The organism is Leptodesmis sp., from assembly GCF_052746595.1.
In genome coordinates, this window is the sequence record NZ_JBRAGO010000022.1 from 1 (window position 1) to 49,535 (window position 49,535).

Sequence of the window (49,535 nt, forward strand, 5' to 3'; positions counted from 1 at the left end):
GCGATCTTGGGAAGCCCGCACCGTATGCGTAGCATTGGTGTCGGGAGGATGTCACTAATCAAATCCCGCCAGCCGTTAGTTTTGCTGTCACTCACGGTTACAGGCGGGCGCACTAAGGTAGACTCGGAAACCAGTCGAAAGGTTTTATCCTTTTGCCCTTCCAGTACTAGCATCGTACAGCCCCCGGTGCCACACCAATAGGAGGTACTGAGAACAACGATCGCATCCCGCGTGCCATCCCCATTCAGGTCAATCGTGTCTGCAAAGAAGCGATCGCTGTCCTCTGGGGGGGCGCCTTGCTGTTTGATGTAGCTGGCGATCGCCTGCTGTACGGCAGGTTGCAATTCAACGGCTGAGGGAGTTGTCGATGCGGGTGACGTGACTGGCGAGGGAGAACTAGTGGCAGAGGGGGGAGTTGGCGTGCATCCAGCAAACAAGAGCGCCAAAGAACAACCAGAGAGCAGAAAATAACGATACAACATACGTTTCACTACAGAAATTTCAATTGGCTGAGCGTCCTCTTCCGACTTGAGAGAGGACGCTCAGCCAATATACTCTCCCAAAGATTCTAAGTATTGGGAATGGCCTGGACATCTGTTGCCCCTTCCACTCCACGGGCAACTTGCTTGGCTTGTTCTAATACACCTTCCGCATCTGGGTTATATTTCAACACCACGACGCTACCAGTTTGGGCAACCCACAGACCCACATGGCCGGAAATGTTGGCATCATCCAGAGCTTTGGCAACTCGCTTGGCTAAGCCGCTTTCATCGAAGGCTCCATCCAATCCTACTTTTTCAAGCGGAATCGAGTGCTTTGCAGCCAGATCCTGAATCGACTCTTGAGGGGCTGAAGCGACTTTGGCTTCTTCATGCTTGCCGAATAACTTACTGAGAAACCCCATAGCAATATCTCCCTGCAGTAAGCGAAAAGTACTAAAGTCTCAACACAGGCAATTTTTCTTGACGCTAGCGATCGCGCCATCCACTGCAGTTTGCAATTAAACCTTGTCCAAGTTTAGAACCGTAGTTTCTCTTATAGGAAAACGACCGTTCTCTAGCTGGACTTGGTTTAATTCCAGGGGAGGCATCTCCACTTACACCAAGCCAGTCAATCTAACAGGTGTTTGCTGACTCACTGTAAGGGTCAGAAGCATTACTGTTTCTTGGTTTCAGCCTCTTTCTGCATGTCCTTACCTGTTTCCTTCATGCCTTGGCCAGCCTTCTGGATGGCTTCGCCAGTTCCCTGAACAGCTTTACCAGTTCCTTCCTCGATCGCCGCACCAGCTTCTTTCACCAATTTGTCAGTTGCCTCAACCGCTTTCTTGGTTCCTTCGCCTACCTCTGCGGCTGTCCCTTTAACGGCATCGGCTGCCGCTCCAGTTGTTTTGTTGACCTTTTCCGCATCTTTTTTGATATCCTGCTGTGCGGCTTTACCAGTTTCCTCCAACGCATCACCAGTTTGCTGGATCGCTTCACCGCCCTCTTTCTTCATCGTTTCAGCCGTATTACTACAGGCTGCAAGGGATAAACCGAGTAATAGCGCGGGCACAATGACAATTTTCTGAATACTCATTTAGCCAACCTCGTAGTTAATGCAAATCGATTGCATGGCCGTAACCAATGGATTGCTGTTAATCTGCTTTAGCCACCAAACTCCAGATGAAAATGAATAGGATGGCTCCTAAAACTGCCACAATAATTCCGGGGATGCTCAAGGTCGCCCCAGCAATGGCAAAATTTCCGGTTTGAATCGAATGTAGGAGGGTGCCACCGACAAACGCACCAACAATTCCCAACAGGGTCGTCATGAAAATGCCGCCACCTTGACGACCGGGAAGAATTGCTTTGGCGATCGCCCCTGCAATGAACCCTAAAACAATCCAGGCAATGATATTGACTTTGTCATGCCCCCAACGCCTGGAGCACTAATTTCCCATGGTTCGCCATTGAGGTATGACACGGTATTTGGATTTAACAACGCCTGTGAAATTGATATGGTTCTACCTGAAAACCTTATATTAGGAGCACTACAAGTTAAACGAGAGCTCGTCTAAGATTGCCTGCAAATTATGGATCGCATCGATCCGAACGATCGCTTTTGGGCCACCAACCATGTGCAAAGCCCCGAAACCTTTGCTTCAGTGCAGCATTACCTGAGAGAACTCTATTGTTTAGTCCAGCAGCGATCGCCCTTCCTCAATCAGCCAAAAATCAGTAAGTTGCTGCTGGAAGATTACCTGCCGCTACTGATCGAAGCATCCATCCATTGGACACAAACCAGTGATCTCTCAGCGCTCCTTGACCCGATCGCAGTTGGTGCGAGAAGCCGAAGCATACATGCTGGCCCATCTGGGACAGCCAATCACCCTCACCGATCTCTGTAAAATCCTCAATACCAGCAAAAGCCCGCTCAACTATGGGTTTCAAGAGGTCTTTGGTATCAGTCCGATGGCCTACCTCAAACAGTTGCGCCTGCGCAGCATCCACAAAGCGCTCAAAGCCGCCGACCCGACCACGACCCAAATCGTGGACATAGCTCACCAATTTGGCTTCTGGCACATGGGGCGATTTAGTCAGGCGTATCAGCAATGTTTGGTCACCTCCCCTCGACGACATTGAAGCGAGGGGTATAAGTTACTTTCGGCGAGCGCAAAGTTACTTTGATGGCAGCAGACAGGCATCAGTGGGATTGCCGATCGCACCGCCAGCCAGAGCGCTGGGCGTTAATCGTGGCGGGAGAATGGCTCGGTTAGGGCGCAGAAGGGAAAGTGGGTAGTGCCCACTACAGAAAGCTGAGTTGGCAGCATAAAATAGAATCACGTTGCCGATGTGCTGCCCATCTTTCAGCTTATGCAATCACCTGCCACGACCAATCCCTTAGAGACTTTCCTGAGCCAACCGAATATTGAAATCTCTCCTGCTTGGGAATTTATCAATGGTCGCGCCCAGCAAAAACCGATGCCTACTCTGTTTCATTCTCGCCTGCAACGCAACCTGGTTAACGCGATCAATGCTTTCACAACTGACTATGAAGCCATTCAAGAACTGCGTTGCATTGTGCCGCCCCTTTCTCCTGTCCCAGACATTGCCGTTGTTGCCAGAAATCGCCTACCGGAAGTAGATGGCCCCCTCCAAGGTGCGCCCGACTGGATGATTGAAATTCGTTCACCCGATCAAAGCACACTGGATTTGCAAAGCAAGATTTTGCATTGCTTGAGCAATGGTACTCAGCTTGCCTGGTTAATTGATCTCCAACGGCAGCAAATCTGGGTTTGGCAGGGTGCAGATTTACCCATTATTTTTGCTGGGGCAGATATTCTACCAACGTTAGACAACATTGGCGCTTTGACCGTAGATACTGTGATGGCGATGACTCAACAACGGTAGGAGAACTCCAACTGGCACCGACTCAACACACTGCGATCCTGCGAAGCAGAATCGTTGCCAACACCCCAGGACAAGTTTATCCACCCTGAATTTGCCCTGGACTTCGCCGACCTTGGGAATTCGGTTTGAACTGTTTGCAGATGGTTTAGCGCTCTTTTATCCAAATGGGGAGTCGTTTGAAGACCCAGGCGTACGCCTCACTCCTGCCAGAACGAAACTGCTACAATCGACAAAGAGGAGCAAAGACAGGACAGCGAGGCAATAATTCCCTGTCACAGAGCTGATCATTCCAAACACCAAGGTACCGAAAATGGCTGACACGCGGCTCACTAGAGCATGGAACCCAAACATCTCACCAGACTGCTCAGTAGGAATGAGGATGGCAAACCAACTACGACAGAAGGACTGGGTAGGCCCAAACACCAGTCCCATCAGCACTGTAACCAGGAAGCGGCGTTTGGGGATGGGTACTCAAGGCCATGACTAGAATCAAGATACTCCAGAAACCGAACAGGAATTGCAGCAATCGTTGGTGAGAGATGCGATCGCTCGCACTGCCAAACCCAAGCGTTGAAATCACCGAAGTGACATTAAAGAGTAAGGAGATCTGGAGAATTTGACTGATGCTGAGACCAAACACCTTACTGAAATAAATCTCGATAAAGGTATTCAGGGTGACAATGACATCAGAAATCAAATAGTAGCCAGCCAGAAACCGAAAGGTGTTCGCTTGTTGTCGCCAATGTTGCAGGGTGTTGAATACCTGGAGGTAGGCTTGTCGGATCAGGGTGCGTGTCTTTTGCCATGAAATGGGCTGGGATGGGTGCTGCGGCAACCAGAGTAAAGCGGGTAGGGCAACTGCCAAATAAAAACCCGCTACCACCAGAAATGTCAGCCGAAACAGCGCCAAATTGTCAGACTGAGTCCAGGGCGAGTCAAGGGCATTGTGACTAGAAAGCAAGCAATACCGCCTAAATAGCCTAGGCCCCAGCCCCAACCCGAAAGCCGTCCAACCTGGTGTGGAGCCACAAGTTCGGGCAGATAGGTATCATAAAGGCCAGCCGCCAGCATATAGCCTACCTGGGCCAACACAAAGAAAACCTCGCCCAGGAAGATGCGTCCGGGTTGCACCTAATAAAGACCTGCCGTTGCGATACAGCAGAGTAGGGTGGCTGCAACAAACAGGCGATGACGGAGTGCTCCCAAATCTGCGATCGCTCCCAGCAGGGGAGATAACAGATCAGCCGCCACCAACGACAGGGCCACTGGCAGACCCCAAAGGGCATCACAATCTGCTGCTCCGCCACACACCACTTGCCAGAAGTAGATTGCATAGGCCACACCGGGAATCATCAAAATGTAGCCAGAACTGGCCACATCATAGAGAACCTAACTAACAATGGACTGCCTGAACCAGGGGGAAGTAAGGTGAACCATTAGTCCTTAGACGAATGTTGCTGAATGAGTTGAATTGTAATTTCCGCGATCGCAGCTTCCATGTCCATTGCTGATTGTTCTCAACCTGGCAAATTTTGTGCCGGATGCGGCTCTCAGCAGGCTCTACATTAAGACTTTATAATGGAAAATCGGATCTTAACTGAGACACACCCATGCCTGCTTCCCGTCGTTATCACATCACTACCTTTGGTTGCCAGATGAACAAAGCCGATTCCGAGCGAATGGCTGGCATTCTGGAAGATATGGGCTTTACCTGGGAAGAAGAACCCAATGCGGCAGATTTAATTATCTACAACACCTGCACGATTCGGGACAACGCCGAGCAGAAAGTGTACTCCTATCTGGGGCGGCAGGCCAAACGGAAACAGGAGGATCCCCATTTAACGCTGGTGGTAGCGGGCTGTGTGGCCCAGCAGGAAGGGGAACAACTGTTGCGGCGAGTGCCAGAACTGGATTTGGTAATGGGGCCACAACATGCCAACCGTCTGGGAGAGTTATTGGAACAGGTTTTCAGTGGCAGTCAGGTGGTCGCCACGGAACCCGTTCATATTATGGAAGACATCACCAAACCCAGACGTGACAGTACGGTAACGGCCTGGGTGAATGTAATTTATGGTTGCAATGAGCGCTGCACCTATTGTGTGGTGCCGAATGTCCGTGGGGTGGAGCAATCCCGCCCGCCAGAAGCGATTCGGGAAGAAATGGTGGAACTGGGCCGTCAGGGCTATAAGGAAGTAACGCTACTGGGACAAAACATTGATGCCTATGGGCGAGATTTGCCAGGAGTCACCCCAGAAGGGCGGCATCAACATACCCTCACCGATTTGCTGTACACCGTTCATGATGTTCCTGGAATTGAGCGTATCCGATTTGCCACCAGCCATCCTCGTTACTTCACAGAACGGCTGATTCGGGCCTGTGCGGAATTGCCCAAAGTCTGTGAGCACTTTCACATTCCTTTCCAATCCGGGGATAACGAGGTGCTGAAGGCGATGGGACGGGGCTATACCCAGGAGAAGTATCGCCGCATTATTGAGATTATTCGTTCCTATATGCCAGATGCCGCTATCAGTGCCGATGCGATCGTCGGGTTTCCGGGCGAAACCGAGAGCCAGTTTGAAAATACGCTCAAATTGGTAGACGAGATTGGCTTTGATCAACTCAACACCGCTGCCTATTCCCCTCGTCCGGGTACGCCTGCCGCCCTGTGGGAGTCGCAACTGAGTGAGGAGGTGAAAAGCGATCGCCTGCAGCGCCTGAATCATCTGGTAGCCACGAAGGCAGCAGAGCGATCGCAGCGCTATCTGGGTCGGGTAGAAGAAGTGCTGGTGGAAGCCCAAAATGAGAAAAATCCAGATCAAGTGATGGGGCGTACCCGCAGCAATCGACTGACCTTCTTCCCTGGTGATATTCAGACCCTCCAGGGAAAACTGGTTCCAGTGTTGATTACTGAAGCGCGTGCCTTTAGCCTGTCAGGGCATCTGTTGGGGGAAAGTACAAGACTGGATGCCAGCTCTGCCGCAGCAGTTCTACCGTAAAGCTGGGAATCGAAAATTCCAGCAGGCGATTGCGGCGATTGTGGGAGACTGCGATCGCGCTGATGTCTGGTTCTAGGCAGGCTTTCAAGACTTCCATCACGGCTCCACCTAACCTGACTTGCGTATCAACTTTGATGTTGAGCGGTGCCAACTCTGCTTTAACCGTTGCCAGAGTAGCTTCCGCCGCTGCGATATAAGGTTCGCGGGAGAGATGCCATCGATCGATAGACTCCAGCACCTGACATAAAGTACACGCCTCTACAACTGGAGGGGTGAACCCAGGCACCAATGCTTTAATTGCCCGAATCACTCGCTTGGCCGCCTCACTGCCATCGTAGGGTACCATCAGATGCCGAAAGATATGACGGCATCGGAGGTCTAACTCTTCAGTGGTATAGGTTGAGATGAGTTGAGCACGAACTACCAGAATCGGTATTTTAGTGTGCTCGTAAATCGCTTTCGTCGTACTGCCAAATAATTTTTCTGCTACCAGATTCTGAGTTGCCAACCCCAGCACAATCAACTCGGCCTGATGAGCTTGAGCTACTCTCAGAATCAAATCACAGGGTCGGCCTGATTTTACCACCACTTCAACAGTTGTGCCTTCTGGAATGTCTCTGCTAGTAACACCCATTTGCTTCCGCGCCTGATCCACTTTCTCGTTATCCACTCTGGGGATAGCACCTTCTTCATCCAGTGGAACACAGTGAAGAAATGTAAGGTGACGAACACCCGTTGCAGCCAGGGTGGGGACAAAATTCACCAATCGCTGCAGGCCATCAGAAAAGTCTGTACAGATGAGTAAACGCTGAAACATACAAGCAGAGCAGTTTATGCAATCTGCCCTTACAGTAGCATTGGTCATTGGTCATCGGTCATTGAGAATTAAACCTTGTCCAAGTCCAGAACCGTAGTTTCTCTTATAGGAAAACGACTGTTCTCTAGCTGGACTTGGTTTAGTCATCTGTAGAAGACAAGGGACGAAAGACAGTCCATCTAAACCTTTCGTTGTTAAGCTGTATGACAGAAGTTGGCAAGGCTTTACGGTCATTTCTCTCCCATGAATCCTGAAGAAAATGCCAGTCTGACTCAATCCAACCCCCTGTGGTCTTCCTTGCAGTTATCTAATTCGCAGGTGTGGATTCAGGCAGCAGGGCGATCGCTGTCTCAGATCGGTGCTGGCCTAATCTACTTCTACATTCCTCTGGTATTCGTTAATCAGGTTGGGCTATCGGCGGCTTCCGTAGGATTTAGTCTGGGTTTAAGTTCACTCACGGGTGTTTTGGGACATCTTCTAGGCGGTGTTCTGGCCGATTCTCCCCGTTTCGGGCGCAAAACCACTCTATCTGTGTCAGCGACCTTGAGTGTGGCCGTCTCGTTGTTGCTGGCGGTGACGCAAACCTTACCGATGCTAACGATCGCCTGCTTGTTGTTAGGAATTAGTATCGGCTTTTATTGGACAGCTGCTGATGCAGCAGTGATGGATATCACGACCTTAGAAGAGCGGCATCAGGCCTTTGCAGTGATGAGTGTGGCCGAAAACCTGGGCAATGGAATTGGTATTCTGGGTGGTGGACTGCTGCTGGTCCTGGTGCATCAAAACCATCTCGCCTTATTTCTAGCCTGCTCTGGCTTCTTTCTGGCTTTTCTAGGGCTGACTCAGTTTGCTATTCCTGAAACCCGATCGCCCAACTCAACCCATGAGAACACAACCACCGGAATTTTGACGGCACTGCGAGATCGGTTGCTGATTACGTTTGTACTGGCGAATGTGTTGTTTACGACTTATATCGCGATCGTCGCCAGTACTATTCCCCTCTATTTCACGAATTTTGTGACTGGAATGGGAGGTGGCCCCGGAGCGTCTGTTACCAGTACAGCGAATCTCTTTACCTGGTGTTATATCGGGATTGGTGCAATTCTGCAATTGCCAATTGCTCAATTGTTTACCCACTATCAGCGTGTGCGAGTGTTGATGATTGCTATGCTGATCTGGGCCGTAGGGTTTGCGCTGGTGTGGGTAACGGGCACCGTGACAACGGCCCAATTAATCTGGGGAGTGGGGGCGCTTTGTATGTTGTCAATCGCCTCAGTCACTTATAAACCATTTGCGTCTGCAATTGTCTCAGAACTGGCTTCGGAATCGTTGCGAGGTTCCTATATTGCGATCAGTTCCCAGTGTTGGGCGATTGGCTACTTTATTGGCCCGATCATTGGCGGCTGGGCGATGGATCAATCGGCCCTGATTGCCGATCGCTTCTGGTTGGGAGCAGCCGCGACAACGGCGATCGGCCTGCTGGTGCTGCAAGTCTTTCAAAGGGGAGTTCAGTCAGGAGTTCAGTCATAGGAAGTTTCAGAGGGGGGATGGTGAAAAGGTGAGCTTGATTTCAGAAAAGGTCAGTACTTAATTTTAAACCGTTGTTCTAACCAGCCAATGCCATAGTCTGCAAGCAGGGCAATCGCGGCGGCAGGAACGGCTCCGGCCAGAATGAGTTGGTTATTGACCACAGCGATGCCCCGAAAGATGAACACCCCCAAACCTCCGGCTCCAATAGCAGCGGCGATCGTGGCAATGCCAACGGCAATCACCGTGGCAACTCGTACCCCAGCTAGAATCACACTCATGGCCAGCGGTAATTCAACCTGTGTCAGTAATTGCCAATCGGTCATGCCCATCCCGTGTCCGGCTTCTCGTACCGCTGGGTCAATGCTCATAATGCCGGTATATGTATTGCGAATGATCGGGAGAAAAGAGTAGAGCGTCAGAGCAATGATCGCGGGCAACACGCCAATTCCCACCAGCGGAATCAGTAAGCCAAACAGCGCCAGACTGGGAATGGTCTGTAAAATATTCGCAACAGCCAGAATGGGTTGCCGCAACGATTTGTTCCGGGTAATCAAAATACCGAGTGGTAGGCTGATCAGGATGGCTGTCGCGATCGCAATTCCCACCAGCAGCAAATGCTCCCCCGTCCGCTGCACAATCTCTGACCCATATTTCACCAAAAAAAAGTTTTCCATCCCCAACCCCTAATCCCCAATCCCCAATTCCCGATCCCTGATCTCCGATCCCTGACCCCTAACCCCCAACGTCCGCAGAAACGTCTGTGCCTCCGGATGGGACGATCGGGCAAACTCCTGTGGCGTATCTAGTTCCACTAAGCGACCATCCTGCATCAACCCAATGCGGGAAGCCAGCACAAACGCCTCCTGCATATCATGGGTGACAAACACGACTGTTTTTCCCAGTTCCTGTTGCAACCGCTGAAACTCCTGCTGCAACTCCATGCGGGTAATTGGATCCAGTGCCCCAAACGGTTCATCCATCAGCAGAATCGGTGGATCCGCTGCCAGTGCCCGTGCGACACCCACCCGTTGCCGCTGACCTCCCGATAGTTGGTGCGGGTAGCGAGTGGCAAACTGAGCCGGATCCAGTCCGACTAAATGGAGCAGTTCATGAACACGGGATTTGATCTGCAGTGGCTTTTCACCCTGTAAGGTCGGCACCAATCCCACATTTCGCTCGATCGTGAAGTGGGGAAACAGTCCTGTTTCTTGAATCACGTAGCCAATTTGTCGTCGCAGTTGAATTGGCTCCCAGTCGGTGGTCGCTTTGCCCTGCACCCGCACTACTCCAGCCGTGGGGGTAATCAGGCGGTTGATCAGTTTCATGGTTGTGGTTTTGCCCGAACCACTGCGACCCAGCAACACCAAAAATTCGCCTGCTTGAATGGTGAAATTCAAGTCTGCCAGCAGCGATCGTCCTCCGACCACAAACTCAACCTGTTGAAATTCCACCAGCGGGCCATCCGATCCCATGCACTCCAGATCCTTGTGCGATCGTTATCCCTTACCCTATCACTATCCTTTGGTTGTGCAAGAACAGGAAAGCAAGATGTGGCGATTAAACCGTTCGTTGGGGAAAACTTTGTAAGTCAGGATCTCACTGGTCGGGAGGAACGTTGATTTTTTGATGAAGATATTTAGAAAATCTCAACTATCTCTAAAGTTTTATTGATGATTCTCATAGGTAGGTAGATAATACTACTTAGCTTGGGCGATAGATGCTCTAGGGCTTGTTCTGCAGAGTCAGGTCTATATCAGACCTTGCCATAAACCTGTAGCAGGCTCAGGGGTTGTCTTGAGAATCTGTGACAGCGATCGCCCCACGTCTGTTTCCCTGGATGTCGAATTTTAGATTTGAGTGGCTTAACTTTAGGTTTTTAACATGAACACGATTAGTATTACCGAGATTTGTTGTCCCAACTGTGGTAGACCAGCAGAGCGACATACCCTGCTGCTAGAGAAATTGATTCGGACGCAATGCCCAACCTACGACTATTTAATGATCCTGTGTGCTCAAACCGCAAAGGTTGTAGAAGCTTACGCACCAGGAATTTACGCCTCACACGGTTAAGTTTGGGATGGGAGGGCGATCGCGGAAGCCCGTAACTGTCCGCAGGCAGCATCGGCTTCCAACCCACGGGAATAGCGAACACTGACGGCAATGTGATGTTTTTTCAGCGTAGCAACAAAGGCTTGAATGCGCTGTTCATTGGGACGCTGGTAATCCACTTCCTGAATTGGATTGTAAGGAATTAAATTCACATGGGTCTGGAAACCGCGCAGGTGTTTGGCTAACTCTTGAGCATGTTCCGGTTCGTCGTTCAACCCTGCCAGCAGAATGTATTCAAAGGTCACTCGCCGACCTGTGATCTGCACATACTCCCGGCATTCGTCCAAAAGGGCGGCGATCGGGTAGGAGTGAGCACTGGGAATCAGCCGTTCCCGCAGCGCTTGATTGGAGGCATGGAGGCTAACCGCCAGCGTGACCTGGAGATGATGCTCCGCAAGTCGGCGAATCCGGCCAGGAATCCCAACGGTAGAAACGGTGATCAGGCGTTGGCCAATCCCAACATCCTGATTCAGACAGCGAATCGCCGCCACCACTGCATCCGTGTTCAGCAGCGGTTCCCCCATCCCCATAAACACAATGTTGCTGACCCGGTGCTGAAAGTGTGCCTGTACTGTCAACACCTGATCGACAATTTCATGGACTGCCAGGTTACGAATAAATCCACCTTTCCCGGTCGCACAAAAATCACACGCCATCGGACAACCTACCTGGGAAGAGACACAAACGGTAAGGCGATCGAGAGAGGGAAGTTTTGAGTTTTGAGTTTTGAGTTTTGAGTTGGATGGTTCGTGGCTCGTCGTTCGTGTTGCTGGAGTCTTGGCGAGTTTTAAGTTTTGTGGGTTAAGTTGACCTCCAAATTGAGAACTGAAAACTGAGAACTGAGAACTCTTCTTATACGTCGGCATTCCCACCGTTTCAATAATATGGCCATCGGCCAGACGCAGCAGGAATTTGACGGTACCATCGAAGGTCACAGAGCGGTAATGAATGGTAGAGCGTCCTAGAAGAACATTCTCTAATTCAGAGCGCCATTGTTTAGGAAAGACGGAAACATCGATCAGCGATCGCACTCCTTTCTGGTAAATCCACTCATGCAGTTGCTTACCCCGGTAGGCTGGCTGCCCCTGTTGTTGTACCCAGGTGGTCAGTTCAGCCAGGGATTGACCCAATAAGGGCTGGGAGGTGAGAATGGGCGATTTTGCATCGGTCGCGATCGTCATAAAACTGCGGCTCTTAAACGGGCGATCGGCAGGTAGGTCAGCTTTTGCGGGCCAGGGACGTAAGCGCGTTTGCGGAAGACATCGTACTGGTTACGTTCAATCACATCTAGAATGCCTCGATACAGCATCAGGGCCGCCCACACTGGGAAGCGGGCATCAGGACTGAGGGCACTAATCCCCGACTCGGCGGAGGCATAGAACTTTTTGGCCCGCTGAATTTGAAATTTCATTAGGCTGCGCCAGCGTTCATCCACCACCCCATTAAACAGATCTGCTTCCGTGTAATTGAATAGGGCTAGGTCTTCCAATGGCAGGTAAATCCGCCCTCGACGAGCATCTTCTCCCACGTCACGCAGAATATTGGTGAGTTGGTTGGCAATTCCCAGGGCGATCGCTTCTTCTGTTGGATCTCGTTGCTCATTCCGGTAGACATCCCAGGGAGCTGTCCGGACAGTGGTATCCACACCCATCACGGGAGTCGTCATTAAGCCCACCGTACCTGCTACCCGGTAACAATACAGGTTCAACTCTTCAAAAGTTTCGTAGCGGGAGCGATACAAATCCATGCGTTGTCCCGCAATCATGTCACGAAACGGTTGGATATTGACGGGGAATCGTTCCAGCGTATCCACCAAAGCCACGTCAGCATCTTCGATCGGCGTACCTGCAAAGATGGACTCCAGCTGGGCTTCCCACTGATCTAGCGTCTCATCGGTGGTAAAACTGGCACGGGGACCGTCCACTAATTCATCCGTCCGCCGACACCAGACATAGATGGCCCAGATAGCTCGTCGCTTTTCCTCTGGCATCAACAAAGTGCCCAGGTAAAAGGTTTTGGAATACTTTGCAGTGATTTGACGGCAAAGCTCATAGGAATCCTCAATGGATGCCAGGGGTGTGACACGAGAATGGTCAGGCAGTTTTAGCATGTCCCCAGGAATGCTCGACAAACAGTGCAGGCAAGAGTGGACTCAGAGATACCAGGTTCTGCATCAGCAGGATTACAAGTTTTCAATATCGCATGAGCCATAGATCCTTAAACCGTCCAATTTCATCGTTGGTCAGATGATTCATTGGTCGCATTAATAGACCATCATCTATCATTCTTGCCCAGTTAAACCTTAGCAAGAGGCTTCTCAGTCGAACTGTCGGTAGATAAGGAGTCTACTGCCAGCGAACTGCTTGCAATAGCCTGCGCTGCCAGCTTACCAGAAAGTACGGCCCCTTCCATACTGCCGAGGTAGCGTTGCATGGTGTAACTTCCAGCTAGATAAAAGTTTGAGATCGGTGTTTTCTGGGTGGGACGGAATGCCTGCCGACCAGGGCTAGCGGTATAGACCGATCGCGGTGTTTTCACCACTTTGTACTTCAACAACCTGGCTGGATTATCTCCTGTTAAATGTTGTGGGAACAGCTTTTGCAGTTCGGCCATCGTTGCGGCAATGATCTCCTGTTCAGATTTGTCGATCCAATCCTTCGCAGGAGCCAGTACCAGTTCTAGCATCGATCGCTCCGGGTTCTCATACTCACGGCAGGTATTACTCATGTCTGCATAGACACTCAGCAACTCGGAGCGGGAGAACAAAAGCTGGTCTACGTCTGTCAACTTGCGATCGAACCACAGGTGCAGATTGATCACAGGCACTCCTTCCAGGCCATCCAGCTTCTGGAAAAATTCTATCTGCTTCCAGGTCGCAGGCATTAGCACCTTCATCACATCCACTGACATGGCCGATACATAGATATCTGCCGTCAGAATCTCATCCGGCTGTCCATTTAACCCGCGAATCACAAAATGCTGGACAGTGCCATCCGGATTCAAGACAATTTCTTTGAGAGGAGCATTCATCCGAATTTCCCCACCCCCCTGGGTAATGTGATCGGCGATCGGCTGACACATCCGCTCGGTTGGAGAACCATCCAGAAAGGCAATTTTGGAACCGTAGCGCTCCTGCAGAAAACGATTGAGGGCGGTGAGGGGAATGGTGGCCGATACCTCATCCGGGTTAATGAAGGTGAGGGCTTTCGAGGCGGCAATAAAAATATCTGTATTTACGCCTTCATCCACTCCTTGCATGCGGAGCCATTCCAGCAGGGTGTATTGATCCATGTCCTCGACGTACTTCTGGCCCCGAACAACGGCTGGCAATAAACCCACAGCAAACCGGATTTTCTGCTTCCAGGTCAGCAGGTCGTTATTTCGCAGAATAGAAACAATCACATTCAGGGGGGCGGGAATGTCCGGCACGTTGAAGTAGGAGAGCACACCCGGTTTTTCCGGTTGGTTGAAAATCAGTTGATGCTTTTTCCACTGCAGGCGATCTTCAATACCCAATTCCTTGAACAGCTGCAGCATATTGGGATAAGCACCAAAGAATACGTGCAGTCCGGTTTCATACCAGTCACCGTCTTCATCTTTCCAGGCAGCTACCAGACCACCCAGCACATCCCGACTTTCTAGAACAATCGGTGTGTGACCCGCATCGACCAGATACTTGGCACAGGCTAACCCAGCTAAACCGCCACCCGCGATCGCAACACGCATAAATTCTTTATCTTTTCTTCAAAATTATCGTTTCTCATTATACGTTGCATTCTGTAACATTTTCAGTTTCTGGCCTGGTTTTCCCTGGTTTTGCATCAAAATACATAAAAAACCCCGGTTACGCACCGAGGTTAGCATCAGGGTGTACTCAACCACCGAGTCGGATCCACACAACCAAAATCACTCTTGCTGAGAAATTGGCACGAAGAGCACGGCATTAAGCAAGAGATAGACGTATTCTCATCGGAGAGCAGGAGTAGGTGTTAGGAGGCGGGCTCAGTTCCGAGTTGGTGTTACTTTCAACGCTTATTAGCCTACCGAAAAATACGTAAAGTTACGGTAATTGAAAAGCAGACTTTAATAAAGTTCTTGCAAATAAATCAGCTTGTCTACGGATGTAAACAGTTCTTCCAGCTTCTTTTGTAGGATGGAAATCATTCTTAAATAAAGATCCTGCGATTTTGCATCCCCACTGTTACAGGAGTGTCCATGAAGGCATCCGATCGATCCACCCGCCTCAACCATTACTACGAGCAAATTAGCGCGATTATTTTGAATCGGCAAAATCCCATTACCGGGCTACTCCCCGCCAGTACGGCTGTGAATGCTCATGGAGACTACACCGATGCCTGGGTACGGGATAATGTGTACAGCATTCTGGCGGTTTGGGGGTTGGCGCTGGCTTACCGGAAAGTGGACGATGACAGTGGCCGCACTGTGGAACTGGAATACAGCGTCGTCAAACTGATGCGGGGGCTGCTGTTTGCCATGATGCGGCAGGCGGCCAAGGTGGAATCGTTCAAAGAAACCCAATCCCCCTTAGATGCACTGCACGCCAAATATGACACGGCCACAGGGGATGTTGTGGTTGGCGATGATGCCTGGGGGCATTTACAACTGGACGCAACCTCGATTTTTCTCTTGATGCTGGCCCAGATGACTGCGTCTGGTCTGCACATTATTTTTAATACGGATGAAGTGAATTTCATTCAAAATCTCGTCTACTACATTGGACGGGCCTATCGCACCCCCGACTACGGCATCTGGGAGCGGGGCAACAAAATTAACCACGGTAATCCAGAGTTAAATGCCAGTTCCGTAGGTATGGCAAAAGCGGCCCTGGAAGCTATGAATGGCCTGAACCTCTATGGCGTGCAGGGAGGCCAAACCTCTGTCATCCATGTGATGCCTGATGAAATTGCCCGTACCCGCATTACCCTGGAATCTCTACTGCCTAGAGAATCCAGTTCCAAGGAAGTGGATGCGGCGCTGCTGAGTGTGATTAGCTTTCCAGCCTTTGCCGTAGATGACGAGCAGTTATGCGATCGCACCCGCCAGAAAATTATTGACAAACTGCAGGGGCGCTACGGCTGTAAACGGTTTCTCCGGGATGGTCATCAGACCGTGATTGAAGATACCACCCGCTTGCACTATGAACCCTGGGAATTAAAGCAATTTGAAAATATTGAATGCGAGTGGCCACTGTTCTTTACTTATCTGTTATTAGATGGTGTGTTTCGAGGCGATCGCCAGCAAGTTGAGGACTACCAGACCCGCTTAGAGGGATTGTTAGTCGAGCGGGATGGCCTGAAACTATTGCCAGAGCTTTACTATGTGCCGAAAGCGGCGATCGATGCTGAAAAAAAAGCGCCCCAGAGCCAGACCCGCCTCCCGAACGAAAACATTCCCCTGGTCTGGGCACAGAGTTTGTACCTGTTGGGCCAGATGCTGAGTGAAGGATTGTTGTCCGTGGGCGATGTGGATCCTCTGGGACGGCATCTGCATGTGCGGCAGCAAAGAACGCCGATCGTTCAGATTGCCCTCCTGGCTGAAGATGAAGCCTTGCAATCTAAATTGGCAATGTACGGGATCGACACCCAAACCCCCACCCAACTCGAGCCGATTCAAGTCCGGCAGGCGAAAGATCTGGCTGCTGCCTATACCCAGATTGGCCGCAATGACAAACTGAAACTCACAGGTCGCCCCTTCCGCCGCTTACGTAGCCTGACTACTTCCCGCATCTTCCGCATTTGCGGTAATACCATCGTCTTTCTACCATCTTTTCTGGATCAACAACTCTATCTCACCCTGGATCCCCATTTCCTGGTGAGTCAGATACGATCGGAACTAGCTCACATCCAGCGCCACTGGAATCAGTTGGGTCGTCCTACTATGACCCTGCTACTGACCCATTCCATGCTCAAGACGGAGGATGACGGTAGCGGCGATACCTTCCCCATCCTCACCCTGCTGAAGGAACTCCAGGAGGGCAACTGTAATGGCGTACAGGTAAAATTGGGACGGCTTAACCAATTAATGCTTACCGCCTGTGTCGAGCGGATCGGCTTCCTGCATGACTTTGAATTTGCCCAATCTCCCGTCCAGGATGCCCGTCCCACGGAAGTCTTCCTAGCCTTTGATCCCGACAAAAACTTTCCCCTCAGTATTACCCAGGAGTTCAAGCTGGAGGTGGAAACGGAGATCAGCCCGTTGCTCAAGAGCCTGCGGCAGTCCGTAAACCTGTATGAGCAATTTGAATTGTTGAGTACTCTGGCCCGCTTGAAAGGGCTGGATTTTGATACCGGATTAGGCCAGCTTGATCGCCGTGTCACTGTGGAACAACTGCTGGGCGAAATCTATGTCAAAGCAGACAGCTTGAAGCTATGGGGCATCTTGCGTGGAGTTGCGGGGGTGTGTGACAAGATGACGATTAACCTGGTAGATGCGGTGACGGACATTTTAGTTCGACAAAAGCAAATTGCTGTAGGCCGTTCCTACAACGAAGCCTCTCTGATTACCCAACCGTTGTCGCCCCAGGAAATGATGGAGAAACTGCGAGAGTTTTGTCGGGAGGATATCCGCGATCGTGTCCTGACTCAGGAAATTCTGGTCTACCTCAGTTTGCTGATTAAATCCGAACCTTCCCTGTTTGATGGCCTGCTGACGCTGCGGGTTGGCTACCTAATTCTGTTGCTGACCACTAAACTGGCTCAGGAGCGGCAGATTACCCAGGATGAAGCCTATGAGCAACTGATGCAACTCAGCCCTCACGAGATGCAAACCCGCCTGTATCAGGTACTGAAAGGATATGAGGACGTGAATCAGACTTTGTTCCAGCAGGAATCGTTGAAGGTATCTCAACGGGAACAAGACATCGATTGGGCCGTAGACCTAAATGCCGTTGAAGCCAAATCAACTGACCAGAACTGGTTGCACAAGCGCCAACTAGATGGAGCCTTGAACCGGGTGCCGCAGGGCTTTTATCCGAAGGTTTGGACAGTCCTGAAACACTGTAAAGGGCTAGTAATTGGTGACAAGTTAGAACGCCGTAACCGTTTAGAAAGTGAACCTCTGCTGGCCGAAATGACCCCTGGCGAGAAAAACTTTGCCCTCCGCGTTGAACATCTGCTGAATAAAATCCAGGCTCCCGAATATCGCCAGGTGAACATTGAAGCCTTGATGGAACTGGCCGCTTTTTCCGAACGTAACCCGGATTTGTACATCGAAGAATACATTGTCCTGGATGTTCTGATTGGGCACGCAGTACGGTTGGCCTGGTTATCTCAGCATCCGGGGCAGGACGATCGCTACGACGAATTCAAAGCATCGGCATGGCGCAGCTTTTATGCCAGTTCGCCCTACGACTGCGCCACCCATATTGTCAATGCCCTCCGCTTCCTGATTCACCTGGCCCAAACCACAAAACAAAAAACTCCAATTTTTGGAGTCGAACCCTTGCAGGAGGAAGAAGAATCTAACTAAGCATTTTGAAAATCTTTTCCTCGCCATTTGGATAGGTGACAAAAGCTCATTCAGACCTGAAGACTTTATCGGTTCAGGCGCATTCCCTTTTGGTTGCTCCCCGATCACTACCTCTTTTCGTAGGCAACTTCTCCCATGACATAAGTGGCCTGAATGGTACGATCGTCCCCCAAAATAATCAGACTGAACACTTCATCCGCGAGAGCCGTGACGGATGCCACTGTAGGAATGGGATTACGGAAGCTCAACAGTGGGGTAGCCCTCGTATCTAACACCACAAAATCGGCTTCCTTGCCAGGTGCAAAATTGCCCAACTTGTCTTCCAGGTACAAAGCTCTGGCTCCCCCCAGTGTGGCTAAATATAGAGCTTTGAAGGGAGACAGGCACTGTTGTTGCAAATGCACAACCTTATAAGCTTCGTGAGCTGTGGTCAGCAAGGAAAAACTGGTGCCGCCGCCTACATCCGTTCCCAGGCCAACCTCGACTGGATGATCAGGGGATTTAGCCTTGCCCAGCTTAAACAGGCCGCTGCCGAGAAACAGGTTTGAGGTGGGACAAAAGGAAATAGCCGCCTTAGCTTGTGAGAGTCGCTGAAATTCTTCATCTGTAAGCTGTACCCCGTGGGCAAACACCGATCGCGGACCCACTAATCCGGCCTGATCGTATACATCCAGATAGTTTTTTGCCTGGGGAAAGAGTTGAGCCACCAGCGTTACCTCATCTGGATTTTCGGAGAGATGGGTGTGGAGATAGACATCAGGAAACTCTGCCAGCAGTTTACCAGCTAACCGCAACTGCTCATCGGTAGACGTGACGGCAAAGCGGGGAGTCACCGCATAGAGCAGTCGTCCCTTTTTGTGCCATTTCTGGATCAAAGCTTTGCTATCCTGATAGGAAGATGCTGCTGTATCAAGCAGAAAATCTGGAGCATTACGATCCATCATGACCTTGCCCGCAACCATCCGCAGGTTGCGATCGTAGGCTTCCTCAAAAAAGGCTTCTGCAGATTGGGGAAATACGGCGGTAAATACGAGAGCAGTGGTAGTGCCATTCTTGAGTAGTTCATCTAAAAAGAATTTAGCCACCTGACGCGCATACTCTTTATCCTTAAATTTACCTTCAGTGGGAAACGTATATTTATACAACCATTCCAACAGTTGCTCCCCATAAGCGGCAATCACCTCAACCTGGGGAAAATGAATGTGGGTATCAATAAATCCTGGCGTGATCAATTTGCCAGAATAGTCAATGACTGGCACCTGAGTGTATTTCTCACGCAGACTGTCGTAAGGCCCCAGTTCTTTAAAAATGCCATTTTCAATGATTAGCAAACCATCGGGAATATAGCGAACACAGTCAAGTTCTGGAACAAAAAATGGGTTATCAGTGAGGTCGAGGAAGGCTGCACGAAATGCCTTGAGGCTGGATGCAGTGGGGGTAGAGTCAATTGACATTAAGCCATCCTGGTTTCGATGTTGAATTTTTAACTTAGCTATGATTACTTTGAACAAATTTCCAGAGGGGATGGCTGGGGCCTTGCTGGCGAATGCGAAGAACAGCCTGTTCTAAACGTTTGCGTTCTCGCTTGGGCAAGCCAAATAACCAATTGCGGATTTGCCAGACAAGAATCCCCAGCGTCACACCCAGGCATAGAAATAGTCCGAAGGCTGGGTAAGGATTGAATACCAGCCCATAGCGAACTGCCGACCAAGTGAAGTATTCGCGGAGCAGGGAAATGGGATACCGCAATCCCCAGAGGCTGATGGAACCGACCGTGAGCCAGAGAATGCCAGCAAAAATCCAGCGAGCATAGACTGTTACCCGATGTAGACGATCGACCTGTTCCCGAAATAGGGGATCCAGCAAATCCTCGGAGGTTGCAGCAGGTTGCTTTCCGAATAGCTCCATCGCAGAATTACTAGACCTCCTCGGAACTAACCCCATCGTTGGTAGGAGCAACCGGAACAGGGCCGTATACCTGACCCGTGTGCTCTCGCCATAGAGCCAGCAGTGTACTGGCAATAAAGATGCTAGAGTAAGCCCCTATCGTGAAGCCAATAATCAATGCCAGGGCAAAGAGCTTCAGGGTTTCCCCACCGAAAAAGAAGATTGAGAATAGGGTGAGTAGCGTTGTCAACGTGGTGTTGATAGAACGGGCCAGCGTGGAATTGACAGCAGCATCCACAATGTCATCGATATGACGCTCTGGATTGAGGGCAATGGTTTCGCGAACGCGATCGTAAATCACCACCGTATCATTTACCGAGAAACCCACGATCGTCAGCAGGGCAACGATAAACAGGGAATCGACCTCCACATTGAATAACAGTCCCAGGATCGCGAAGATACCGACAGCGATCAAAATGTCATGGAATAGGGCGACGATCGCAAAAATGGCATAGTCCAACTGGAACCGCAAACTCAGATAAATCGTGATGCCAACGAACGACACAATCAGCGCCAGTAAGCCAGCCGAGAATAACTGTTGACCAATGACTGGGCCAACCGTATCAATTTGAGTCTTGCTGGGGTCAAAGGTTCCTAGTTTCTCGCTCAAAGCAGACTGGATCTGATTACGTTGTTCTCCGTTCAGCGGGGCAGTACGGATCGTGACCCCAACCTGTTTACCGGCGCGATCGGTAATCGCCTGAATATTACTGCTTCCCAACCCTTCTGCATCCATAACGCTACGGACAGCGGCAATGTCGATCGGCTTCTGGCAGTTATCAGCCTTACTGCAATCCAGTTCAAATTGCAAGCGGGTGCCGCCCACAAAGTCCAGTCCGGGCCGCAAGGGTGCGCCAATCTGCTTCCAGGAGATGAACATGGCAACAATACCCGCCAAAATCAGGGCAGAGGAAATTGCCCACCATACATTTCGTTGTCGAATGACCTGAAGTTTCATGGGTTTGACTATGCCTCCGCTTTCACAGGTTCCAGATTGGGACAGAAGTACTGCGGTTTTCGCAAACCTGGGAAGCTCAAGGTATAGAGTAGCAGGGTACGGCTACAGGTGATGGCGGTGAACATACTCACCAGTACCCCCAGGGCCAGTGTCAGTGCGAATCCTTTAACTAATCCTGCCCCAAGCCAGAATAACGCCGCACAGGCAATCAGCGTGGTCACATTACTGTCCAGAATGCTGGAGAAGGCGCGGTAGAACCCAGATTCTACAGAACGGTACAGGCTTTTTCCAGATCGCAGTTCTTCCCGTGTACGCTCAAAAATCAGGACATTGGCATCGACCGCTATTCCAATACTGAGAATGAATCCAGCAATCCCAGGAAGTGTCAGGGTCACTCCCAGCAAGTCAAAAGCTGCCAGAGTCAGGATAGCGTAGATCACCAGGGCAATGTCTGCAATCAAGCCAGGAAGCCGATAATAGGCCACCATGAAAATCAGTACCAGCACCAAACCACCAATCGCCGCATAAATACTGCGTTGAATACTGTCTTTTCCTAAGGTGGCACCGACGGTACGGTTTTCCACGACTTCTACGGGAAGCGGCAGGGCACCCCCTTTCAGTTGGATGGCCAGGTCGCGAGCCGTTTCCAGGTCGAAGTTACCTTCAATGACTGCATTACCGCCTGTAATCCCAGTTTGGGCATATTTGACATCCACCGAGTAAGCAAAGTTTTCGCTGATGGGTGCCCCATCCAGAAAAATTCCCAGGGTGCGTCCGGTTCCAGCAATACTTTTTGTGAGCTCAGCAAATAACTCGCCACCGCGCTGATCAAACTGTAAGCCGACATCCCATTTGTTCTGGACATTTGTAGCGCTGGGATAGGCATCTTTTAGCATCTTGCCAGATAGCTCAGTCTTTTCAAACAGGGCCGCGATCGAATCATTCACTGCTTTCAGTTCCGCCTGATTTTTGGCGATCGCGGCCTCGTCGTTTGATTTCCTCAGTTCCCGTTGCAGCGTCAGTTTTTCTCTCAACTGTTGCCGCTCGATCGCCAATTGTGCCTCAGTGCCTGTTTTTTGTTTGCGGAAATCGAGTTGAGCTGTTCCTCCTAGAACCCGCTCTGCCTGAATCGGATCATTAACTCCGGGCAGTTGCACGATGATTTGATCCTTCCCCGATGTGAGTACCAGGGGTTCCGAAACTCCCAGCCCATTCACCCGACCTTCAATCACCCGCCGTACCGCATCCAGGTCAGAGGGGGTAATTTCTTTGATTTCCTCAGTCGGTTTCACTTGAATAGTCAACTGTGACCCACCCCTCAGGTCTAACCCTAACTGAGTGGGCACGTTCAGAATGACGACGATCGCACCAATAACCAGAGCCGCGATCAGAAGTAGTAAATAACGCTGTCTTCCCATGCTGTCTTCCCTGCAACAAACGCTATGATAACGCTTTCAAGTTTTGAGTTTTCATTTTTGGGTTGCGAATTGTAAATTCAGACACAGGCGAACCTTTGCGAAATTGACCTACTGGCTACAGAAAGCTGTTGCTATTTCAATAATCTATGGTAAGCCTATCGAAATAACGTATTTTTATCGGTTATGCCTCTGTTACTTCTCAGTTCCACTTTTCGAGCTGAGTCTGCCCAATAATTCTCCATCGTGACATCTGAGAAATTCACAACAAAATATTGAAAACAGTTGCTGATTACAACAATTCATGTGATCCCCGTGCTGAACCTTAAGTTGATCTAAAATTTGCGGCTCAATCGATCGCAGGTGCGGTACGTTTGACACCTGCGACTGTTGCTCACAAGCAGGGTAAAGATGAGCTTGACAAATTTCAAGATTGAGTCAAGTCATGAAAGTTCATGAACATCAACATTGCAGGATGGATTAGGCGGTAGCTATAACGTATCTCATTTAAAGTCATATTTATTCACATTGAAAAGTTAATGCGTTACGCGGCGCTAACCCGTCCTGTGTAAGAGTTTGGAATGATTAAATCTAAAATCTTTAATGTACAGCACAGATCAAACATTAGTTCTAGTAAACAAGAGAAGCTACTTTGATTAAAACTGTGATGCTGAATTAGGTTCTCCAGGATTGGGGAATGATAGAGAGTGAAAAGAGTACTGGAGTCAAGCCAGTAGGAAATCTTGGATTTAACTTGACAGGTTTTAGGTTGCTTCGATTGTAAGTTTTTGATTCTCACATCCTATGACATCTAGCTCTAACACCGGGCGATCGCGCCAATCTGCAAAGTTCTCCGTTGACTCTCATCCTGTTGCTCCGCAGAGTGATCTCCGTGGGTTAGCGGTTGCCAGTCCGACTGCAAGTGTCACTCTTGCTGAAACTCCCATTACCGCTGCTCAGGGTGTGTATGTCGTAGTGCATGGGCACTTTTATCAGCCTCCCCGTGAAAATCCCTATCTAGACGCAATCGAGCGACAACCCAGTGCCTTTCCCTACCATGACTGGAATGAACGCATTCATCACGAATGTTATCGCCCTAATGCCTTCGCCCGTATCGTCAACGATCGCGAAGAAGTGATGGGAATCGTCAATAATTACGAATATCTCAGTTTCAACTTTGGCCCCACCCTCTTGAACTGGCTGGAACGCTATGACATCGAAACCTATCAGCGAATTCTGGAAGCCGATCGCCAGAGTTGTGCCCGCTTGAATGGACATGGAAATGCGATCGCCCAGGTGTATAACCACATCATCATGCCCCTGGCTAACGATCGGGACAAACGCACGCAAATCCGCTGGGGCAAAGTAGACTTTCGTTCTCGGTTTGGCCGCGATCCCGAAGGTATGTGGTTAGCCGAAACCGCCGTGGACTATCCTACCCTGGAAGCCCTGGTTGCCGAAGGGATCAAATTCATCATCCTCGCTCCCTCTCAGGCCCAACGCTGCCGTCCTTTCCCCACGGCTGAACAGCCCGACCCTGACTGGCACGAAGTCGGTGGCAGCCAAATCGACCCCACCCGCCCCTACCGCTGCTACCTGAAAAGTTCTGAGTTCTCAGTTTTAAGTTCTAAGTTGGATAACCACTTAAAACTTAAAACTCAAAACTTAGAACTTGACTGTCCCTATATTGATATTTTCTTCTACGACGGCCCCATCTCGCGCGATATGGGTTTTGATACGGTGCTCAGCCACTCCCAGCAATTTGCCAGTCGGTTAGGACAGGCAGTACGTGGAGAGCAGCGGCAGGCTCAGATCATTGCTGTTGCCACGGATGGGGAAACATTTGGGCATCACAAAGGCGGCACAGAGAAGTGTCTGGCTTACAGCTTTGTGCATGAATTTCCCGATCGCCAGTGGACTGTCACCAATTTTGCCCATTATCTCTCCCTCGATCCTCCCACTTGGGAAGTGGAGTTAAAACCGGTGACGGCCTGGAGTTGCAGCCATGGAGTCGATCGCTGGCAAGACGATTGTGGATGCGGTGGTGAAGGGGGCTGGCATCAGAAATGGCGGCGACCGTTACGGAATGCGCTGGACTGGCTCCGGGATCAACTGGCCCAGGTGTATGTAGAGGTGGGAAGCAAACTGTTTCAGGATCCCTGGCTGGCACGGGATGAATATATTGATGTGATTCGCGATCGCACTTCCGCTACCGTGAATGCGTTTCTGGCTCGCCATCAAACCCATGCTTTAAATTCGATCGAGCGGATTGATGCCCTGCGCTTACTGGAAATGCAACGTCACACTTTGTTGATGTATACCAGTTGTGGCTGGTTTTTTGAGGAACTATCCCGACCGGAAGGCACGCAAATTCTTCGCTATGCGGCAAGAGCGATCGAATTGGCCGGAGATGTCACTGGAATTCATCTGGAAGAGGCATTTGTCAAACGGTTGGCCCTGGCTCCCAGCAATGTAGACCTCTTCAACCATGGAGCAGAGGTGTATCGCCAACTGGTGACTACCGCTCAGGTAAGTCTGGAACAGGTGGCTGCCCATTATGCGATCAGTTCTCTATTCACCGCTCCGGCCAAAGAACAGCGAGTATATTGCTATACTGCCTATCAAACCGATTATCAGCTGCAGCGCATGGGAGCTATGAACCTGGCGATCGGGCGCTTACAACTCACCTCCGAAATCACCCACGAAACAGCGGATCTAGTCTTTGCCGTGCTGCATCTGGGTGGCTGGGATTTCCACTGCTGTATTCAACCCTTTGGTGGACGACGAGAGTATAGCCAGATCAAAGAAGCTCTGATAAGTACCTTAAGTCAGGCCAGTGCGGCTCAGATGATTCTCACCATGACTCGTTTATTTGGAGATCAGTCGTTCAGCCTGCAAAGTCTGTTTGCCGAAGAACGACACCGGATTATGCGAATGCTGACTCAGGGAACACTGACCCGTCTGGATCAACTCTATTCCCAGGTGTACCGGGATAATTACGGCATCCTCATGGCCTTTCATCGGGATGGATTGTCTGTGCCCCAGGAATTGCAGGTCGCGACAGAAGTAGCCCTCAGTCAACGGGTATTGCTGGCCCTGCGATTGCTGGAGCAGGAGTGGAGCGATCCCACCGTGGATAATCGTCCTCTGGGATTGGGCCATCTCGCGGAGTTGGAGGCGATCGCCCGCGAAGCTGACCAGTTACGCTGTCGGGTGCATGAACCCGAAGCGAAACAAACCCTGGAACGATTGATTCTGCAATCCCTGCGAAACCTCCTGGTACATTTCAATCCCGCCACGCTGGAGGAAGATATGGCCTACCTGGAACGGTTGATTCGCCTGGGCCATCAACTGCATCTGGGGCTGTCTTTGGCCGCTGCTCAGGAATTGTATTTCGACTGCCTGCACGACTGGATTATTCCTGAATGTCTGCACTGGTTGGATACCGCAGCTCAGGGAGCCGCCTTCACCCCTGACTGGGCCGATGTCAAAATTCGTCTCCCCCATCTGCGCTCACTCCTGCGCCTGGGACAAACCCTGGCGATCGATGTAGCCGGATGGTTAGCCAAGTTGCCTTAAGAAATTGGGACAATGATTTTAAACTGAATAATCAACATAAGTTTTCCCAAGCTTATTCCGGCAGTCTCAACAGGCAGATCTCCAGTGGACTTCGTTCAAGACTTTGGAGCAACTATAGCACTACGCATACGCGTTAGGACACTCTTTGAAAGCAGCATCCACACACTCACGAAAGCTATCGAATTCATCCCATCATTGCCGCATCCCATTCTTTAGCCCAAACCACCAATGCTCGATCTCGTTCAAATCAGGCGAGTACGGTGGCAAATACCAAATTTCGTATCCCGCTTCCGCCACCCTCTCCTCAATTGTTTGAGAATGGTGAAAACTGGCGTTGTCAATGCTGATCACATGCCCGGGTTCTAGTTGCGGAATTCAACACTCTTCTAACCCCATCTCAAACAAGTCTCGGTTGCAAGACCCAGCAAAGGTCATTGGAGCAACAAGCCGCTTCTCCCGCAATGCCGTTATCCAACTGCCTCGTTCCGTCCGTTTCCCTGATTTAAGCGCATAGAACCGTTGCCCAATCTCACAGTAGCCATAAGGATAGGCTGCTCGATTAGCAATGCCAGCTTCATCAACGTCAACCAACTGATGTGGCAACTTACTCTTTAGCTGTTGTTGCAACTCTTCTCGTTTGAGGGGATCCCGTTCCCGGTACCCATAAGTTTTTTTCGACTACAGCCAATCTTCTTGAGAGCATTACTAATGTTCTGCTGCGTCACATTGTCTCCCCCAGAACTGCGCCATTTGGCTTTGGGTTTTATGCCCCTGCTGAGCAGCAAACTGGCGAAAGCGAGGCCAATCAGTAATTTTATGGCGATTGCCCTTCTGCAAGCCTGTGATCGCTCGGCAATCTCCTGTTTGTTCTTCTCGCTTGAGCCACAGGTCTAGAGGATTGCGGCTGATCTGCAACATCCGGCACACTTCTATTTTGCATTCGCCGTTTTTCACCGCGTCGATCGCTTTTCGGCGCAGATCATGGCTGTAGGGAGCGGGCATAGGCACTCCTAACCTTTCTTCTACCTCCGTGATAGTGTCCTAACCTTATTGAGTAAGGCTATACCATCTGGGTGGATGGTGGGTTTGATGGTGAACCGTTTCTGCAGGGCAGCAAAGGATTCATTCTGTTGCCCAAGCGCTGGGTGGTGGAACGCACTTTTGGTTGGCTGATGCACTGTCGTCGTTTGGTCAGAGACTATGAGGTGTTGCCTGAAACCTCGGAGACCTTTATCTACCTCGCCATGATCCGGACTACGGTGAGGCGACTAGCCTCAATTCTTACCTCGCTAAACCTTTAAACGCCCTCTCAGTCGCCAATACCATTTAACCAATACCATTTAAATTGATTGAGTTCAGCCAGGAGGTGAAGTTGACGTTTGCCTCAAAAGTTGGTGAGTGAACAAAGGGTTGGATATTGATACAAGTCACAAAAAAGCCCCCCTGTTTCAAGCCACCGAAACAGGAGGGATAGGTACCGTGGGAAATATCGTGACTAAACTTTTGAAGACTTTGACTGAGAGATTGCTGGGTTAAAAACCCGGAGACTCAACTCAGTGAGATGGCTTTAAGCCTCGGGAAGCAGGCTACTGGAGTAAGAGTCCAGGTTGTCAAAGCCGGGGACACGGGTATTGAAGTCTATCTCGCTGCCTGTAATGGACTCGGCCAGCTTTTCAAAAGACTCTGAGCGCCAGTTGCGCTCGTGGATGGGCTTGGATTGTTCACCCCGGAAGTAGGCCATAGTGCCAATAACGGATGCGGCAACCCAACCGATAACGAATAGTGCAATCAGGATGGTCATTACGCTTTATCATAAACTTTTGTTTCACTATGTAAATAAATGTAACAGATGCTTGCAAAAATAGTCAACTTATTCAGTGAGGGTGGATAACCGTACCTGGCCAGGCAAGTGTTAGCCAAAATCTAGAGAATGGGTTAGCTCTTGTATTATGAAGATAGTTTAAGAAGAGTGGCTCAATAAAACTGTGCTGATTCAATCAACCCCCACTGCAGATCTAGAAAAACTGACCTGGAACTGGAAAGGTCACGCAATTCGATATACGGTACAGGGAGTGGGGCGTCCCCTGCTTCTGGTGCATGGGTTTGGAGCTGCGATCGGCCATTGGCGAAAAAATATTCCTGTCCTGGCGGCAGCCGGTTATCAGGTTTATGCGATCGACTTGTTAGGCTTTGGAGCTTCTGACAAGCCTGCCTTGAGTTACACCGTAGAACTATGGCAGGAACAGCTTAAAGATTTTTGGACAGAGCATATTCAAGAACCCACCGTGTTGGTTGGCAACTCGATCGGAGGGTTGTTGTGTTTGATGGTATTGGCAAATCATCCAGAAGTGGCCGCTGGAGGGGTACTACTCAACTGTGCAGGTGGCTTGAATCACCGACCGGATGAACTCAACTTACCACTGCGTCTGGTGATGGGCACCTTTACCAAAGTCGTCAGTTCTAAGCTGGTGGGGCCATTCCTGTTTAACCGAATCCGGCAAAAGTCCCGCTTACGCCGCACTTTGCAACAGGTCTACTGCGATCGCACCGCTATTACCGATGAGTTAATTGAACTGATCTACACACCTTCCTGCGATCCGGGTGCCCAGCGAGTATTTGTCTCTGTGTTGACGGCTCCTCCTGGGCCAACTCCAGCCGAGTTACTGCCCAAAGTCCAGGTGCCACTGTTGGTGATCTGGGGAGAAGCTGACCCCTGGACACCGATCGCCGGAGCCACCATTTACAAGCAGCACGCAGAGTCGGCACCACTGACCTTTATTCCAATTCCCAATACGGGGCACTGTCCTCACGATGAAAATCCCAATGCTGTAAATCCTGCCATCCTGGATTGGTTGGCTGGGTTGCAGTAAAAAATACAATCTCGGTAGACATGGTAGAGGAAGAATTTAAATTTTTTCAGCAGTAGTATCCTCTTTCTCCGGTTGAAGATCTCGATCCTGAGCAGCCAACTTCAGTACTGGATGGAGATATGGTGTTGCTCCATTTTCAAGAACACTGTTTACAAGATTTCTCGCAGAACTCTACCTGGAAAGCGGCTTACAAACTACCTACGAGTGCTGATCTCCTGGTAATTGAATTTCGTCACTGGTTCGATCGCTACTGTCAGGGCCGCATTCCCTGCCCCGGATCTCCTGCCCAGGCAACCGTTCCTCTCAGCCGAGCAGCCTTGCTCGATCGCTACCAGCAACACACCCTCATTTGTCACAGTTGCCGTCGGGCACTCGCTATCATTCACCGGTTGCAATGGGGATTGCTGGGATACTTTGCAGTTGCTGTAGCGATCGCGGCTCTGCTCCCCGACCCCTTGCGGCTCCGAGTTTGCCTCCCCCTAGCCACTTCAGCCTTACTGGGTCTTGGCCTCTATACCTGGCTAAAACTCTGGCTAGAACCCCGGTTTTACTTTATAGACTATGTTCATCCCAAGAAATGATGACCGTTAATAATTCTCATTCCTAAGTAGCAATTTTGCTTGAGAAATGCATGGTTTAATCAGGGGGCAGGTTCATCCTATCTGATCCAACCCTATGGCTCAACCCTGGTATCAACTCAGTGCCTCGGAAGTTTTGCAGCAACTTGGAACCTCTCCGACCACGGGCCTCAGCGCTGATGAGGCCGCCCGACGCTATGCCCAGTATGGCCCAAACGAATTAGCTGCCCACCCACCCAAAAGTCCGTGGTTGATGCTGTGGGAGCAGTTCACCGCCACCACCGTCGTTGTCCTGATTGTTGCCGCTGTCATCTCGGCCTTTTTGGGAGACTTCAAAGATGCTGCTGCGATTATGGCGATCGTCATTTTCAACGCCGCTTTGGGCTTTACTCAGGAATACCGGGCCGGAAAAGAATTTGCTGCCCTCAAGAAAATGGCCGTCCCCAGAGCCAGAGTGTATCGGGATGGGGAATGGTTACAATTGCTGGCCCAGGAACTGGTTCCTGGGGATATTGTGCAATTGGAAGATGGGGATCAGGTGCCTGCCGATGCGCGTTTGTTGGAGTGCGTTAACCTGCGAACGCAGGAAGCCGCTTTTACTGGAGAGTCGGAATCTGTTGAAAAAACGCTGGCCCCGATCACAGGCGAGGCTTTAGCGCTGGGCGATCGCACCAACATGGTTTTCATGGGGACGATCATCACCTATGGGCGGGGGCGGGCAATCGTCACCGAAACCGGGATGAACACCGAATTGGGCCAGATCGCTGACTCTCTACAATCCGTAGAACAGGAACAAACCCCTCTACAACGCCGCCTGGATCAATTGGGTCGCCGCTTAGCTCTGGTTGCCCTGGCGCTAGTTGCCGTGATCTTTCTGTTTGGCATGGCTCGCGGTGAAAATCTGGACGACCTGTTCCTTACGGCTGTCAGTCTTGCCGTTGCCATCATTCCCGAAGGCTTGCCTGCCGTTGTCACCATTGCCCTGGCCCTGGGTTCCCGGCGGATGTTAAAACGTCATGCCCTGATTCGAAAATTGCCTGCAGTGGAAACGCTCGGCTCTGTCACCACCATCTGTTCTGATAAAACAGGCACCCTGACCGAAAACCGCATGACTGTTACCATCCTATCTCTGGCTGGAGAACGGGTGGAGTTGCGAGAATCCTATGCCCAAATTACCTCTCGATTAGATGGCAAAAAGTCCATTTTCCGACCGGGAGAAGGCGTACCCTTACCTCCCCCGATGGCTCTTACCCTGGTCGGTAGCGCTCTGTGCAATAACGCGCTGATCCCGAATGAACCTACTCCCGATGATCCAAACCGGGCTGATTCGGATGTCCCCAGAGCGATCGGTGATCCCACCGAAATTGCGCTTGTCGTTGCCGCTGATCGCCTGGGGTTGGCAAAAGAAGAACTGGAAGACCTGTTTCCTCGCGTCGCTGAAGCCCCCTTTGACAGCGATCGCAAACGCATGACCACCCTGCATCAGCTTGGAGTTAAAGACGGGAAGTGGATTGTAGATAACGACTCCTCCCGCCTATTGCCAATCACCTATACCTTGCCCATTACCCCCTATGTGTCCTTTACCAAAGGCTCTGTAGACGGCTTGTTACAAATCTCCAGTCATGTCTGGGTAGACGATCGCATTGAACCGCTGGATGCCACCTGGGAAGAAAAAATAAAAGAGCAGAACGATCATCTTGCCGCCTCTGGAACTCGCGTCTTAGGCGTCGCTTTTCAGTACCTGGAATATTTACCTCCCAGTGGCGCAGAGGAATCTAGTGAACAAAACCTGATTTTTGTGGGCCTTGTCGGCATGTTAGACCCTGTCCGCCCCGAAGCTCGCTCTGCCATTCAGATTTGTAACCAGGCTGGAATTCGTACCATCATGATCACAGGCGACCATCCCCTGATGGCCAAGTGCATTGCTGAAGACCTGAAGATTGCCACTGATGGTCAGTATCTCACAGGCCAGGATCTGAACGAGCTATCGCTGGCCGAATTAGAGGAGAAAGTGGCAACGGTGTCGGTTTATGCGCGGGTGTCTCCGCAGCAAAAATTAGCGATCGTAGAAGCGCTGAAAAATCGGGGAGAAATTGTCTCCATGACCGGTGATGGGGTCAATGATGCCCCTGCCCTCAGCAAAGCGGATATTGGAGTAGCGATGGGAGTTACCGGTACTGATGTCGCCAAAGAAGCCGCCGATATGGTGTTGCTGAATGATAATTTTGCGACGATCGTGGCTGCGATCGAAGAAGGCCGCATTATCTACGACAACATTCGCAAATTCATTCGCTATAACCTGACTGGAAATGCCAGTGGTGTCGTGATCATGCTGTTGGCTCCCCTGTTCACCATGCCCCTGCCCCTGGAACCCACCCAGATCCTTTGGATCAACCTGCTGGCGGACGGATTATTAGCCCTGGCCCTGAGCGTGGAACCGGCAGAAAGCAATGTTATGAAACGTCCCCCCTATCCTCCCAACGAAAGTGTCTTCAGTCGGGGAGTCGGTCGCGACATTGTCTGGATTGGATTACTGATGGGGTTGTCCTTTTTGGGGATGGGTTACTACCTGCGATCGCTGGGCTGGGCAACCTGGAAGACGATGGTGTTTGTCACCCTGGCCTTTTCTCGTATCTTCCTGGCTCTGACCATGCGCTCTGAAGGAGATTTACTGATCTGGCGCGGGTTATTATCCAATCAGCCCATGCTGGGAGCCGTGATCCTCACCTTTAGTCTGCAAATGATGGTCATTTTTACCCCCTGGTTGGAGGGCATCTTTGAAACTAAACCCCTGACCACCCAAGAACTGTTGATTTGTCTAGCAGTCAGTACGATCGGCTTTTGGGCAGTTGAATTGCAGAAGTTGTTCACTTGGAGCTTGAGAAAGCGGCAGACAAGAAGGTAGGTGACAGCTTGAGTTTTGTCTGTTTACGACGATAGTTTTGATACCAGGTATAAAGCTGTTCTGCGATTGTCAGGGAGCCAGCGATGATCGCAACCATCGTAGCGATCATCGCCAGAACCTTCTCTCTTGGGGTTTCCGTTTCCACTTCATGAGTGCTAGATAGCCCCTCAATCTGGAGCAAGTCTTCCGTTGCCAGAACCGCTCCTTCGCCTTCAATTTCTGATTGCAGATTCACCATAGGGGGAGATTCATTGGTATTCAGTGAGCGAGAGAAATCAGAACTGCCCATGTTAATTTTGCTATCACCACTGCTGGCAATCCTGGGATTCATCGAGCCACCTTACCAGGTTCGGAATGAAAAATATGTCCGGTTTGAAATTGAAGATGGCGATATACAACTTGATGGATTGATTGATGCCTTGGTGATTCTCGATTGCCTCTGGTTGATTGTGAGGGAAAGCAAACGCTACGGGTTTAGTGTACGACAAGCGATTGCCCAAACCTTAGCCTATAGTTGGTGCACCAATTTCCCCTGTGTTTGCCCTCATTACCACTGGAGAAGACTACTTGTTCGTTAAATGCGATCGCGATTCTTCCCACTATGCGCTGTTGGACAAATTTATCCTCAGCACTGCTGAAGGTAATGAACTGTATTTGGTCGCGCAAATCTTAAAACGTCTGGTTAGTGTATAGCTGGCGATCGCTAGGTATGCATGCAACAGGATTAAAAAAAGGTCGGGGATGGGTTTGTCACATGCCCGACCTGCTATTTAAGCGAATGCAAGGAAGCAATTACTCAATTCCTTCAATTCGGTCTTCCACTTCCTGGTACAACTGGCGCAGGCGTTCCAGGTTTTCCTCGTTGGTTTCCCAGTAGCCGCGACCGTTGGCTTCCAGCAGGGTAGTGACCATCTTGCGGAAGGAGTTGGGGTTGAGGTTCATCAGCCGCTGGCACATCTCATCGTCCTTAAAGAAGGTGGTGTTAGTGTCCTCGTAGACCCAGTTATCCACCGCATTGGCCGTGGCTGACCAGCCCATCGTGTTCACCAACCGCTTCGACAGTTCCCGCACCCCTTCATACCCGTGGGACAGCATTCCCTCATACCACTTGGGATTCAGGAGCTTGGTACGGGCATCGAGACGGACGGTTTCCGGCAGAGTGCGGATTTGAGCATTCGCGGTGGTAGTGTCGGCCATGTAGGAGGCAGGTAGTTTACCATCGCCCCGCAACCGTCCCACGATTTTGGTGGGGTCGGAGTCGTAGTAGTGGGAGACATCCGTAAGGGAGATCTCTGAAGAGTCCAGGTTCTGGAAGGTGACTTCTGCCGTCTTCAGGGCAGACTCGAACAGGTCACGGTTCTGCTCCATCATACCGGGGTTATCCGAGGAGAAGGCGAAGGACTTGCGGGACAGATACATATCCTGCAATTCCGATTCGTTTTCCCAAGTGCCGTTCTCCACCGCCAGGTTGATATTGGAGGAGTAGGAGCCAGACGCATTGGAGAAGACGCGAGTGGCTGCCTGCCGCAGTTCGATGCCCATTTCCTTAGCCTGTTGGATGGCGTGCTTGCGGATGAAGTTCATTTCCTCCGGTTCCTCAGCTTCGGCGGCCATTTTCACGGCCCGATCGAGCAGGTTCATCTGGTTAATGAACAGATCTCGGAACACGCCGGAGCAGTTAATTACCACGTCGATCCGGGGGCGACCCAGTTCTTCCAGGGGAATTAACTCCAACTTATTCACCCGTCCTAGGGAATCGGGCACCGGCTTCACGCCGACCATCCAGAGAATCTGAGCCAGAGATTCCCCATAGGTTTTGATGTTGTCTGTTCCCCAGAGGACACAGGCGATCGTTTCCGGGTACCGGCCACCGTTTTCTGCTGCCTGACGAGCCAGGAGACGATCGACCACCACTTTGGCCGACTTCACTGCGGCAGCGGTTGGAATCGCTTGCGGATCGAGAGCATGAATATTCTTCCCGGTCGGCAACACATCCGGATTACGAATCGGATCGCCACCGGGGCCAGGAGTGATGTACTGACCCTCCAGACCCAACAGCAGTGCGCCCAATTCGTTATCGGCCACCACCTGTTTCAGGCAGAATTGCAGGTACTCAAATAGAGCATCGACTTTGGCTTTCGGGTTTTCAACTTTTGAATTGGCATCCAAAATCGGAAATCCCAAATCCAAAATTGCTTCCACCCAGGGTTCTTTTTTGTTGCCCAGGTTAAACAGGTTGGACAACATGGACTTACGGGAGACACGGCTTTCTTCGTCTACCTGGGAGTGAACCATTGCCGTGACCGCCGCCCGCACCGCCTGGTTGATGTTGTTCAGCAGTTGCACATCATCCAGCATGCCGCGATCGCTATTCTGATACACCTCGTCGATATCCCGACCAACACTGGCGGCAATAATCCGTTGCAGGCTGAGGATTTCCTCCTCTTCCCGATCGAGCCCGGCAATGTTGACCAGCGTGGCGATTGCTTCTTCTGCACTGGGCGGTTTACCAATCACATGCAGGCCACAGGGCAGCAGCCGGGATTCAATTTCCATCAGCTTGATATAGACCTTACCGACGATCGTGTCCCGTTCCTCCGGAGTCATGTCGGCTGCATCCTGATCGGGCAGGGCAACATCCTTATCCAGGTTGACCATCCGGCACTTGTCCATGATGGTGTTGGTGATCGGCACACCCCGTCCGGTATCCTTCAGGGTCTGGTAAGAGGCGATCAGTTCGCTGAGTTCCTTCAGTCCCTTATATAGTCCAGCGTTTTCGGCGGGAGGGGTGAGGTAGCTGATGGTTTCGGCATAGCTGCGGCGTTTGGCGATCGTCGCTTCTGAGGGATTATTAGCCGCGTAGTAGTAGAGGTTGGGAATGGTACCGATCAGACTATCGGGGAAGCACTCACTGGACATACCAATCTGCTTACCGGGCATAAATTCCAGCGACCCGTGGGTGCCAAAGTGCAGCACGGCATCGGCTTTCCAGATTTTTTCCAGATACGTGTAGTAAGCCGCAAATCCGTGGTGGGGACTGGCCGATCGCGAGAACAGTAGCCGCATCGGGTCGCCTTCATAGCCAAAGGTCGGTTGTACGCCGATAAAGATGTTGCCGAACTCTTTGCCGTACACCAGCAGATTTTGTCCATCGGTGTTCAGGTGACCCGGTGGTGGCCCCCAGGAGGGAATCAGGCGTTCGTAGTAGGGGGTCAGTTCCTCATACTCCGGTACGCTCATCTTATAGGCCACGTTCAACTCCGGACTGTTGTACTGGGCCTGAGCGTTGTGCAGCACTTCCAACATCAGGGCTTCCGGCGTTTCCGGTAAACCCTGCACGTCATAACCATTGTCGTGCAGCGCTTCCATCACTTTGTAAATGGAGCCAAACACATCCAGGTAAGCCGCCGTTCCCACATTACCTTTATCGGGCGGAAAGCTGAAAACGGTGATCGCCAACCGCTTATGCAGTCTTGGCTTGCGACGAAGATTGGCCCACTTCAGAGCTCGTTGGGCGATCGCTTCCACCCGATCCTGCAGGGCGATCGCTTTTCCAGTGGCTCCATCCCGCCCCGAAAGAATAATTGGTTCGATGCCGCCATCCAGTTCGGGTAAAGCAATTTGCAACGCCACCTGAATGGGATGCAATCCCAGTTCGCTGTCCTGCCACTCTTCCGTGGTCTGGAATACCAGGGGCAGGGCCACCATATAGGGACGATTAAGCCGCTTCAGAGCTTCGATCGCCTTAGGATGATCCTGACGGGCAGGCCCACCGACCAGCGCAAAGCCTGTTAGTGAGACGACTACATCGACGATCGGCATCGTTTTATTAATCGGATCGTAGAAGAAGGCGTCTACAGGTTTGGAGAAGTCCAGGCCTCCGGCAAACACGGGAATCACCCGCGCTCCCATCGACTCCAGTTCTGAGATCATGGCGACGTAGTGAGCATCATCCCCCGTCACTAGGTGCGTCCGCTGGAGAACAAGACCCACCGTAGGCACCAGGGGATCTTTCATTTCGTCAGAAATGTCGCGTCGGGAGTTGAACCAGTTGAGGTACTCCTTCACATCCTCGTACATGGTTGGGGCGAGGGGATGCCAGATGCCCAGATCGGGATAGGTGACAGGCTCGGCGTACTCCAAAGGAGCTGCCCCTTCTACGCGTTCACTTTTATCCTTGAGGACATAGCGATCGGCCAGCATTAGCAGGAAGTTTTCCAGATTTTCCTGAGAACCACCCAACCAGTACTGGAAGCTGAGCATGAAATTGCGGGCATCCTGCGCCTTATCCATCGGCAGGTATTTTAAGACCTGGGGTAGAGTCCGCAGCAGCTTCAGCATGGCATCCTGGAAGCCCGACCCGGATTTTTCCTTGCGCTTCTTCATAAACTGGGCAATCGCGCTCTTGGACTGACCAATTTGCGCCAGAGAGAAACTGCCCATTTTATTCAGACGCATCACCTGGGGCATGGAGGGGAAGACGACGGAGACATCGAGGCGATCGCGGTAAGGCTCCACCGCCGCCACCAACTTATCCGCCAGGTCTTCCAGGAAAATCAGCGAGGCAATGAAAACATTTGCCTCGGCCATATCCCGCTGGAAATCCTCATAGTTTTCAGGGTTACGGAGTTCTTCAATTAAATAGCCGCTGATTTCAACGGCAATGCTGGGGTGGTTTTGATTAATCGAACGAACAGCAGCAGAGAGTGCACTCTGATATTGAGGCTCTAGCACGACATAGACCACCTTGACCAGGCTCCGCCCGCGCAGATCATTGGGTGCGATGTGCCTGACAGTGGGCTTGACGTGAGTGAACATGCGGTTAGGCTCCTTTTGTGTTGGTCAAAAGCGGTCTTGATTCGTCATTAGTCGTTGAACACTGGTCATGGGTCATTTGGATAACTGAATAGAAAGTGCAACAAATGACAAATGACAATTAACAAATGACAACGACCTTGACTGACCACTACTAAACGTTGCATAAAAGTCTTTGTACCAGAAAATCGTTACCTGATGGGAGGTTGAAGCTCTACCCGACACAATTTGATAAAAAGACGTAAATTTCCTTTTACATTTCTCAACTTTTTTTCGCTGGCCACCCTTTACAATTGTTTAACAAATTTAACAATTAATTCGGAATCGCCGGGGAGGGACTGAACGCTTTCTCAATATCTCTCGAAAAATAATTTTCTTGCTACCCAAATCTGCCATTTTTTCGTATTGTTGGTGAAACGGTGTCTCATTCACCAACCGACGTTATCGAACTGGAGGAATCATGGTGCTTCGTGAACAATTGCAGTCCCTTGTGGAACAAAAGCATCTGCTCAAGCATCCCTTTTATGTCGCCTGGACAGAAGGCAAACTTACCCGTGAGCATTTGAAGCACTACGCCATCCAATACTTTCAGAACGTATTGGCCTTTCCTACCTATGTTAGTGCCGTTCATTTCAATACCCCTCACGTAGGCACCTCGATCGCCATGCGCCAGGAAATTCTGGAAAATCTGATCGAAGAAGAACGGGGAACTCAAAATCACCCTGCCCTGTGGCAACGGTTTGCTGAAGCTCTGGGAGCTACGGAAAGCGAACTCACTGCAACCCCTGCCCTGCCGACCACGGAAAATCTTATCTCTACCTTTCGCCGCCTGTGCTTAAATTCTCCGTTCTACGCAGGTCTGGCCGCTCTCTATGCCTATGAATCGCAAATTCCAGCGGTAGCCACCACCAAGATTGATGGCCTGCAGCGCTTCTATGGCATGACCAACCCGCAAGAATACCGCTTCTTCACCGTGCACCAGTCCGCTGATGAGTACCACTCCGAAGCCGAACTGAAGCTGATCGAGCAGTACGCTGACACCCCCGAAAAGCAGGCCGAAGTCCTGAATGTGGCGGCACAAGCGGCTGATGCCCTCTGGCAATTCCTAGATGGCGTGTATGACGCTTACTGCCAGGATGTGAAGGCGGATTTAGCGATCGCCTAAAGCGAGTCAATGGGGTTGGGGGAGATGAAGAAGATGGAGGAAATAGGGAAGGCAAGGCAGTAAAAGTCTCCCCTTCCATCTTCCCTACCCTCTTCATCTCCATCCATCCTTCTCCGCTCCCTGATCTCCTTCACCCACTTCTTAATTCCCAATCCCTAATTCCTAATTCCCATTCACCCCATGAAACCCCAATGGAACTGCCTATTTGAAAACCTGGGAGAATGGCAAGGCTCCTTTACCCGCCTGTCTCCCCAGGGACAGGAGTTGGAAGATACGCCAACCCTGGTTTCCTTTGAGGGATTGAACGGGAACAAAACGATGCGTCAGATTGTGCGTCGTTTAGCCCCAGAGCCGAATGAGAAGGTGCTGGAATACAGTACGCTGGGTCGGGGAGTTCTGTTTTTTGACAATGGTGCCTTTTCTCAAGGTTCCATCCAATTTGGCCCCTTCTCGGAGTTTGGCTGTGAACTGGGGTTGATTTGGGGTGATCGTCGCCTGCGTCTGGTGCAACTATTTAATCGTGACAGTAAACTCGATCAACTCACCTTGATTCGCGAACGACGAGTCGGTACTGATATGCCAGAACGTCCTCCCCTGACCGTAGCGGATCTTTTCGGTACCTGGATTGGGGAAGCCATCACCCTCTATCCGGATTTTCGACCGTCAACAACTTATTCAACCATTCTGCAGATTCAACGGGAGCAGCCTCATCGGTTGACCCAGCAGTTATCCTTTAAGACCGGCACCACTGAACAAACCCTGACCTCTACAGCCACCATAGAAGGCTCAATTTTGCGCTTTGAACAAAGTACTCAACAGTTTCAAGTGCTTCTGCTATCTGATGGGGCTTCCTGCAACTGTCCCACTCACATCAAACCAGGCTACCCCTTTGTGTTGGAAGTCGGCTGGCTGATTCAACCTGATCTGCGGCAACGGATGGTACGTAGCTACAACGACAAAGGGGAGTGGGTAAGTCTGACACTGGTAACAGAAAGGAAGGAATGACGGATACCTGCCCCTTAGCTAGACCGTTCGGTGGGCGGCAAATTAACCTTTTGAGCCAGACCAAGCATTTGCAGTAGAGCGATCGCCCACCAGGTGACATCAATTTCCCACCAGCGCCATCCAGCTTTCGCCACATTGGGAAAAGCATGGTGATTGTTGTGCCAGCCTTCGCCATAGGTGAGAATCGCGGCCCACCAGAGATTCCGCGAGTTGTCATTTACCTCAAAGCTGCGGTAGCCCCACATGTGCGTTACAGAGTTGATGAACCAGGTGCTGTGCCAGAGAAGAACGGCTCTTAAGGCCATTCCATAAATTAAAAATGGCCAGCCTCCCAGGACATATAGCAGAATTCCCACCGGGATTTGCAGCAGGATAAAGTAGCGATCGAGCCAGCAGTAAAATGGATCACGAGCCAGATCAGGAGCATAGCGCTTGTAATGACTGTCCTCAAAAAATTCCGGATTGGGATAGAAAATCCACAGCATGTGACTCCACCAGAACCCGCGTCGTGCCGAGTAGGGATCTTTGTCCACGTCTTCAGTGTAGGCATGATGCAGGCGATGTCCAGCGACCCAGAAAATAGGACCACCCTGCAGAGCTGTTGCACCGATGAGAGCAATCGTATATTCTAACCAGCGCGGCACCTGAAAACTGCGGTGACTCAACAAGCGGTGATAGCCTAAACAGATTCCAATACTACCCAGAAACCAGTGTAGTAATAAGGTGACTCCTAAAGCTGACCAGGAAAAGCACCAGAACGATAACAATGCCAGCAGATGAACTGTAGAAAAAAAGATGACCGCAACCCAATTCAGGGTGGGTTTATTCACAGGGTTGGGTAGCACTTCAGCAGTCATTCAAAAACACTCCTCAAACACAACAAACACAATGGGCGTTACGTTACGCTAACAGCATCTTACCAATCTACCAATCCAAAATCTAAAATCGAGTCACGTTAGCATTACCAGATCGATCGCCGGATCCCGATAACTCTGTCCAGCATAAGTTTGCTTAACGGCTGCAGCGATTTGCTCAATGGGGGCATCCTTATGGCAGTAGGAGTCGGCTCCAACGGTAAGGGCGGTTTCCCAGGTCGAGCGGTCAGCGGGATCCAGCAGGATCAGTAATTTGGATTGAGTAACGCAGGAATCGGCCTGAACCGTTTGCATCTGGGTGACGAATTCAGCTAGATCCATGTCGGGAAGGCTGGAATCGGCGATCGCGACATCAACATCGATCGATTCCAACAAAACTAATCCAGTTGTGCCGTTGGTAGCTTCACTAGCAACCTCGATACCATCTTGAGCGCGTAAGGCGGCTCGTAAGTTAACGCGAGTTTGCTCATCATCTTCAACAAGAATGACTTGAATATCACTCATGGTTGTCCTCCGGGATTGCAGAACTGATGGGTGGGGTGTGAGGGTGTAGCATTCGGTGATGACTTCAAATTGATTCTGGAGTTTCATAGTCCAATGCTGCGTCCCTACGGGATGGTGGGTGGTTTTCAGGTTTAGATTTTGATCATGGGAACTTCCTGGGAATCTTCTTGATATTCATGCGGCTGTTCATGCTGGCTGTCTGGAATTTCTGGGAGGTCGTTGGGGCCACCGCAGGCGGAAATGGTGCCAACAAAATCAACATCCGCCAGACGGTTCTGTTTCAGTTCAGCCATTTGTTCAGGACTGAGAATACGGGATTCATCAAAGCCAAATTCAATTTCGGTATGTAATCCTTTCTGCTTGATGCGTTTCAGATTGTAGAAGCGTTTATTCAACGTAGTCTTGACAAAGGCCCAGAGACATCCCAGTAAGTAACGACGTTTGAACGGGTCTTTTTCAAACCAGTATTCAATCATCTTTCTCGTATAGAAGCGGGCATAGTTCCGTAGCACTCCTTTCAAGACCTCTTCCCGTGTCATGTTATCGGGCTTAATGATGGGTGTGACAAAGTTGTAATGGGAGTAATCGCGAATTTCAACTTTATCTGCCAGGTCTTGAAACAACTCAGAGAAGGGCCAAGGCGTGTACATATTCCAGTTGGTCATGTCAGCCTGCCAATCCCGACACATACGGTAGGTTTCCTCAATGGTTTCTGGCGTTTCATTGAGCAAGCCCATAATGAATTGTACTTCGGCCACAATGCCATTTTCTCGCAGTAGCCGTACCGCCCGTTTGTTGTCTTCAATAGTAGTTTCTTTACGGAACAGGTTGAGATTTAACTGAGCCGCTGCTTCTGTTCCCAGAGACACATGCACCAGTCCGGCTTTCCGGTACAGGGGCAGTTCTTTTTCATCCCGGAGAATATCTGTTACGCGGGTGTTGATGCCCCAGTGAACGCCCAGGTTACGATCGCACAGTTCCTCACAGAGCGCAATAAATCGAGATTTGTTAATCGTCGGTTCTTCATCGGCCAGGATAAAAAAGCCAACCTGATGTTCCTTAACCAGCTTTTCGATTTCATCCACAAAGTTCTTGGGAGAACGCGAGCGGTATTTGCGCCAGAATTTCCACTGCGAACAGAAGCGACAGCGGAAGGGGCAGCCTCTGGAATAGTTAGGAACCGCGACTCGCGTATTGAGGGGTGTGTAAATATATCGCTTCCAGTCCAGCAGGCTCCAGTCAGGAGTCAGAGTATTCAGGTCTTTGATGGGCGGATGGGCGGGAGTGGCAACGACCTGACCATTTTCCAGGTAGGCGATACCGAGAATGTTGGCCCGATCGCTTTTATCGGTTCCTGCAGCCAGCGATCGCATCAAGTTTACGGCGATTTCTTCTCCCTCTCCGCGAATGATGTAATCGACCCAGGGAGCCTCACCCAGCACTTCCCGATACATATAGGTAGGATGCACGCCCCCCATAATCGTAGTGGCTTCAGGGCAGATTTCTTTCACCAGCTTGAGGGTGCTTTGCGACTTGTAAATCATGGGTGTGATGGCTGTCGCTAACACCACATCCGGTTGATGATCGCGAAGAATGGTGGCCAGTTCTGCATCTTCGATATGATTCGTCATCGCATCGACAAAGCGAATATCGGTGAATCCAGCCGTCTTAAGCGCTCCCCCTACATAGGGCACCCAACTCGGAGGCCAGTTTCCCGCAATTTCAGCCCCTCCCGAATGGTAGTTAGGCTGAATCATCATAATCCGCATAATTGACTCCTCTGTGATTCCTTTTCTTAGATGGGCATAAGTTCGACAAACCTCTCCTTCCCAACCTCCCTCTCCGACACAGAAAGGGAGGAGCCATGAAAATTTTCAGTTTGAAGTCCGTTTCCTTTAGGAGAGGGATTTAGGGAGAGGTCAACTTAAATCGATTTGGAGAAGGTTCCGGCTTTGTGTTCACCGAGATAGACATCAAATACAGAGGCAATATTTCTAATCAACAGACGACCAATGGGGGTAATTTCAATGCCATCGGAATATAACTTTACCAGTCCATCAGCTTCTAATGCTTTGAGTTTGGGAATTTCACGCCAGAAGTAATCGTCAAAGTCAATATCAAAGCCCAGATGATATTTCTCTTCGATATCCTGTTGGGCTAACTGAAACTGACACATCAATTCCATGATGATCGTGCGACGGATAATGTCATCCTGGTTGAGTGTTACGCCTTTCTCGATCGGTAACCTGCCCTCATCGATCGCCCCATAAAACTCTTTCAACCGCTTGTGATTCTGGATATATACATCATGCAACATACTGATTGAGGTAATCCCAAAACCAAACAGGTCGGATTCTGGCTTGGTGGTATAACCCTGGAAATTACGATGGAGTTTTCCAGCCCGTTGGGCGATCGTCAGTTCATCATTTGGCTTGGCAAAGTGATCCATGCCGATGAAAACATATTCCTTTTCAGTTAGTTCAGCGATCGTCATTTGCAAAATCTTTAGCTTCTCAGATGTAGGCGGCAGGGCTTCCTGAGAAATTTTCTTCTGAACCGGTTTGATCCAGGGCACATAGGCGAAGTTGAAGACTGCAATGCGATCGGGATTGAGTTCAATTGTTTTCCGAACAGTTTCCTTAAACGTATATAGAGTTTGGTGGGGAAGCCCGTAAATCAAATCTACATTAACGCTTTCAAATCCAGCTTCCCTAATCCAACTCATGACATCAAACAGCATCGATTCTGGTTGGATCCGGTTCACTGCTGCCTGTACTTCAGGATTGAAATCTTGAATGCCAAAACTAATTCGATTAAAGCCCAGACTCTTTAAGAAAAAGATGTAGTTCTTATCAACATAACGGGGATTAATTTCAATCGAAACTTCTGCAGCCGGATCCAGACTGAAATGACGATTGAGGGTATTCCAGAGAAATTCAATCTGACTTAAGTTGAGATAATTGGGAGTACCACCGCCCCAATGCAGTTGATGCACTTTTCGCTGACCATCAATCAGGCTGGCCACCTGCTCAATATTACGGGTCAGGTAATTTAAATAGGGATCTGCCAGTTCTCGACGCTGGGTAATGATCGTGTTGCAACCACAGAAATAACAGGCTGTCTTACAGAACGGAATGTGGCAGTAGAGGGAAATGGGCGTTTGTTTGTGATTCCCTACCGCGATCGCCGTTCTAAAATCCAATTCATCAAACTCAGGCTTTAATTCGGTTGCTGGGGGATAGCTGGTATAACGCGGTAAAGGGCGATCGTATTTTTGCAATAACTCAGAGTCAAATTGAACAGTTTGTGGTAGAAGTTTCATGGTTTGAGGGGAGGGGGAATTAGGAATTAGGGATTGGGGATTAGGGATTAGGAATTAGGGGTTATGTAGGGGCGGGTTTCGTTACCAAATTTCTGCGTGGTGTCAATTGGCTAGCTAAACTCGTCCCTGCAAATTCACGGTTATTGACTTCCCTCTCCCACGGGGAGAGGGGTTGGGGGTGAGGGTCAGTTTTATTCCGAAGCGACTAGAGCCACACTTGTACCGGCGGGACGACGTTCCGTACTTCCCGGACGATCTTGACGAGTGAGCAAATCGAAGGTGTGTTCGCCAATCACCGCTTTCACATCTGGTTCCAGTTCATGCATCACATCGCGGTTGAGTTTGAAGGCGTAATTTGCTTCTTCTACAATCCGTTCGATCGTGGCTTCGTCTACAGGCATAGAATCGAGGGCTTGACGATAACGTTCCTTGAAAGCGCGTCTGGCTTCTACCGTGGGAATTTGCTCAAACTCATGTAGAGCCGTACCCTGATCCGGGGGCAGATTCATGGCCGATCGCACAATATTCTTCAAACTTTGACCACCGGACAAATCACCCATGTAGCGCACATAGGAATGAGCCACCAGCAGTGCTGGATCCGTATTGGCAATCTCTCGTAAGCGATTTACATAGACCAGACCCGCACTCAACGGCGTAATTTGATCGCGCCAGTTTTCACCATAGTAATAGGCCAGGTCTTTTTCTAGATTGGCTTTACGGTTCAGTTCCGGGAAATACATCCGACCAATGACGGGGTCGTTTTGGTAGCGTTGCAGTTCTTCTTCCAGAGTGCTGTAAACCAGATACAGGTTGGCCAGTAGTTTGCGGAAGGGTTCCCGTTCAACAATCCCTTTCAAAAAGCACTTCATGAAGGCGGTATTTTCTGCAGCAGTATGAGAATGTTGGGTACCTTCCCGCAGACGAGTGGATAAATTCTGACTCATGTTGAAATCACCTCAATGTAAGGAGGAATGGGCTTGGAGGATGGGCCAGGATTGTTTCGCGGCTTCAAATCTCAAGGCCCTGAAACTCAAAGCTTCATAACTATAAAGCGATGGATAATCAAAAAGCGAATAAAGTTTTCATAACTTAACGAAGTCTCGCAGTCCTTAACACTTGCCGTAAAAAGTTTTGAAGGTTCTAGTCAAATGTCCCTCGTTATTATAACTTTTGAGTTATTGAGTTTTGATTTAACGAAAACATGGTTAATTCCTTGCCCAAACCCGCCCAGGAGACTCCCAAGTCCAGCGTCAAAGCGATCGCCAAGGAAAACATCCTCACCCCCCGGTTTTACACTACCGATTTTGAGGTTGCCGCCAATTTAGACCTCTCAGCGCAACACACCGAACTGGAAGCGATGCTGGCCGAAATGCGGGCCGACTACAACCGTCACCATTTCGTGCGGGATGAAGCCTTTGAGCAATCCTGGGATCATCTAGATGGCAAGACCCGCCAGGCGTTTATCGATTATCTGGAACGCTCCTGTGTCTCTGAGTTCTCTGGTTTTCTGTTATTCAAAGAACTGTCTCGCAAACTCAAAGATCGCAATCCCCTGCTGGCCGAAATCTTTCACCTGATGGCACGGGATGAAGCCCGTCACGCCGGATTTTTGAACAAATGCATGGGCGATTTTAATAAATCCCTGGACTTGGGCTACATTACCAAAGCCCGTACCTATACCTTCTTCCCGGTGGAATGGATTCTTTACACTGTTTATCTCTCTGAGAAAATTGGTTACTGGCGTTACATTCTGATTTATCGTCACCTGGAACAACATCCAGAGCATCAGTTCTATCCCCTGTTTCGCTACTTTGAAAGCTGGTGTCAGGACGAAAATCGTCATGGGGATATTTTCAAGGCGTTATTGCGATCGCAACCCCAGCTCTGGAACACCTGGCAATCCCGCCTATGGAGCCGTTTCTTCCTGCTCACTGTCTTCGCCACCCACAGTCTGACCGTGCATGAACGCGCTGGCTTCTACGATGCCCTGGGATTGGATGCCACCAAATTTGACGAGGAAGTTGTCCGTCAGACCAACGCCACCTCACTCCGAGCCTTCCCAGTGGTTCTTAATACTGAGCATCCAGAGTTTTATCCTCGCCTGCACAAGTGCGCGGAGTTGAATCTGCAAATCGGCCAGATTGATGCCAGTTCTCAGCCCAAGTTCCTGAAAACCCTACGCAAGTTGCCTTTAATTCTCAGCATCCTGGGGCATCTGGTGCGCCTGTATCTGATTAAGCCGATCGATGCAGAGGCGTTACGCGGCACGGTGCAATAAACTCTATATGTGGAGGGGGCGGGTTGGGCAGATAAACTTTCTGCTTTGCCAACGCTCCCTGAGTAATGGGGATGTGATGACCACCGCTTTAGCCACAGATCGTTTTTTGGGGGACAATCAGGCTTCAAACCAGGATTATCCAACAAGGAATGCAGTTTCTTCCACCCTTCATTAGTTTGATCACAAAAATAGAGACTCCATCTTGAGAAGTATTCCCTTTGCTAGATGTAAAAAAACATTCAATGAACTGAAAATACTCCTGAAAGTAGCAATTTACCAGGAGTTTTTATGGCAAACCCGATCGAGTTTAATCTTTTCGCCCCCTACAACCAGGGGGCTGTCCTGGTCGGCTCCTTTTCTAATTGGGAAGAGATTCCCATGAAAAAAGAAAACGATGGCTACTTTCGCGTCACCGTAGATTTAGAGGATGGCGTTTATCAATACAAGTTTCGAGTACAATCCAAATCCTGGTTTTTTGAACCGGATCAATGGGTGGATGTGACCGATCCCTATGCCACCGATGTAGATGGACAGAGTTCGGAAGAAAACGGCATTGTTCGCATTAAAGATGGAGAGCGAATTGTCGATACTTACGTCTGGCAGCATGATGATCATCCATTGCCTGCTGATCACGAGTTAGTCATTTACGAGTTGCATGTGGCTGACTTTTCTGGTGGTGAAGCCGATAGCAAAGCACGGGGGAAATATCAGCATGTGATCGAGAAGTTAGATTACCTGTGCGAACTGGGGATTAATGCGATCGAACTCATGCCCGTCAAGGAGTATCCCGGTGATTACAGTTGGGGCTACAATCCCCGACATTTCTTTGCTACAGAATCCAGCTATGGCACCACGGCAGATCTAAAACGGTTGATTGATGAATGTCACGGTCGGGGTATTCGAGTGATTATGGATGGGATTTATAACCATTCGGAAGCCTCCTGCCCACTGACTCAGATTGATCATGATTACTGGTATCACCATGACCCCCGCGATCCTGAAAACAACTGGGGGCCAGAGTTCAATTACGAGCATTACGACGAAAATTTAGACACCTATCCGGCGCGTCGTTTTATTGGGGATGTAGTGCGCTATTGGGTTAAAGATTTTCACATTGACGGAATTCGCTACGATGCTGCCCGCCAGATTGCTAATTATGATTTCATGCACTGGATTGTTCAGGAAGCAAAACAGACAGCAGGCGAAAAGCCATTTTATAACATTGCCGAACACATTCCTGAAACTCGCAACATCACCAATATAGATGGCCCTATGGATGGATGCTGGCATGACAGTTTCTATCATTGTGTCTTAGCTCACATCACTGGTAAAACTTTTGATCTGGAACAGTTAAAAGATTGTCTGGATGCGAAACGTCAGGGATTTATGGGGGCTACCAATATTGTCAATTATCTGACCAATCATGACCACCATCATGTGATGGCAGAACTGGGCGATCGCGGTATTTTTGATGAAGCTGCCTTTCGTCGTCGTAAACTGGGAGCCGTGTTAGTGATGACCGCGATGGGTGTGCCAATGATCTGGATGGGTGAGGAGTTTGGGGAATATAAACCGAAGACGATCGACTCCGCCAAAATTGATTGGACATTACTGAAGAATGACCTGAATCGTAGCTTATGGGATTATTACAAGGGTCTAATTCATTTGCGGAAGAGTAACTCAGCGTTGCACACAGAAAATATTGAGTTCTTCCATGAAAATCCAGAGGCTAAGGTACTGGCCTACACTCGCTGGAATGATGAAGGATCACGGGTCGTGGTTGTGGCTAACTTTTCCGATCAATTTCTCGCTGGATATACCATTCCTGACTTCCCTGCTGACGGCACCTGGCATGAGTGGACAGGTAACTATGATCTGGAAGCTGGCGGGGGAAATTTAATGACCGATCTGGGCGAGTTTGAAGCCAAAGTGTTTGTCTGGGGATAGGCTATCCATAAACCATCAATCTAGTAAGGGACAGGTTTTGCTGCTGAATCTGGATTGAACCCAGACTGAAACAGCAAAAACTACTCCTACAAGAGATTGTTAAATTCAACCTTGGTCAAGTATTTGGCGGTTAAAAACCGCGACTACACTCACCAAGTCTACCGACGCAGACTCAGTACAATTAAGGTTTTCAGTAACCTGCGTCGGCAGATTTTCTCGGTATAGCCGCGACTTCAGTCGCCAGAGTGATTAAGAAGTTTTTTCAATAGAATTTAACTTCCAGATCCGCTCTAAAGTGGCAATTTGCTGTTTTAGAGTTTTGGCGCGATAGTTGCGATAAGATACAACACTTAATATCGCAAGTAGGGGAACTGTTAGCAATAAGATCCCAATCATGTCAGCAGTTTTCAGGGATGGGGGACTGGCTTCTGCTGAGGAGGGGGCGATCGCTACATGAGCTTGAGATTTGGTTTGCATGAATAACTCCAGAGTGCAACGGGTCTAACAGGGTTAGGTTTGCTAATTGATACTCCACTCCAAGGTCGCAGTGTTTCCGATCGTCACCTGTGATTTTGACGTGCAAATCCAGTGATGTAAATCATTACTTTCTGAGATCCAGATCACAAAAGGAATAAAAACCGGATACTTTGAAGCAATACAAATACTCTAGGAAACGCCCCAAAACCGCGCTACTCTTGCGGTAGGTCGAAACAGTAAGAGGCTTAACTGATCAGTTAGTCCCGCAAGCTGCCGTGATTTGAAGATTCTGTAACTGCCATTCCTGTAGCGCTCTATTTCCTCCAGAACCAAACAGCATGACCAGTTCTACGTCTTCCCCTGGTCGAACCCCTGCAGCTCAAGTTCGTTACTCTGTTGAAAACGTCAAAGATAACATCAAAAAAGCAATTGACTAAGTAATTTCTTTGCAACAACAGATTGATTTTCAATCTATTGAATCTGAGTAGTTTTTCAGCTACTCAGATTTTCCTTGACTGATGTCAATCCTGAACAAGCTAGCCATTCCCGTTAAAAACTGAACTGAG

44 protein-coding genes and 2 pseudogenes are annotated in these 49,535 nt (G+C 50.1%); 17 read left to right on the forward strand and 29 right to left on the reverse strand.

What is annotated here, in order from left to right; genetic code table 11:
* The 4 genes from ACUVQO_RS06870 to ACUVQO_RS06885 all read right to left on the reverse strand — a co-directional run.
* A partial coding sequence (locus ACUVQO_RS06870; protein WP_445925147.1) for a hypothetical protein occupies window positions 1-482 on the reverse strand: 482 nt, incomplete at its 3' end.
* 86 nt (window positions 483-568) lie between these two features.
* Complete coding sequence (locus ACUVQO_RS06875) at window positions 569-904, reverse strand: phospholipid-binding protein (protein WP_445925148.1); 336 nt, start codon at window positions 902-904, stop codon at window positions 569-571.
* 251 nt (window positions 905-1,155) lie between these two features.
* The gene (locus ACUVQO_RS06880; protein WP_445925149.1) at window positions 1,156-1,575 is read right to left on the reverse strand and encodes a hypothetical protein; all 420 of its coding nucleotides are present in this window, start codon (window positions 1,573-1,575) and stop codon (window positions 1,156-1,158) included.
* Between the two features lie 58 nt (window positions 1,576-1,633).
* Window positions 1,634-1,810: a GlsB/YeaQ/YmgE family stress response membrane protein gene (locus tag ACUVQO_RS06885; protein WP_445925150.1), complete on the reverse strand. Its 177-nt coding sequence runs from the start codon at window positions 1,808-1,810 to the stop codon at window positions 1,634-1,636.
* A 261-nt stretch (window positions 1,811-2,071) separates the two neighbouring features.
* On the opposite strand from ACUVQO_RS06885, the gene ACUVQO_RS06890 reads away from it, so the two are divergent.
* Window positions 2,072-2,386, forward strand: coding sequence for a hypothetical protein (locus ACUVQO_RS06890; protein ID WP_445925151.1), 315 nt, complete (start codon window positions 2,072-2,074; stop codon window positions 2,384-2,386).
* A complete protein-coding gene (locus tag ACUVQO_RS06895; protein ID WP_445925152.1) occupies window positions 2,301-2,621 on the forward strand; it encodes a helix-turn-helix domain-containing protein in 321 nt (106 codons plus the stop codon). Before ACUVQO_RS06890 ends, ACUVQO_RS06895 begins: the two co-directional genes overlap by 86 nt.
* A 36-nt stretch (window positions 2,622-2,657) precedes the next feature.
* Here the strand turns inward: ACUVQO_RS06895 and ACUVQO_RS06900 are convergent, their stop codons facing one another.
* Window positions 2,658-2,858 carry a hypothetical protein gene (locus ACUVQO_RS06900; protein WP_445925153.1) on the reverse strand — a complete coding sequence of 67 codons (201 nt, stop codon included), beginning with the start codon at window positions 2,856-2,858 and terminating at the stop codon, window positions 2,658-2,660.
* On the opposite strand from ACUVQO_RS06900, the gene ACUVQO_RS06905 reads away from it, so the two are divergent.
* Window positions 2,853-3,389 (forward strand): Uma2 family endonuclease, encoded by a 537-nt coding sequence (locus tag ACUVQO_RS06905; protein WP_445925154.1) that lies wholly within the window; start codon window positions 2,853-2,855, stop codon window positions 3,387-3,389. The genes ACUVQO_RS06900 and ACUVQO_RS06905 overlap by 6 nt on opposite strands.
* A gap of 156 nt (window positions 3,390-3,545) precedes the next feature.
* Here ACUVQO_RS06905 and ACUVQO_RS06910 read toward each other — a convergent pair whose 3' ends face one another.
* From ACUVQO_RS06910 to ACUVQO_RS06925, 4 genes are read right to left on the reverse strand one after another with little or no spacing between them, the layout of a single operon-like run.
* Window positions 3,546-3,821, reverse strand: coding sequence for an MFS transporter (locus ACUVQO_RS06910; protein WP_445925190.1), 276 nt, complete (start codon window positions 3,819-3,821; stop codon window positions 3,546-3,548).
* A complete protein-coding gene (locus ACUVQO_RS06915) occupies window positions 3,781-4,299 on the reverse strand; it encodes an MFS transporter (RefSeq protein WP_445925155.1) in 519 nt (172 codons plus the stop codon). The genes ACUVQO_RS06910 and ACUVQO_RS06915 overlap by 41 nt, the downstream gene beginning before the upstream one ends.
* The gene (locus tag ACUVQO_RS06920) at window positions 4,281-4,520 is read right to left on the reverse strand and encodes a hypothetical protein (RefSeq protein WP_445925156.1); all 240 of its coding nucleotides are present in this window, start codon (window positions 4,518-4,520) and stop codon (window positions 4,281-4,283) included. Before ACUVQO_RS06920 ends, ACUVQO_RS06915 begins: the two co-directional genes overlap by 19 nt.
* The gene (locus ACUVQO_RS06925; protein WP_445925157.1) at window positions 4,521-4,766 is read right to left on the reverse strand and encodes a hypothetical protein; all 246 of its coding nucleotides are present in this window, start codon (window positions 4,764-4,766) and stop codon (window positions 4,521-4,523) included.
* A 233-nt stretch (window positions 4,767-4,999) separates the two neighbouring features.
* On the opposite strand from ACUVQO_RS06925, the gene miaB reads away from it, so the two are divergent.
* Window positions 5,000-6,385, forward strand: coding sequence for a tRNA (N6-isopentenyl adenosine(37)-C2)-methylthiotransferase MiaB (gene miaB / locus ACUVQO_RS06930; protein WP_445925158.1), 1,386 nt, complete (start codon window positions 5,000-5,002; stop codon window positions 6,383-6,385).
* Here miaB and ACUVQO_RS06935 read toward each other — a convergent pair.
* A complete protein-coding gene (locus ACUVQO_RS06935; RefSeq protein ID WP_445925159.1) occupies window positions 6,312-7,202 on the reverse strand; it encodes a universal stress protein in 891 nt (296 codons plus the stop codon). The genes miaB and ACUVQO_RS06935 overlap by 74 nt on opposite strands.
* A gap of 243 nt (window positions 7,203-7,445) precedes the next feature.
* On the opposite strand from ACUVQO_RS06935, the gene ACUVQO_RS06940 reads away from it, so the two are divergent.
* On the forward strand, window positions 7,446-8,732 hold the full coding sequence (locus tag ACUVQO_RS06940; RefSeq protein ID WP_445925160.1) for an MFS transporter: 1,287 nt from the start codon (window positions 7,446-7,448) through the stop codon (window positions 8,730-8,732).
* 50 nt (window positions 8,733-8,782) lie between these two features.
* On the opposite strand, the gene ACUVQO_RS06945 is transcribed toward ACUVQO_RS06940, so the two are convergent.
* Both ACUVQO_RS06945 and ACUVQO_RS06950 read right to left on the reverse strand, forming a co-directional pair.
* Window positions 8,783-9,406, reverse strand: coding sequence for an ABC transporter permease (locus ACUVQO_RS06945; protein ID WP_445925161.1), 624 nt, complete (start codon window positions 9,404-9,406; stop codon window positions 8,783-8,785).
* Window positions 9,407-9,415: 9 nt separating this feature from the next.
* A complete protein-coding gene (locus ACUVQO_RS06950) occupies window positions 9,416-10,204 on the reverse strand; it encodes an ATP-binding cassette domain-containing protein (protein ID WP_445925162.1) in 789 nt (262 codons plus the stop codon).
* A 409-nt stretch (window positions 10,205-10,613) separates the two neighbouring features.
* Between ACUVQO_RS06950 and ACUVQO_RS06955 the strand changes: the two genes are divergently transcribed.
* Window positions 10,614-10,802 carry a replication restart DNA helicase PriA gene (locus ACUVQO_RS06955; protein ID WP_445925163.1) on the forward strand — a complete coding sequence of 63 codons (189 nt, stop codon included), beginning with the start codon at window positions 10,614-10,616 and terminating at the stop codon, window positions 10,800-10,802.
* On the opposite strand, the gene rlmN is transcribed toward ACUVQO_RS06955, so the two are convergent.
* The 3 genes from rlmN to pds all read right to left on the reverse strand — a co-directional run bounded on the left by rlmN (window position 10,799) and on the right by pds (window position 14,567).
* On the reverse strand, window positions 10,799-12,022 hold the full coding sequence (rlmN, locus tag ACUVQO_RS06960; protein WP_445925164.1) for a 23S rRNA (adenine(2503)-C(2))-methyltransferase RlmN: 1,224 nt from the start codon (window positions 12,020-12,022) through the stop codon (window positions 10,799-10,801). The genes ACUVQO_RS06955 and rlmN overlap by 4 nt on opposite strands.
* Complete coding sequence (gene crtB / locus ACUVQO_RS06965; RefSeq protein WP_445925165.1) at window positions 12,019-12,951, reverse strand: 15-cis-phytoene synthase CrtB; 933 nt, start codon at window positions 12,949-12,951, stop codon at window positions 12,019-12,021. The genes rlmN and crtB overlap by 4 nt, the downstream gene beginning before the upstream one ends.
* A 185-nt stretch (window positions 12,952-13,136) precedes the next feature.
* The gene (gene pds / locus ACUVQO_RS06970) at window positions 13,137-14,567 is read right to left on the reverse strand and encodes a 15-cis-phytoene desaturase (RefSeq protein WP_445925166.1); all 1,431 of its coding nucleotides are present in this window, start codon (window positions 14,565-14,567) and stop codon (window positions 13,137-13,139) included.
* 489 nt (window positions 14,568-15,056) lie between these two features.
* On the opposite strand from pds, the gene ACUVQO_RS06975 reads away from it, so the two are divergent.
* The gene (locus tag ACUVQO_RS06975) at window positions 15,057-18,329 is read left to right on the forward strand and encodes a glycoside hydrolase family 15 protein (protein WP_445925167.1); all 3,273 of its coding nucleotides are present in this window, start codon (window positions 15,057-15,059) and stop codon (window positions 18,327-18,329) included.
* Between the two features lie 107 nt (window positions 18,330-18,436).
* Here ACUVQO_RS06975 and guaD read toward each other — a convergent pair whose 3' ends face one another.
* From guaD to secD, 4 genes are read right to left on the reverse strand one after another with little or no spacing between them, the layout of a single operon-like run.
* The gene (gene guaD, locus ACUVQO_RS06980; RefSeq protein WP_445925168.1) at window positions 18,437-19,783 is read right to left on the reverse strand and encodes a guanine deaminase; all 1,347 of its coding nucleotides are present in this window, start codon (window positions 19,781-19,783) and stop codon (window positions 18,437-18,439) included.
* Window positions 19,784-19,817: 34 nt separating this feature from the next.
* Complete coding sequence (locus ACUVQO_RS06985) at window positions 19,818-20,237, reverse strand: hypothetical protein (protein WP_445925169.1); 420 nt, start codon at window positions 20,235-20,237, stop codon at window positions 19,818-19,820.
* A 10-nt stretch (window positions 20,238-20,247) separates the two neighbouring features.
* Window positions 20,248-21,234 (reverse strand): protein translocase subunit SecF, encoded by a 987-nt coding sequence (secF, locus tag ACUVQO_RS06990; protein WP_445925170.1) that lies wholly within the window; start codon window positions 21,232-21,234, stop codon window positions 20,248-20,250.
* An 8-nt stretch (window positions 21,235-21,242) separates the two neighbouring features.
* Window positions 21,243-22,652, reverse strand: a complete 1,410-nt coding sequence (secD, locus tag ACUVQO_RS06995) for a protein translocase subunit SecD (protein WP_445925171.1) — start codon at window positions 22,650-22,652, stop codon at window positions 21,243-21,245.
* 801 nt (window positions 22,653-23,453) lie between these two features.
* Here secD and ACUVQO_RS07000 point away from each other — a divergent pair.
* The gene (locus ACUVQO_RS07000; protein ID WP_445925172.1) at window positions 23,454-26,228 is read left to right on the forward strand and encodes a DUF3536 domain-containing protein; all 2,775 of its coding nucleotides are present in this window, start codon (window positions 23,454-23,456) and stop codon (window positions 26,226-26,228) included.
* A gap of 120 nt (window positions 26,229-26,348) precedes the next feature.
* Here ACUVQO_RS07000 and ACUVQO_RS07005 read toward each other — a convergent pair.
* Window positions 26,349-27,230 (reverse strand): annotated as a pseudogene (locus ACUVQO_RS07005) (IS630 family transposase).
* 113 nt (window positions 27,231-27,343) lie between these two features.
* Between ACUVQO_RS07005 and ACUVQO_RS07010 the strand changes: the two are divergent.
* Window positions 27,344-27,529 (forward strand): annotated as a pseudogene (locus tag ACUVQO_RS07010) (transposase); the annotation flags it as partial.
* Between the two features lie 266 nt (window positions 27,530-27,795).
* On the opposite strand, the gene ACUVQO_RS07015 reads toward ACUVQO_RS07010, so the two are convergent.
* Window positions 27,796-28,029 (reverse strand): photosystem II protein, Psb35-related, encoded by a 234-nt coding sequence (locus tag ACUVQO_RS07015; RefSeq protein WP_445925173.1) that lies wholly within the window; start codon window positions 28,027-28,029, stop codon window positions 27,796-27,798.
* Window positions 28,030-28,213: 184 nt separating this feature from the next.
* On the opposite strand from ACUVQO_RS07015, the gene ACUVQO_RS07020 reads away from it, so the two are divergent.
* From ACUVQO_RS07020 to ACUVQO_RS07030, 3 genes are all read left to right on the forward strand, one after another.
* Window positions 28,214-29,098 carry an alpha/beta fold hydrolase gene (locus tag ACUVQO_RS07020; protein ID WP_445925174.1) on the forward strand — a complete coding sequence of 295 codons (885 nt, stop codon included), beginning with the start codon at window positions 28,214-28,216 and terminating at the stop codon, window positions 29,096-29,098.
* A gap of 119 nt (window positions 29,099-29,217) precedes the next feature.
* Window positions 29,218-29,679: a hypothetical protein gene (locus ACUVQO_RS07025; protein ID WP_445925175.1), complete on the forward strand. Its 462-nt coding sequence runs from the start codon at window positions 29,218-29,220 to the stop codon at window positions 29,677-29,679.
* Between the two features lie 94 nt (window positions 29,680-29,773).
* Window positions 29,774-32,581 carry a cation-translocating P-type ATPase gene (locus ACUVQO_RS07030; protein WP_445925176.1) on the forward strand — a complete coding sequence of 936 codons (2,808 nt, stop codon included), beginning with the start codon at window positions 29,774-29,776 and terminating at the stop codon, window positions 32,579-32,581.
* On the opposite strand, the gene ACUVQO_RS07035 is transcribed toward ACUVQO_RS07030, so the two are convergent.
* Window positions 32,544-32,912 (reverse strand): hypothetical protein, encoded by a 369-nt coding sequence (locus tag ACUVQO_RS07035; protein ID WP_445925177.1) that lies wholly within the window; start codon window positions 32,910-32,912, stop codon window positions 32,544-32,546. The two genes, ACUVQO_RS07030 and ACUVQO_RS07035, sit on opposite strands and share 38 nt — an antisense overlap.
* Window positions 32,913-33,115: 203 nt before the next feature.
* Here ACUVQO_RS07035 and ACUVQO_RS07040 point away from each other — a divergent pair, with 203 nt between their 5' ends.
* On the forward strand, window positions 33,116-33,274 hold the full coding sequence (locus ACUVQO_RS07040; RefSeq protein ID WP_445925178.1) for a hypothetical protein: 159 nt from the start codon (window positions 33,116-33,118) through the stop codon (window positions 33,272-33,274).
* Between the two features lie 99 nt (window positions 33,275-33,373).
* Here the strand turns inward: ACUVQO_RS07040 and ACUVQO_RS07045 are convergent, their stop codons facing one another.
* The gene (locus ACUVQO_RS07045) at window positions 33,374-37,399 is read right to left on the reverse strand and encodes a magnesium chelatase subunit H (RefSeq protein ID WP_445925179.1); all 4,026 of its coding nucleotides are present in this window, start codon (window positions 37,397-37,399) and stop codon (window positions 33,374-33,376) included.
* A gap of 457 nt (window positions 37,400-37,856) precedes the next feature.
* Between ACUVQO_RS07045 and ACUVQO_RS07050 the strand changes: the two genes are divergently transcribed.
* Both ACUVQO_RS07050 and ACUVQO_RS07055 read left to right on the forward strand, forming a co-directional pair.
* Window positions 37,857-38,561: a CADD family putative folate metabolism protein gene (locus tag ACUVQO_RS07050; RefSeq protein ID WP_445925180.1), complete on the forward strand. Its 705-nt coding sequence runs from the start codon at window positions 37,857-37,859 to the stop codon at window positions 38,559-38,561.
* A gap of 180 nt (window positions 38,562-38,741) precedes the next feature.
* Entirely contained in the window at window positions 38,742-39,566 is an 825-nt protein-coding gene (locus ACUVQO_RS07055; protein WP_445925181.1) for a DUF3598 family protein, read from the forward strand.
* Window positions 39,567-39,580: 14 nt separating this feature from the next.
* Here the strand turns inward: ACUVQO_RS07055 and ACUVQO_RS07060 are convergent, their stop codons facing one another.
* The 5 genes from ACUVQO_RS07060 to ACUVQO_RS07080 all read right to left on the reverse strand — a co-directional run bounded on the left by ACUVQO_RS07060 (window position 39,581) and on the right by ACUVQO_RS07080 (window position 45,211).
* Window positions 39,581-40,423, reverse strand: coding sequence for an acyl-CoA desaturase (locus ACUVQO_RS07060; protein WP_445925182.1), 843 nt, complete (start codon window positions 40,421-40,423; stop codon window positions 39,581-39,583).
* Between the two features lie 93 nt (window positions 40,424-40,516).
* On the reverse strand, window positions 40,517-41,032 hold the full coding sequence (locus tag ACUVQO_RS07065) for a response regulator (protein ID WP_445925183.1): 516 nt from the start codon (window positions 41,030-41,032) through the stop codon (window positions 40,517-40,519).
* 44 nt (window positions 41,033-41,076) lie between these two features.
* A complete protein-coding gene (bchE, locus tag ACUVQO_RS07070; protein WP_445925184.1) occupies window positions 41,077-42,714 on the reverse strand; it encodes a magnesium-protoporphyrin IX monomethyl ester anaerobic oxidative cyclase in 1,638 nt (545 codons plus the stop codon).
* Between the two features lie 155 nt (window positions 42,715-42,869).
* Window positions 42,870-44,267 (reverse strand): oxygen-independent coproporphyrinogen III oxidase, encoded by a 1,398-nt coding sequence (gene hemN / locus ACUVQO_RS07075; RefSeq protein ID WP_445925185.1) that lies wholly within the window; start codon window positions 44,265-44,267, stop codon window positions 42,870-42,872.
* A 191-nt stretch (window positions 44,268-44,458) separates the two neighbouring features.
* Complete coding sequence (locus ACUVQO_RS07080; RefSeq protein ID WP_445925186.1) at window positions 44,459-45,211, reverse strand: biliverdin-producing heme oxygenase; 753 nt, start codon at window positions 45,209-45,211, stop codon at window positions 44,459-44,461.
* A 257-nt stretch (window positions 45,212-45,468) separates the two neighbouring features.
* On the opposite strand from ACUVQO_RS07080, the gene acsF reads away from it, so the two are divergent.
* Both acsF and ACUVQO_RS07090 read left to right on the forward strand, forming a co-directional pair.
* A complete protein-coding gene (acsF, locus tag ACUVQO_RS07085; protein WP_445925187.1) occupies window positions 45,469-46,545 on the forward strand; it encodes a magnesium-protoporphyrin IX monomethyl ester (oxidative) cyclase in 1,077 nt (358 codons plus the stop codon).
* Between the two features lie 288 nt (window positions 46,546-46,833).
* Complete coding sequence (locus tag ACUVQO_RS07090; RefSeq protein WP_445925188.1) at window positions 46,834-48,492, forward strand: alpha-amylase family glycosyl hydrolase; 1,659 nt, start codon at window positions 46,834-46,836, stop codon at window positions 48,490-48,492.
* A gap of 249 nt (window positions 48,493-48,741) precedes the next feature.
* On the opposite strand, the gene ACUVQO_RS07095 is transcribed toward ACUVQO_RS07090, so the two are convergent.
* A complete protein-coding gene (locus tag ACUVQO_RS07095) occupies window positions 48,742-48,969 on the reverse strand; it encodes a hypothetical protein (RefSeq protein WP_445925189.1) in 228 nt (75 codons plus the stop codon).
* Between the last annotated feature and the right edge of the window lie 566 nt (window positions 48,970-49,535).

Bases quoted from the DNA above. Each gene is read 5' to 3' on its own strand.
- pds (WP_445925166.1), bottom strand. From the start codon at position 14,567: ATGCGTGTTGCGATCGCGGGTGGCGGTTTAGCTGGGTTAGCCTGTGCC.
- crtB (WP_445925165.1), bottom strand. From the start codon at position 12,951: ATGCTAAAACTGCCTGACCATTCTCGTGTCACACCCCTGGCATCCATT.
- ACUVQO_RS06945 (WP_445925161.1), bottom strand. From the start codon at position 9,406: ATGGAAAACTTTTTTTTGGTGAAATATGGGTCAGAGATTGTGCAGCGG.
- secF (WP_445925170.1), bottom strand. From the start codon at position 21,234: ATGAAACTTCAGGTCATTCGACAACGAAATGTATGGTGGGCAATTTCC.
- ACUVQO_RS06875 (WP_445925148.1), bottom strand. From the start codon at position 904: ATGGGGTTTCTCAGTAAGTTATTCGGCAAGCATGAAGAAGCCAAAGTC.
- ACUVQO_RS06880 (WP_445925149.1), bottom strand. From the start codon at position 1,575: ATGAGTATTCAGAAAATTGTCATTGTGCCCGCGCTATTACTCGGTTTA.
- secD (WP_445925171.1), bottom strand. From the start codon at position 22,652: ATGGGAAGACAGCGTTATTTACTACTTCTGATCGCGGCTCTGGTTATT.
- ACUVQO_RS07060 (WP_445925182.1), bottom strand. From the start codon at position 40,423: ATGACTGCTGAAGTGCTACCCAACCCTGTGAATAAACCCACCCTGAAT.
- ACUVQO_RS07065 (WP_445925183.1), bottom strand. From the start codon at position 41,032: ATGAAACTCCAGAATCAATTTGAAGTCATCACCGAATGCTACACCCTC.
- ACUVQO_RS06885 (WP_445925150.1), bottom strand. From the start codon at position 1,810: ATGACGACCCTGTTGGGAATTGTTGGTGCGTTTGTCGGTGGCACCCTC.
- guaD (WP_445925168.1), bottom strand. From the start codon at position 19,783: ATGTCAATTGACTCTACCCCCACTGCATCCAGCCTCAAGGCATTTCGT.
- ACUVQO_RS06910 (WP_445925190.1), bottom strand. From the start codon at position 3,821: ATGGGACTGGTGTTTGGGCCTACCCAGTCCTTCTGTCGTAGTTGGTTT.
- ACUVQO_RS06985 (WP_445925169.1), bottom strand. From the start codon at position 20,237: ATGGAGCTATTCGGAAAGCAACCTGCTGCAACCTCCGAGGATTTGCTG.
- ACUVQO_RS07025 (WP_445925175.1), top strand. From the start codon at position 29,218: ATGGTGTTGCTCCATTTTCAAGAACACTGTTTACAAGATTTCTCGCAG.
- acsF (WP_445925187.1), top strand. From the start codon at position 45,469: ATGGTTAATTCCTTGCCCAAACCCGCCCAGGAGACTCCCAAGTCCAGC.
- ACUVQO_RS06890 (WP_445925151.1), top strand. From the start codon at position 2,072: ATGGATCGCATCGATCCGAACGATCGCTTTTGGGCCACCAACCATGTG.
- ACUVQO_RS07030 (WP_445925176.1), top strand. From the start codon at position 29,774: ATGGCTCAACCCTGGTATCAACTCAGTGCCTCGGAAGTTTTGCAGCAA.
- hemN (WP_445925185.1), bottom strand. From the start codon at position 44,267: ATGAAACTTCTACCACAAACTGTTCAATTTGACTCTGAGTTATTGCAA.
- ACUVQO_RS06905 (WP_445925154.1), top strand. From the start codon at position 2,853: ATGCAATCACCTGCCACGACCAATCCCTTAGAGACTTTCCTGAGCCAA.
- ACUVQO_RS06950 (WP_445925162.1), bottom strand. From the start codon at position 10,204: ATGGGATCGGATGGCCCGCTGGTGGAATTTCAACAGGTTGAGTTTGTG.
- ACUVQO_RS07055 (WP_445925181.1), top strand. From the start codon at position 38,742: ATGAAACCCCAATGGAACTGCCTATTTGAAAACCTGGGAGAATGGCAA.
- ACUVQO_RS06935 (WP_445925159.1), bottom strand. From the start codon at position 7,202: ATGTTTCAGCGTTTACTCATCTGTACAGACTTTTCTGATGGCCTGCAG.
- ACUVQO_RS07000 (WP_445925172.1), top strand. From the start codon at position 23,454: ATGACATCTAGCTCTAACACCGGGCGATCGCGCCAATCTGCAAAGTTC.
- ACUVQO_RS07035 (WP_445925177.1), bottom strand. From the start codon at position 32,912: ATGAATCCCAGGATTGCCAGCAGTGGTGATAGCAAAATTAACATGGGC.
- ACUVQO_RS07050 (WP_445925180.1), top strand. From the start codon at position 37,857: ATGGTGCTTCGTGAACAATTGCAGTCCCTTGTGGAACAAAAGCATCTG.
- miaB (WP_445925158.1), top strand. From the start codon at position 5,000: ATGCCTGCTTCCCGTCGTTATCACATCACTACCTTTGGTTGCCAGATG.
- ACUVQO_RS07090 (WP_445925188.1), top strand. From the start codon at position 46,834: ATGGCAAACCCGATCGAGTTTAATCTTTTCGCCCCCTACAACCAGGGG.
- ACUVQO_RS07095 (WP_445925189.1), bottom strand. From the start codon at position 48,969: ATGCAAACCAAATCTCAAGCTCATGTAGCGATCGCCCCCTCCTCAGCA.
- ACUVQO_RS07080 (WP_445925186.1), bottom strand. From the start codon at position 45,211: ATGAGTCAGAATTTATCCACTCGTCTGCGGGAAGGTACCCAACATTCT.
- ACUVQO_RS07015 (WP_445925173.1), bottom strand. From the start codon at position 28,029: ATGACCATCCTGATTGCACTATTCGTTATCGGTTGGGTTGCCGCATCC.
- ACUVQO_RS07045 (WP_445925179.1), bottom strand. From the start codon at position 37,399: ATGTTCACTCACGTCAAGCCCACTGTCAGGCACATCGCACCCAATGAT.
- ACUVQO_RS06975 (WP_445925167.1), top strand. From the start codon at position 15,057: ATGAAGGCATCCGATCGATCCACCCGCCTCAACCATTACTACGAGCAA.
- ACUVQO_RS06955 (WP_445925163.1), top strand. From the start codon at position 10,614: ATGAACACGATTAGTATTACCGAGATTTGTTGTCCCAACTGTGGTAGA.
- bchE (WP_445925184.1), bottom strand. From the start codon at position 42,714: ATGCGGATTATGATGATTCAGCCTAACTACCATTCGGGAGGGGCTGAA.
- ACUVQO_RS06940 (WP_445925160.1), top strand. From the start codon at position 7,446: ATGAATCCTGAAGAAAATGCCAGTCTGACTCAATCCAACCCCCTGTGG.
- rlmN (WP_445925164.1), bottom strand. From the start codon at position 12,022: ATGACGATCGCGACCGATGCAAAATCGCCCATTCTCACCTCCCAGCCC.